At 61.9% G+C, this 42291-nt stretch carries 44 protein-coding genes; 26 read left to right on the top strand and 18 right to left on the bottom strand.

The window, feature by feature from the left end; genetic code table 11:
* Positions 1-533: 533 nt before the first annotated feature.
* The 3 genes from erpA to clcA all read right to left on the bottom strand — a co-directional run bounded on the left by erpA (position 534) and on the right by clcA (position 3167).
* A complete protein-coding gene (erpA, locus tag ACM3N8_RS15695; protein ID WP_043141728.1) occupies positions 534-884 on the bottom strand; it encodes an iron-sulfur cluster insertion protein ErpA in 351 nt (116 codons plus the stop codon).
* 90 nt (positions 885-974) lie between these two features.
* A complete protein-coding gene (locus ACM3N8_RS15690; RefSeq protein ID WP_103472466.1) occupies positions 975-1670 on the bottom strand; it encodes a DUF6776 family protein in 696 nt (231 codons plus the stop codon).
* Positions 1671-1757: 87 nt separating this feature from the next.
* On the bottom strand, positions 1758-3167 hold the full coding sequence (clcA, locus tag ACM3N8_RS15685) for a H(+)/Cl(-) exchange transporter ClcA (protein ID WP_416016305.1): 1410 nt from the start codon (positions 3165-3167) through the stop codon (positions 1758-1760).
* 241 nt (positions 3168-3408) lie between these two features.
* Between clcA and hemL the strand changes: the two genes are divergently transcribed.
* Together hemL and ACM3N8_RS15675 are read left to right on the top strand one after the other, a co-directional pair.
* Positions 3409-4695: a glutamate-1-semialdehyde 2,1-aminomutase gene (gene hemL / locus ACM3N8_RS15680; RefSeq protein WP_416016304.1), complete on the top strand. Its 1287-nt coding sequence runs from the start codon at positions 3409-3411 to the stop codon at positions 4693-4695.
* Between the two features lie 211 nt (positions 4696-4906).
* Complete coding sequence (locus ACM3N8_RS15675) at positions 4907-5728, top strand: hypothetical protein (RefSeq protein WP_290019492.1); 822 nt, start codon at positions 4907-4909, stop codon at positions 5726-5728.
* An 83-nt stretch (positions 5729-5811) separates the two neighbouring features.
* Here ACM3N8_RS15675 and ACM3N8_RS15670 read toward each other — a convergent pair whose 3' ends face one another.
* Both ACM3N8_RS15670 and ACM3N8_RS15665 read right to left on the bottom strand, forming a co-directional pair.
* Positions 5812-6714, bottom strand: coding sequence for a sulfite exporter TauE/SafE family protein (locus tag ACM3N8_RS15670; protein ID WP_043141717.1), 903 nt, complete (start codon positions 6712-6714; stop codon positions 5812-5814).
* 257 nt (positions 6715-6971) lie between these two features.
* Complete coding sequence (locus ACM3N8_RS15665) at positions 6972-7685, bottom strand: phosphatase PAP2 family protein (protein WP_290019488.1); 714 nt, start codon at positions 7683-7685, stop codon at positions 6972-6974.
* Positions 7686-7889: 204 nt separating this feature from the next.
* Here ACM3N8_RS15665 and ACM3N8_RS15660 point away from each other — a divergent pair, with 204 nt between their 5' ends.
* Positions 7890-8417, top strand: a complete 528-nt coding sequence (locus tag ACM3N8_RS15660) for a DUF2937 family protein (protein WP_043141712.1) — start codon at positions 7890-7892, stop codon at positions 8415-8417.
* Between the two features lie 79 nt (positions 8418-8496).
* Here ACM3N8_RS15660 and ACM3N8_RS15655 read toward each other — a convergent pair whose 3' ends face one another.
* Together ACM3N8_RS15655 and ACM3N8_RS15650 are read right to left on the bottom strand one after the other, a co-directional pair.
* On the bottom strand, positions 8497-10077 hold the full coding sequence (locus tag ACM3N8_RS15655) for a DUF3369 domain-containing protein (protein WP_103472471.1): 1581 nt from the start codon (positions 10075-10077) through the stop codon (positions 8497-8499).
* 125 nt (positions 10078-10202) lie between these two features.
* Positions 10203-11084: a LysR family transcriptional regulator gene (locus tag ACM3N8_RS15650; protein WP_043141706.1), complete on the bottom strand. Its 882-nt coding sequence runs from the start codon at positions 11082-11084 to the stop codon at positions 10203-10205.
* A gap of 157 nt (positions 11085-11241) precedes the next feature.
* Between ACM3N8_RS15650 and ACM3N8_RS15645 the strand changes: the two genes are divergently transcribed.
* Both ACM3N8_RS15645 and ACM3N8_RS15640 read left to right on the top strand, forming a co-directional pair.
* A complete protein-coding gene (locus ACM3N8_RS15645; protein WP_080741178.1) occupies positions 11242-11655 on the top strand; it encodes an SMR family transporter in 414 nt (137 codons plus the stop codon).
* Positions 11643-11963, top strand: a complete 321-nt coding sequence (locus tag ACM3N8_RS15640; protein WP_042869414.1) for an SMR family transporter — start codon at positions 11643-11645, stop codon at positions 11961-11963. The genes ACM3N8_RS15645 and ACM3N8_RS15640 overlap by 13 nt, the downstream gene beginning before the upstream one ends.
* 82 nt (positions 11964-12045) lie before the next feature.
* Here the strand turns inward: ACM3N8_RS15640 and ACM3N8_RS15635 are convergent, their stop codons facing one another.
* The 3 genes from ACM3N8_RS15635 to hrpB form a co-directional block, all read right to left on the bottom strand.
* Entirely contained in the window at positions 12046-12447 is a 402-nt protein-coding gene (locus tag ACM3N8_RS15635) for a VOC family protein (protein WP_043141703.1), read from the bottom strand.
* 45 nt (positions 12448-12492) lie between these two features.
* Positions 12493-14808: a penicillin-binding protein 1B gene (mrcB, locus tag ACM3N8_RS15630; protein WP_043141702.1), complete on the bottom strand. Its 2316-nt coding sequence runs from the start codon at positions 14806-14808 to the stop codon at positions 12493-12495.
* A 147-nt stretch (positions 14809-14955) separates the two neighbouring features.
* Positions 14956-17415: an ATP-dependent helicase HrpB gene (hrpB, locus tag ACM3N8_RS15625; RefSeq protein ID WP_290023024.1), complete on the bottom strand. Its 2460-nt coding sequence runs from the start codon at positions 17413-17415 to the stop codon at positions 14956-14958.
* A 157-nt stretch (positions 17416-17572) separates the two neighbouring features.
* Here hrpB and thpR point away from each other — a divergent pair, with 157 nt between their 5' ends.
* The 10 genes from thpR to ACM3N8_RS15575 all read left to right on the top strand — a co-directional run bounded on the left by thpR (position 17573) and on the right by ACM3N8_RS15575 (position 26321).
* Positions 17573-18100: an RNA 2',3'-cyclic phosphodiesterase gene (thpR, locus tag ACM3N8_RS15620; protein ID WP_290023023.1), complete on the top strand. Its 528-nt coding sequence runs from the start codon at positions 17573-17575 to the stop codon at positions 18098-18100.
* A gap of 46 nt (positions 18101-18146) precedes the next feature.
* A complete protein-coding gene (gene sfsA / locus ACM3N8_RS15615; RefSeq protein ID WP_098982476.1) occupies positions 18147-18890 on the top strand; it encodes a DNA/RNA nuclease SfsA in 744 nt (247 codons plus the stop codon).
* Positions 18891-19009: 119 nt separating this feature from the next.
* Positions 19010-19459: an RNA polymerase-binding protein DksA gene (dksA, locus tag ACM3N8_RS15610; RefSeq protein ID WP_033137830.1), complete on the top strand. Its 450-nt coding sequence runs from the start codon at positions 19010-19012 to the stop codon at positions 19457-19459.
* 113 nt (positions 19460-19572) lie between these two features.
* Positions 19573-20508 (top strand): tRNA glutamyl-Q(34) synthetase GluQRS, encoded by a 936-nt coding sequence (gene gluQRS, locus ACM3N8_RS15605; protein ID WP_290023021.1) that lies wholly within the window; start codon positions 19573-19575, stop codon positions 20506-20508.
* Between the two features lie 134 nt (positions 20509-20642).
* Positions 20643-22097, top strand: coding sequence for a polynucleotide adenylyltransferase PcnB (pcnB, locus tag ACM3N8_RS15600; protein WP_052159080.1), 1455 nt, complete (start codon positions 20643-20645; stop codon positions 22095-22097).
* Positions 22097-22603: a 2-amino-4-hydroxy-6-hydroxymethyldihydropteridine diphosphokinase gene (gene folK, locus ACM3N8_RS15595; RefSeq protein ID WP_043138779.1), complete on the top strand. Its 507-nt coding sequence runs from the start codon at positions 22097-22099 to the stop codon at positions 22601-22603. Before pcnB ends, folK begins: the two co-directional genes overlap by 1 nt.
* Positions 22604-22666: 63 nt before the next feature.
* The gene (gene panB, locus ACM3N8_RS15590) at positions 22667-23461 is read left to right on the top strand and encodes a 3-methyl-2-oxobutanoate hydroxymethyltransferase (RefSeq protein WP_043138776.1); all 795 of its coding nucleotides are present in this window, start codon (positions 22667-22669) and stop codon (positions 23459-23461) included.
* A 106-nt stretch (positions 23462-23567) separates the two neighbouring features.
* A complete protein-coding gene (panC, locus tag ACM3N8_RS15585; protein WP_241280812.1) occupies positions 23568-24425 on the top strand; it encodes a pantoate--beta-alanine ligase in 858 nt (285 codons plus the stop codon).
* A gap of 24 nt (positions 24426-24449) precedes the next feature.
* Positions 24450-24800, top strand: coding sequence for a putative quinol monooxygenase (locus tag ACM3N8_RS15580; RefSeq protein WP_241326494.1), 351 nt, complete (start codon positions 24450-24452; stop codon positions 24798-24800).
* 144 nt (positions 24801-24944) lie between these two features.
* Positions 24945-26321 (top strand): cation:dicarboxylate symporter family transporter, encoded by a 1377-nt coding sequence (locus ACM3N8_RS15575; RefSeq protein WP_416016303.1) that lies wholly within the window; start codon positions 24945-24947, stop codon positions 26319-26321.
* A gap of 84 nt (positions 26322-26405) precedes the next feature.
* Here the strand turns inward: ACM3N8_RS15575 and ACM3N8_RS15570 are convergent, their stop codons facing one another.
* The 5 genes from ACM3N8_RS15570 to hpt form a co-directional block, all read right to left on the bottom strand.
* A complete protein-coding gene (locus tag ACM3N8_RS15570; protein ID WP_416016302.1) occupies positions 26406-26933 on the bottom strand; it encodes a rhodanese-like domain-containing protein in 528 nt (175 codons plus the stop codon).
* A 4-nt stretch (positions 26934-26937) separates the two neighbouring features.
* Entirely contained in the window at positions 26938-27357 is a 420-nt protein-coding gene (locus ACM3N8_RS15565) for a MauE/DoxX family redox-associated membrane protein (RefSeq protein WP_416016301.1), read from the bottom strand.
* Between the two features lie 152 nt (positions 27358-27509).
* The gene (locus tag ACM3N8_RS15560) at positions 27510-28283 is read right to left on the bottom strand and encodes an ABC transporter permease (RefSeq protein ID WP_042869444.1); all 774 of its coding nucleotides are present in this window, start codon (positions 28281-28283) and stop codon (positions 27510-27512) included.
* The gene (locus ACM3N8_RS15555) at positions 28280-29197 is read right to left on the bottom strand and encodes an ABC transporter ATP-binding protein (RefSeq protein WP_042869446.1); all 918 of its coding nucleotides are present in this window, start codon (positions 29195-29197) and stop codon (positions 28280-28282) included. Before ACM3N8_RS15555 ends, ACM3N8_RS15560 begins: the two co-directional genes overlap by 4 nt.
* Positions 29198-29309: 112 nt before the next feature.
* Complete coding sequence (hpt, locus tag ACM3N8_RS15550) at positions 29310-29840, bottom strand: hypoxanthine phosphoribosyltransferase (RefSeq protein WP_043138763.1); 531 nt, start codon at positions 29838-29840, stop codon at positions 29310-29312.
* A 200-nt stretch (positions 29841-30040) separates the two neighbouring features.
* Between hpt and ACM3N8_RS15545 the strand changes: the two genes are divergently transcribed.
* Complete coding sequence (locus ACM3N8_RS15545; protein WP_043138760.1) at positions 30041-30655, top strand: TetR/AcrR family transcriptional regulator; 615 nt, start codon at positions 30041-30043, stop codon at positions 30653-30655.
* 120 nt (positions 30656-30775) lie between these two features.
* Here ACM3N8_RS15545 and ACM3N8_RS15540 read toward each other — a convergent pair whose 3' ends face one another.
* Together ACM3N8_RS15540 and mpl are read right to left on the bottom strand one after the other, a co-directional pair.
* Positions 30776-31387: a flavin prenyltransferase UbiX gene (locus tag ACM3N8_RS15540; RefSeq protein ID WP_065403774.1), complete on the bottom strand. Its 612-nt coding sequence runs from the start codon at positions 31385-31387 to the stop codon at positions 30776-30778.
* 46 nt (positions 31388-31433) lie between these two features.
* Positions 31434-32804 (bottom strand): UDP-N-acetylmuramate:L-alanyl-gamma-D-glutamyl-meso-diaminopimelate ligase, encoded by a 1371-nt coding sequence (mpl, locus tag ACM3N8_RS15535; RefSeq protein WP_290019467.1) that lies wholly within the window; start codon positions 32802-32804, stop codon positions 31434-31436.
* Between the two features lie 234 nt (positions 32805-33038).
* On the opposite strand from mpl, the gene ppa reads away from it, so the two are divergent.
* The gene (gene ppa, locus ACM3N8_RS15530) at positions 33039-33569 is read left to right on the top strand and encodes an inorganic diphosphatase (RefSeq protein ID WP_042869457.1); all 531 of its coding nucleotides are present in this window, start codon (positions 33039-33041) and stop codon (positions 33567-33569) included.
* Positions 33570-33593: 24 nt separating this feature from the next.
* Here ppa and ACM3N8_RS15525 read toward each other — a convergent pair whose 3' ends face one another.
* Positions 33594-33956, bottom strand: coding sequence for a hypothetical protein (locus ACM3N8_RS15525; RefSeq protein ID WP_370464966.1), 363 nt, complete (start codon positions 33954-33956; stop codon positions 33594-33596).
* Between the two features lie 124 nt (positions 33957-34080).
* Between ACM3N8_RS15525 and ACM3N8_RS15520 the strand changes: the two genes are divergently transcribed.
* From ACM3N8_RS15520 to ACM3N8_RS15480, 9 genes are all read left to right on the top strand, one after another.
* Entirely contained in the window at positions 34081-34959 is an 879-nt protein-coding gene (locus ACM3N8_RS15520) for a hypothetical protein (RefSeq protein WP_043138746.1), read from the top strand.
* Positions 34960-35223: 264 nt separating this feature from the next.
* Positions 35224-35766 carry a YtfJ family protein gene (locus tag ACM3N8_RS15515; protein ID WP_043138743.1) on the top strand — a complete coding sequence of 181 codons (543 nt, stop codon included), beginning with the start codon at positions 35224-35226 and terminating at the stop codon, positions 35764-35766.
* A gap of 44 nt (positions 35767-35810) precedes the next feature.
* The gene (locus tag ACM3N8_RS15510) at positions 35811-36101 is read left to right on the top strand and encodes a hypothetical protein (protein WP_416016300.1); all 291 of its coding nucleotides are present in this window, start codon (positions 35811-35813) and stop codon (positions 36099-36101) included.
* Between the two features lie 36 nt (positions 36102-36137).
* Positions 36138-36716 carry a DUF2796 domain-containing protein gene (locus ACM3N8_RS15505; protein WP_274453475.1) on the top strand — a complete coding sequence of 193 codons (579 nt, stop codon included), beginning with the start codon at positions 36138-36140 and terminating at the stop codon, positions 36714-36716.
* 4 nt (positions 36717-36720) lie between these two features.
* Positions 36721-37410 carry an ABC transporter ATP-binding protein gene (locus tag ACM3N8_RS15500; protein WP_043138734.1) on the top strand — a complete coding sequence of 230 codons (690 nt, stop codon included), beginning with the start codon at positions 36721-36723 and terminating at the stop codon, positions 37408-37410.
* A 76-nt stretch (positions 37411-37486) separates the two neighbouring features.
* Positions 37487-38734 (top strand): ABC transporter permease, encoded by a 1248-nt coding sequence (locus ACM3N8_RS15495; protein ID WP_290019462.1) that lies wholly within the window; start codon positions 37487-37489, stop codon positions 38732-38734.
* Positions 38735-38760: 26 nt separating this feature from the next.
* Positions 38761-39240, top strand: coding sequence for a DUF3299 domain-containing protein (locus ACM3N8_RS15490; RefSeq protein WP_416016299.1), 480 nt, complete (start codon positions 38761-38763; stop codon positions 39238-39240).
* Positions 39241-39481: 241 nt separating this feature from the next.
* Positions 39482-40348 (top strand): TIGR03899 family protein, encoded by an 867-nt coding sequence (locus ACM3N8_RS15485; protein ID WP_043138726.1) that lies wholly within the window; start codon positions 39482-39484, stop codon positions 40346-40348.
* Between the two features lie 273 nt (positions 40349-40621).
* Positions 40622-42250: a PAS domain-containing methyl-accepting chemotaxis protein gene (locus tag ACM3N8_RS15480; protein ID WP_416016298.1), complete on the top strand. Its 1629-nt coding sequence runs from the start codon at positions 40622-40624 to the stop codon at positions 42248-42250.
* The last annotated feature ends 41 nt before the right edge of the window (positions 42251-42291 follow it).

Below are 42291 nucleotides of genomic sequence, written 5' to 3'. Positions count from 1 at the left end.
AAAATTGTTTGATGTTCGATGCTGTGAGTGCCCACACAGATTGCTTGATTCAAATTGTTAAAGAGCGTCACGCTTGTCGCGCTGAGGAGGCGCATATTACGCTCCTCACTTCGAAAGTCAAGCGANGCGCTGAGGAGGCGCATATTACGCTCCTCACTTCGAAAGTCAAGCGATTGTTTTCGCTTTTCTTTCGGCGCCGGCTTCACAAGGAAGCTGGCTCATCAGGTTGGCGTGTTCCGCCGTGCTGGTAGGGGCGCATTATAGGGAGCTGAATCTTTCTGGCAAGTAAAAACACTGTGTTTTATTGAAGAAGACGTTCAAGTGTTTAACCAACAACCAGATCGTGCAATAAGCATCCACTTATGTGCTTCAGGAAGGGTGACCTCCCTCTTTTACCGGCCAAAAAGCCCGCTGTGCCTGACGATGCCTTATAAGGATGCGACGCTTTATATAGGAAGACAGGTAGGGATAAAGGGAGGGATAAATAGAAAAGGGCCCTGCTGGGCCCTTTTCTATCGTGCCGTTACGGCACATCAGATGGAGAAACTGGAACCGCAGCCACAGGTTGTGGTGGCATTGGGGTTGGTCACGGTAAAGCGGGAGCCTTCCAGACCTTCGGTGTAGTCCACACTGCCGCCCACCAGGTATTGCAGGCTCATGGGATCGATCACCATGGTGACCCCACTCTTCTCAACCACTGTGTCCCCTTCATTGATTTTCTCATCGAAGGTGAAACCGTACTGGAAACCGGAGCAGCCACCGCCCGTGATGTAGACCCGCAGCTTGAGCTCGGGATTTTCTTCTTCGGTGATCAAGTTCTTCACCTTGTTGGCTGCCGCATCCGTCATCTGGATTGGCAACGGGGCTTCTGCTACTGCACTCATTACTGACCTCACAACCGTTAAATCCACAAACATGGAAACCGCGAAATTATCCAATACCCGACCATTTAGTTCAAGTATTCACCAAGCTTCTTACTGCACCGCAGGTGCCGGCGCGGGCGGAGCAACCACCAATGGTTTAATCACCTCCCCCCATTCGGCCAGCAACTCCTGGGCTGGTTGCCGACCCTCTTTGCCAATAGTGACACGCACCCGGTCCGGTACAAAGCCTTCCGGCAACTGCCAGTTGCCTTCCAGCAGCTGAAAGTAGCGCAAGGCGTAACGCCCCTCGCCCACTTTCATGCCGAGCTCACGGCTGCCGAGGGTGCTGGGCTTGTCACCCAGGCTCCCTTCTACCTTTATCTGCACCTGACCGCGAAACAGTTCGCGCTTCTTGGCTGGCTGGGTCAAGGCCAGCCGATAGTGATAGCGACCGGGAATACTGGTCTCCTGCAGGGTGAGGTTGTCGATCACCACCCCCACCTGCTCACCCGTCGGTCGCATGATGCGCTCGAAGAAGGCCAGCTGCCGCTTCTGTTCCTGCACCTGGGCTTCCTGATCCTTGAGCGTCTGCTGCAGTTGTTCGAACGCGGCTCTCTGGGTGGCCAGCAGCGTCTCCTTGATGCCGAGGTCACTCTTGAGCTGGCCAATCGCCTTGCCCTGCCGCTCCAGGGTCTCTTGCTGCACCGTCAACAGGCTGCTCTGGGCCAGTTCCTGTCGATTGCCGACGAAATACCCGATCAGCGCGCCCATCAGCAGCACAGCCAACAACTTCACTATCTGGGACATAAGGCCTCTTTTGTTACTGCGCCATACAGCGGCCATGCTCCCTTCACTATACGCGACTAGACCGGATTCGCGCTGACATACAAGGAGTTAACTGGCAATGGCACCGCTGTCTCCCCGCTTTTGACGCGCCGCAAGCCGTAAAGTTCGCTCCAGGATCTGCGAATAGATGGGACGCCCACCCAGCCACTGAGCCACCAGGGTTGCCCCGACCGTGGTGATCATCATGGGCAGGATCAGCTGGTAGTTGTCGGTCATCTCGGTGACCAGCACGATTCCGGTGATGGGGGCCCGTACCGTGGCGGCAAACAGCGCCCCCATGCCGGCGATGGCGAAGGCGCCCGGCTCTACGCCAAGCTCGGGAAATGCGGCATGAAACAGATGACCAAATACGACGCCAAACAGGGTGCCGAGTGCCAGGGTGGGAGCAAACACGCCACCGGGCGCACCGGAGCAGAAACAGATCAGGGTAGCCACCAGCCGGATGGAGAAGATGAGAAACAGGGTCGCCATCGCATATTCACCGCCCATCAGATGGGGAATAAGCTCGGTCCCCCCGCCGGTCACCGAGGGTGCAAACAGTGACAGCACGCCGAAGGTGCCGGCCACCAGCATGCCGATGGCGACAAACCGGTGGCGTTTGTTCCGGTGCAGCGCCAGATAAACATCCTGGCAGGCCAGCACCAGCTTGTTGAAGACGAAGCCCAAAACCCCGAAGGCAGCCCCCATGAAGAGGAACAGCCAGAGCGCCTTCAGCGCCGGAGCCTCATAGTGCGGCAGGCTGATGACAGGCGTCTGACCCTTCATGTTCTGCAGCATCAGGGTCGCCATGATGGCAGAGATCCCCACCGCTTTGATGGCCAGGAAGGAGTAGCGAAACTGGGGGCGCATCTCCTCCATCACGAACAGGATCCCCGCCAGAGGGGCATTGAAGGCGGCGGCCAACCCACCCGCAGCCCCGGCAGCCAGCAGGGCATGGCCGTGCTCCTTCGGCAGCCGGAAGATATCCGCCACCATCTTGCCCAGGTTGCCCCCGATCTGTACCGAGGGCCCCTCCCGTCCCAGCACCATGCCTGAGCTCAGGGTGCAGATGCCGCCAAAAAACTTGACCGGCAACACCCGCCACCAGCGCACCGGACGCAGATCATCCATGGCACCCTCGATCTCGGGAATGCCGGAACCGCCCGCTTCAGGGGCAAAGGAGTGGGTGAGGAAGTAGCCGACAAAGCCCAACAGGGCGCTGAAGCCAAAGCCGAGCAGACCGAGCTGCCACCAGGGGCGATCGGCCAGCAAGGCTAGCCGCAGCCCGGCCAGCCAGTGCACGCCCGATTCGAACAGGCCACACACCAGACCGGCCAGAGTGCCGACCAGGGCTGCCAGCAAGAGTACCAGCAGCGGCATCTTGTCTTGCTGAACAAGCCGCAGCAAGGCAGGGCGTCGCAAGACGGAGCCTGGGGGAGAGGCGAGCGGGTCGGAGGAGGAGAGTTCTTGTTGCACCAACGTATTGCACCATTTGGAAAAACCACATTCGTCTGCAGGCAGACGCGGGGATCATCCGGCATGCCGCCCGGCTGCCCAGCACAGGGCCTTTCTGCTATAGTCGGCCCGTTTCATTTAGCACGGGGCAGGCTTGGGGCCCGGATGACGAGAGCGCAAAGCATACTCCACCGCCCCCCCACTGCCGAGCCGCAATCGGCCGCCTGCGCCTGTGTGACGACCAAAATCCCATTAAGGATGATCCATGTCAAAATCAGATCAGCTGTTTGAACAGGCCCGCCAGACCATTCCGGGTGGCGTCAACTCACCGGTCCGCGCCTTCAATGGGGTCGGCGGTACACCCCGCTTCATCGATCACGCCGATGGTGCCTACCTCTATGACGTGGATGGTCAGGCCTATGTGGATTACATCGGCTCCTGGGGACCCATGCTGCTGGGGCACAACCACCCGGCCATCAAGGCCGCCGTCATCAAGGCGGTGGAGAAGGGGCTGAGCTACGGCGCGCCGACCGAGATCGAAGTGCTGATGGCCGAGAAGGTGCGCCAGATAGTGCCCTCCATGGAGCAGGTGCGTATGGTCAACTCCGGCACGGAGGCGACCATGAGCGCCATCCGTCTGGCCCGTGGCTATACAGGTCGTGACAAGATCGTCAAATTCGAAGGCTGCTACCACGGCCACGCCGACTCCCTGCTGGTCAAGGCAGGCTCAGGCGCCCTGACGCTGGGTCAGCCCAACAGCCCGGGCGTGCCGGCCGATTTCGCCAAGCACACCCTGACCTGCGTGTTCAACGATCTGGATTCGGTGCGGGAAGTCTTCAGCCAGTACGGCAGCGAGATCGCCTGCATCATAGTCGAGCCGGTGGCCGGCAACATGAACTGCATCCCGCCGGTGCCCGGCTTCCTGGAAGGGCTGCGCGCCATCTGTGACGAGGCCGGCGCCCTGCTGATCCTGGACGAGGTGATGACCGGCTTCCGCGTCTCCCTGCGAGGCGCCCAGGGTTACTACAATATCGACCCTGACCTCACCACCCTCGGCAAGATCATAGGGGCCGGCATGCCGGTCGGCGCCTTCGGCGGCAAGAAGAAGGTGATGCAGTACATAGCCCCGACCGGGCCGGTTTATCAGGCAGGCACTCTCTCCGGCAACCCCGTGGCCATGGCTGCGGGCCTCGCCATGCTGGACCTGCTGCTGGAACCGGGTCTGTATGACCAGCTGAACGCCAAGACAGCCCGGGTGGCCGAGGGGCTGAAAGCCGCCGCCGCCAAGCACGGCATCCCGCTTGCCATCAACTACGTGGGCGGCATGTTCGGCTTCTTCTTCACCGACGAGGCCGAGATCACCCTCTACGAGCAGGTGACCCGCTGCGACATGGAACGTTTCAAGCGCTTCTACCATCTGATGCTGGAAGAAGGTGTCTATCTGGCGCCAAGCGCCTACGAGGCAGGCTTCCTGTCGCTGGCGCACGGTGACAAGGAGATTGAACATACCCTGGCCGCCGCCGAGCGCAGCTTTGCCAAGCTGGCGGGTTAATCCCACCCGGTTTGATGAGAGGGCCCTTCACGGGCCCTTTTTCATTGCCCCATGTCTGGCCCACCCCAGGCCCTGCCACGGTTCTGGTGCAATTCCTCAGCGGCCTCCTCCCATTTGCCACTCTCTGGTGCAACAACTCCTGCCATCCCTGTCATAAAGCGGGCCCACTATTTGCACACCATCAGCAGGAGCCCACTTGACCGAGGTGTGTATGGCAGAGATGAGCCCCATCGATGTGCTGCGGCGCTATCAGGAGTACGAACCCGAACTGACCCCCTTGTTGCTGGGGCTGCTCACCGCCCCCCTCGACTCGCTCAGGGGTTATCCCTTCATACTGACCATAGGCCAGAGCCATGAGCCTGCGAGGATCCTGCCCCCAGTGCCAGCGCCGCAAGCACAGCTGCGCCTGGTGGTGCAGGGTCATGGCCGGGAGCTGACGCTCTGCCTCAATCAGCTGATCGCCTGGCTGATGGGGGACAGAGAACGCCGCCGGGCCATGCCCTGGTTCAAGGCGGTGTACGTGGTGCTCAGCATGGCGCTGTTCCTAATCGTCGCCACCCTGATCTGGCATGGGCTGGAGCAGCTCTACCTGCTGCTGTGCGGGACGCAGCAGAACCGGCTCGGTGCCTTCAGCGCCATCATATTCCTGACCCTGGCGCTGGCGGTGTTCGATCTGGGCAAGACGATTCTGGAGGAGGAGGTGCTGCTGCATAAGGACATCTTCCGCCACAGCGCAGTTCGCCGCACCATCACCCGCTTCATCGCCGCCATCCTGATCGCTGTCTCCATCGAGGGACTCTTGCTGCTGTTCAAGGGATCCCTCGGCCAGAGCGAGCTGCTCTGGCCTGCGGTCGGGGTGATGGGGTGTGCCGTGGGACTGCTGCTGGCACTGGGGCTGTATGTGTTTCTGGGAGCCAAGGCGGAGGCGGCACTGGTGCAGGCTAGCCTGCGACGCCCGCCAGCCGGGGTTGAGGCTGACGCCGCAACGCCCACCAGGAGACGCATCTGGTCCAGGAGATATGGGGGACGATGAAGGCCAGCGGCCACGTCAGCATCACCACCGCCTGAACCAGCAAGGTGCGGCAAGCACAGCGCCGAAAAACGGCGCCGGGCAGGCTAGCCAGCGACGCCCGCCAACCGGGGTTGGGACTGGCGCCGCGCCGCCCGCCAGGAGGCGTACATGGTCCAGGAGGTATAGATGACGATGAAGGCCACCAGCCACTTCAGCATCTCCATGTCCATGGATTTGACCAGCATGGCGGCCAGCACCACGCCAATGGGGCCGAAGATGGCCACCGCCAGCACCGCCTTGGCATCGAAGGCTCCCTTGCGGATGAAGGTGCCCGCCGAAAAGACGCTGAGCACGGCGGTGGAGCCCATCATGATGGGGAAGGCCGCCAGCGGATTCATGCCGAGCAGGTAGACCAGCGTCATGCAGGGGGCAAACAGGCCTATGCCGACGTTCATCAAGACCCCGAAGATGAAGTTGCCGAGCAGGGCAATGCCCAGCTTGTAGCCGGTCAGCCCCATGGCATCGCCGCCGAGGGGGAACAGCCCCAGCAGGCCCGCGAAGATGAGCCCGGCCACCACCAACAGGGAGACAGCCATCACCAGCCGTATGGTCTGTCGATCAAACGACGCCACATGGCGTGCCCCCCAGGCCGCCCCCACAGCCGCCGCCACCATCATGCTGATGAGGGTGAGCGGATCCACCTTGACCACTCCGATGAAGATGAGGGACTGGGTCACGGTCGGCAACACGCACTGACCGTTGAGGGTGCCGGGCAACAGGCGATCATCGATCAGCTTGAACTGCTTGTAACAGGCCGTCTTCACCGCGAAGCTGCCGACGCCCAGGGTATCGAGAAAATTGGCAACAAACCCGATGGCAGCCACGGGCCAGAACGGGGTGGGTTCCAGCGATCCCTGTCGCCGTTTTTGCCACCAGGCCTGAACCAGCATGAAGATGAAAGCCAGGGCACAGATGATGAATATCAGGCGCAAAAGATTAATTAACATACAGAGTTCTCCAGCAACGGGCGGCGATTCTAAGGCAGTCAAAATAAAAAATCTTGGTCGGGATCAACCATTCACCCCATGCAAACGATTATCTGGAGAAAGTCCTGGCAGGCGCGCTCGAACGGCTCTGCTAATACTTGTCTATGAGGGCCAGCAGGCCTGGGGCCATCGGTGGTAGTCATGGTCATTTCGCGACGACCACAGTCACCGATGGGAAGTAGCCAAAAAGAAGGCCGGCATGCACCGACCTTCTTTTTTTATTGCTGACCGGCCCGTTGTCCGCAATCCGTCTCGTGCAGCCAAGGCAAACGGGGCGCGAGCCAGCGGATCAGCGCATCCGACAATCCCGTCAGCAACAAGAGTGGCAGGCAGAGCAGGGTCAGCGACAAGGCCCCCACATAGACGTCCGTCAGCCAGTGGGCGCCGGAGAGGATGCGGGGCGCCGAAAACAGCGGCACCATCAAGAGGGCTGTCACTTTGGCCCGGCGCGGCAGATAGCGCAGGGCGAAGCCGGCGAAGATCATCAGAAACAGGGCATGGTCGCCGGGAAAGCTGTCGCTGGAGGAGTCCTTGGTCGGGATCGCACTGAGCTGGGTGACACGCAGCGCATCTGGCACCGTCAGGGTCGGACTGGGCCGGCTGACCGGCAGCAGATGGCCGAACTGGTTGATAGCCAAGGCCCCCAACAGCATGACGATCCCCATGGCCACCAGGCGGCGGCGACCGAGCTCATGGGAGCGGAAGAAACCAGTCGCGAGGATCAGCCCCATGCAGGCCAGCACCGCCAGATCGAACAGGCGATTGTTGGTCACGGCCACCGCATCGGCCCACAGCCGAGACTGGCCCAGCCAGCCGTTGACCAGATGGAAGACGGCGAGATCCCACTGATCCCAGGGACCATGGGCAGGCAGGACACTCCAGCTGATGGCGATCAGGCCCCCCACCAGATAACACGGCACAAACTTGTTCATGCAGACGCTCCTCTCCCCAAAAAAGCGCAATATTTTAGAACATAAAAATCGTGACGTGAATCACATAAATGTAAGCGGGGGTAACAAGACAAGCCGCCGCGATGACCTCAGCTCGGCCCTGTCACGACCAGCCAAAGGGGGTGTGGTGTGCCATCTTGGCCTGAACCCGGCTTGCGGCTAGTATGAGGGCTCTTATTTAGCGAGATGATGAGGAATATGCGCAGCTACCTTCGCATTATGCTGTTTGCCCTGGGTTTGCTGGCGGGCGTTCAGATACCGGGTCTTATCGACCTCTACTACCAGCGGCTGGATGCGCGTCTGCAACAGGCCAACCTCAGCCTGGTGCCGTTTCAGGGCACGGCGGATCAACACTTCAACGGCGATCTGACCGCGCTGGTCAACCACTATCGTACCAATCCCGACCCCGTGTTTGCACAGGATGCCGCCAGCCTGCAGCACCTGGTGAGCCAGCAGCAGACGCTGTTGCAGGAGAGTGCCTTCAAGGATCGCCCCTGGTATCAGCAGCTGACGCACCTGCTGCTGCGCGCCGATGCCCAGCTCTGGCAAGACACACTGCAAAATTACAGCTACCTGGTGCCGCTCAAGCAATCGGCCATCATCTGTGGCATGTCGATAGGCTTCATCGCCGCCTTGCTGGGGGATCTGCTGCTGAGCCTGCTTCTGCTGCCATTTCGAAAGCAACAACCGAGAACACGCCATGCCCTGCGCTAGCTGTAACGCATAAACATCGCTACAGCGACAAAAGTAAAAGGGGCCTGATGGCCCCTTCTTTACTTTCAGACTGACGCGTTCATACCTCGTAAGGCAGCCGTGACTGCGCCACCAGCCGATTGAGTGCCTGCACCACCAGGGGATCGAACTGGCTGCCCGAGCGGGACTGTATGTATTCCATAGTCTGCGCCAGCGACCAGGGTTCCTTGTAGGGACGCCGGCTGAGCAGGGCATCGAACACATCGACCACAGCCACTATGCGGGCCGACAGCGGGATCGCCTCCCCTGCCAGCTGCTCCGGGTAGCCCTTGCCATCGAAATGCTCGTGGTGTCCACGGGCGATCTCGGCCCCCAGCGACAGATAGCTGGTGCCTTCGACCATCTCGCCCGCCTTGTAGAGGATGTTGGCGCCTATGCCCGCATGCTGCTCCATGATGAGCCGCTCATCCGGCTCGAATCGCCCCGGCTTGTGCAGTATGTGGTCAGGGGTACCGACCTTGCCGACGTCGTGCAGTATGCTGGCCATGCCTATCATGTCGACAAAACCGGGGGTCAACTCATCGGGGTAGGCCCCCGCCTGTTGCATCTCGGCCACTATGGCATCGGACAGCTTCTGCACCCGCAGCACGTGCTCACCGGTATCCGAGTCGCGAAACTCCGCCAGTGCGGCCAGCGCCACCACGGTCGCCTCCTGGGCGCGCAACAGCTGGTTGTAGAGATAAAGGTTGTCGTATGCAGCCGAAATCCGCTGACAGAACACATCCAGCAGATCGCATTCGAGGGGATCGAGCGGCTGGGTCGGCGTAAAATTGAGCACAAATTCACGGCCGTTCTGGGCGGCGATATAGAGCGCATCCTGCGGGTGTTCGAAGCGGTTGCGGCGGTTGGCGAGCGCGCTCATCACAGAGTCGTGCAGCGCCGGAAAGGCGCTCAATGGCACCTCGTCGAGCAGGGATTCATAGTCACCTGTGGCGGCCAGGATCTCCAGCTCCTGGGTGCCCGGCCGGCGTTCGACGCAGATGGCCCCCTCCGTGCCCACATCCAGAATGGCGCTGATTTGCTTGAGCACGCCGGAGGCAAATTCCCGAAGCGAATGAAGGTGATAGAGATCCCCCGCCCCCTCCAGTATCTTGCCTAGCCCCTGCCGGCTCTTGTCGATGGCGCAGAGGGTCTCGTAGGAGCGCAGCGAGGCGATCACTGTGGTGTAGAGCTTCTGCACCGTCAGTTCCGTCTTGGTCTTGTAGTCGTTGATGTCGTAATCGAGGATCACCCGCTGCTCCGGGGCCTGACCGGGCTGGCCGGTGCGCAGCACTATCCGCACCAGGCTGTTGTGCATCTCGTTGCGGATCTGGTGTACCAGCCGCAGCCCCGCATCTTCCGTCTCCATCACCACATCCAGCAGGATCAGGGCGATGCGCGGGTTGGCAAGCAGCATACGGGCAGCTTCGGCACCACTGTAGGCATTGAGGAGTTCGAGGGGACGGGATTTGTATTGAATGTTGGAAAGTGCCAGCCGGGTTGCATGATGAATATCCGGTTCATCGTCCACGATCAGTACCTGCCAGGGGTTGATCGCCTTGGTCACCACGACCTCATCATCGTCCAGCTCGATGATGTCGTCATCCAGCCAGATCTCATCCTTGTCTTGGGCACTGCTCATATCGTTCACGCCTCCAGGCGCTGCATGAGTGTATTGACAGTATGTACCATCAGGCAGCGATGGATCACAAGAAGCCGCTGCGTTCAGCCCCTCGTCAACGGCCCTGGAACGCCCGGTTTGCCTGCTTACTCGAAAGGCTCCAGATAGGCCTGGATCGCCTTCTTCAACCACGCCAGCACCTTGCCATGATAGGCGTTTTCCGACAGATAGACGCCATAATCGCGCCATTGCAGGCTGAATTTGTGTTTCAGGGTCAGCAGTTCCCCCTGCCGCAACTGACTCTGGATCAAGGGAGAAGGGAGCACGGCCCAGCCCAGCCCGTCCAGCACAGCATCCCGCATCAACTCGAAGCTGGAGAGGCCTATGTGCTGGCCGCCGATGGGGAGCAGGCTCTTGACCGAAAATTCATCCACGTAGGAGAGGGTGACCTGGGTATGGCCGGTCAAGTCCTGCTGCAATACCCGCTTCAGGCTGGCCAGCGGGTGGCTCGGTGCCACCACCATCAGGGTGCGGATCGGATTGAGCACATCTATGTTGAGACCGCTGCGCTCCTGCTCCTCTGTGATGAGGCCGAAGGCGGCATCGACAAACCCCTCCTCCACCAGGGCGGGCAGCTCGGGGGGCGAGGCCAGCACCAGCGAGATACTGGTGCCTGGAAACTGGCGGCGCAGCGCGCCCAGCAGGTCGCGCCAGACCAGCTCGGGGATGGCATCATCCCGCGCCACCCGCAGCGCCACCTCGGCACCGGAGGCATAGTGCTCACACTTGAGCTTGAGGCTGTTGGCCGCCTGCAGCAGCCGCTTGCAGTCATCCAGCACCAGCTCGCCGATCTCGGTCAATCGACTCTGGTTGGCCCCTCGTTCAAAAAGTTCGACGCCAAGCTCAACTTCCAGTGCCGCGATCGCCGTGCTGACCGCACTGCGGCTCTTGCCAAGACGGCGCGCCGTATTGGCGATGGAGCCGCTGCTGGCGGACTCGACAAAGAGTTGTATCTGATAAAGCTTCATGACCGGGGCCGATGACGGAGGATCCTATATTCACATTACCTCGCCCCTCCTCGGCAAGGCAAACCTTCAGCGTCTGAATAGTCGACGCTCAGCGATTGCTGCACCCAGTCTCACTGCGGCTATCATCTCCCTCGTCGCAGCCACAGAAGGAAATTTTATGTTATTCAGTCGCATGCTCTTAGCTCGCATGTTTTTGACGGGCGCCATCCTGACCGAGGTGGCAGGCACCTCCAGCATGGCCCTGATCCCGGAGAACGAGGCCGGATGGCTCAACTATCTGCCGATGTGGATCCTCATCTCTTTCTCATATCTGCTGCTGGCCAAAGCCGCCAAAACAATCTCCATTGGTATTGCGTTTGCACTGTGGGAAGGCTTGGGGATCGGCCTGATCACCCTGGTCTCCATCCTGTTTCTGGGTTACGACATAGGTACCCAGGAGCTGATAGGTCTGGTGCTGGCAATAGTGGGTATTGTTATGGTGACAATGGGTGAAACCCACGATGAGCCGGTTGCCCGCCCACGTGGCACGGCCAGCCTGAGCAAGATAAAGGAGGCCACATGCACCCGTTGATTATCGTGCTCGGCGCGGCCCTGCTGGATATAGGCGCCAACATGGCGATCAACCGCTCGGTGGGTTTCCGCTACAAGGGCTGGGGCTTCCTCGGCATCCTGCTGGTGCTGTGCGCCTTTACCCTGCTCTCGGAAGCCGTGAGCACCGGCAAGATCGATCTGGCGGTCGCCTATGCCACCTGGGGTGCCATCGGCATTCTCGGTACCGCGCTCGGGGGTCTGCTGCTGTTTGGCGAGCGCCTCAAGCCCATCGGCTGGGTCGGCATGGTGGTGATGGCCGTCGCGGTGGCGCTGCTGACCACGGCTTAACTCCCTTTTGCTCACACAATAAAAAAGCCGCCCGGTTCGCCGGGCGGCTTTTTTGCTGATGGCCACAGACAAGCCAAACGGGTTAACGGGCCGTTTCGTACAGCTCCAGCGGCAGACCATCGGGGTCGGCGAAGAAGGTGAAGCGCTTGCCGGTCAGTTCATCCACCCGCACAGGCTCCACCTCGATCTGATGGATCTGCAGATGCCGGATGACGCGGTCGAGCTCGCTGACCCGGAAGGCCAGGTGGCGCAGACCACAGGCCTCCGGCCTCGAGGGACGTGCGGGCGGTGCCGGGAAGCTGAACAGCTCCAGCTGGCTGCCATCGGGCAGGCCCAGATCCAGCTTCCAGGATTGGCGTGCCTCGCGCAGGGTCTCGGCCAGGATGGGCAGCCCCAGCACCTGGTGATAGAAGTGGCGCGAGCGGTCATAGTCGCTGGCGATGATGGCCACATGATGGATGGCGTCAAACAACGGGAAAGTCATATGCACTCCAGTCAAACGGGCAGCCAGGGCTGCCCGTTTCGTCTATCAGTTGAAGAAGCCGCCGAACCAGTCATCCAGCGCGCTGCGCGGTGAGGAGCTGCCACAGCTCATGGGCTCGGCCAGCCCGGCCAGTTTGGCTGGCACCTGCAGGCTGCCCGGGCAGTCGCTGACCACGCGGGATCCGCTGGCGCGGGAGAAGTTGGCCCAGCTCACCCCTTGCGGCATCTTCAGCGCCAGGCTGTTGACGCCGCGCTGGCTCATGTAGCCGCTAAAGAGCTGCAAGGCGCCGCTGGCCCCGGTCAGCCCGGCGGATGTGTTGTCGTCACGGCCCACCCAGATGCTGACCAGCTCGTTGTTGTCCAGCCCGGCAAACCAGGAGTCGCGCAGCTCGTTGGTGGTGCCCGTCTTGGCCGCCATGGTGGCGCCGGGGAACTTGGCATTCAATGCGCGGGCCGTGCCCTGGCTCACCGTCTTGGTCATGGCGAACAGGGTCAGCCAGCTGGCCTGCTCGTCGGTGACCCGCTTGGCGGTCTGATCATGCTGATAGAGAGTGCTGCCATCGCTGTTGACCACGGCGCGGATCGCCGACAGCGGCTGGGTCAGCCCCTGGTTGGCGATGGGCAGGTACATCTGGTTCACCTCCATGGGCGACAGGGCCACGGCCCCCAGCACCAGCGACGGATAGGGCTGGATCTCCTGCTCGACCCCCAGCTTGTGCAGGGTATCCACCACCTTGTCCAGCCCCACCTGCAGACCCAGATTGACGGTCGGCACGTTGAGGGAGCTGGCCAGCGCATCCATCAGCGGCACGCTCTGGCGGAACTTGCGATCGTAGTTCTGCGGCGTCCAGATCTGGCCATCCTTGCCACGGATGCGGATCGGCTGATCTTTCAGCGGGGTTGCCAGGGTCAGGCCGTTGGAGAGGCCGGTCAGGTAGACGGCCGGCTTGACCAGGGAGCCTATCTGGCGACGGGCATCCAGCGCCCGGTTGAAGCCGGCGTAGCGGGGATCCCGTCCCCCCACCAGCGCAACCACTTCGCCCTTGTGCCAGTCGGAGACCACCATGGCCGCCTCCAGCTTCTTCTTGCCGCGCTGCTTCTCGATGAGCGTCAGACCCGATGCCACCGCCTGCTCGGCGGCGTGCTGGGCGATGGGATCCAGGCTGGTGAAGATCTTGAGGCCGGACTGCTTGAGCAGATCCGCGCCGAAACGGCTCTGGATCTCGCGCTTGAGCAGGCCCATGAAGGCCGGGGTGCGGCCATAACTCATCTGGCCACGGGTGATGATGCCGAGCGGCTGCTTGCTGGCGAGTTCGTACTCGGCCGGTTGCAGGCTGCCGTGATCCATCAGCAGCTTGAGCACCAGATCACGCCGGGTCTTGGCCCGCTCGGGGAAGCGCCAGGGATCGTAATAGGAAGGCCCCTTCACCAGCCCCACTAGCAACGCCACCTGATCTATGTCCAGCTCGTTGACCGGAATGCCGAAGTAGAAATAGGAGGCGAGCCCGAAACCGTACACCCCTTGCGAGAAGTTCTGCCCCAGATAGACCTCGTTGAGGTAGGCCTCCAGGATCTCGTCCTTGCTGTAGCGATAGTCAATGAGCACCGCCATGTAGGCTTCCTGCGCCTTGCGCCACAGGCTGCGCTCGCGGGTCAGGAAGAAGTTCTTGGCCAGCTGCTGAGTGAGGGTACTGCCCCCCTGCACGGTGCGACCGGCCAGCACGTTGGCCGCCATGGCTCGCAATATGGCCACCGGCGAGACGCCGCCATGCTGATAGAAGTCGCGATCTTCGGTGGTGAGCAGGGTCACCAGCAGGCTGTCGGGCACCTCGGCGATGCGCACCAGCAGGCGATCCTCCCGATCCTCGGTATTGAGGCGATCGAGCAGCACAGGGTCCATCTGGGCGTAGCCGAGCTGGCGCTGGTTCTCCAGCGACTGGATCCCCTCCAGCCGCGCGCCGTTGAAGGTGAGGCGCAGGCCGCGGGCACCGTCGGCGCCATCGTGGAAGGCGAACGGGCGGCGAATAAGCTCGATGCGGTTGCCGTTGATCGCATACTCGCCCGGCGTGTGAGGCTGGCGCACCTGCTTGTAGCTCAGCATGTTGAGCTCACGCAGCATCTGGGTCTGGGAGAGGCGCTGGCTGGGGTAGAGCTCCAGCGGACGGCTGTAGACCATCACCGGCAGTTGCCACTTCTCGCCATCGAAGCGCTCGCGCACCTTGGTATCCAGGTAGATGCCAAACACCACCATGAAGGCGGCCACCACCAGGGAGAGCTTGAAGCCAAGCCAGAACAGCTTGCGCCAGATGGTGCGTTTGGGCGCCACCTTCTTGGGTGCGCGCTTGCGTCGTTGCGTTGCCATGAATCCTCTTTGCTATTCGTTATGTCGCCATCGCGGGCGTAGTCATTATCTCATTGGTCTTGGCGAGCGCCGCAGGCTGATTAACCGCGCAGCACCCTAGTCGAACGGCCGTGATCCACCGGTTCGCTCAGGCTGCGCCAATCACAGCTAGATGCCCATCTTCTTCTTGGTCACCTTGGTCGGCATCGCCTCCAGCGGGTTATCCGGCCAGTAGTGACGGGGATAACGCCCCTTCATCTCTTTTTTTACCAGCTCGTAGGAACCGGCCCAGAAGGCGGCGAGATCGGCGGTGATCTGCAGCGGCCGCTGGGCCGGCGAGAGCAGCTCCACCACCAGCGCCACACGGCCGTCGGCCACGCAGGGGGTGGTGCCTTGCCCGAACATCTCCTGAATGCGCACCGGGATAACAGGCGCCTGACCCGGCTGATAGCGAATGCGCACCCGGCTGCCGGTCGGCGCCGTGAAGTGGCTCGGCAGCGCCTCGTCCAGCCGTCTGGGCAGCGGCCAGGGCAGGGATTGACGCAAGATGTCGTTGAGGTTGAGCCGCTTCAGCTGCTCCAGCCGGGTCATGCCGCTCAGGGCAGGCAACAACCACTCTTCCAGCCGGGCCAGTAGGCTTTCGTCGTCCATGGCGGGCCAGCCGTCATCCGGCAGCCAGTCGCGGGCGCAGCGCAGACGGGCCAGCAGCCCTTCGCAGTGCTCATCCCAGGGCAGCACATGCAACCCCTTGCGGCGGATCCCCTGCAGCAGGCAGCGCCCCTTCTGCTCATCGGAGAGCTCGGTCAGCGGCCGCTGGCTCAGCACCAGCTCGCCGATCACCTGCTGACGCTCGGCCCGCACCCGCTCCTCCCGTTCGTCCCAGTCGAACCACTGGCGCTCGCTCACCAGCTCCGGCAGCTGGCGCGCCAGCTCGTCCAGCTCCACCGGCTCGGCGATGAAGATGCGGCTGCCACGATCGTTCTGCCCCATCTCGATGGCGATCAGGGCCCCTTGTCCCTGACATGGGTGACCTTCTACCAGATCGCAGCTCACCCCACCACTGAGTTGATAGCGGCTGCCGCTGCGCAGCTTGCCGATCCGATCCGGCCAGGCGAGGGCGCACAGCAGTCCCAGCCACTGCCCCTGTGCCTGACGTTGTGACGCGCCAGACCTGACACCGAGGCGCTCGAACCAGCGGGCCGCCCCCTGCCGCAGGGCGCCAAGCCGGCGGTGAAACAGCACTGAGAGACGTTCAGATCCTCGCAGATCTTCTTCCAGCAGCGCCACCAGGAAAGCAGCATCGGCGACAATCCCTGTCAGACCCTCGGCCTCCAACGCGCGGGCCCGCAGCAGCATGCGCGCCAGCCGGGGATGAGTGCCGAAGGCCGCCATGGCACGGCCGGCGGGAGTAAGTTGTTGCTCACCTTCGGGCGCCATGGCGCCCAGGCTGACCAGCAGCCGCTGGGCGCTGGCCACGGCGGCGGCGGGGGGCATGTCCAGCAGTGGCAAGCTCTCCACCCTGGCGCCCCACTGGGCGGCGTCCAGCAGCAGGCCGGTCAGCTCCTGGGTCAGTATGTCCGGCGGACTCTGCTCGGCGAGACGCTCCTGCACCTCGCCGCTCCAGAGCCGGTAGCAGACGCCGGGGCCGAGCCGGCCGGCGCGGCCCGCCCGCTGGGTGGCGGAAGCCCTGGCGATCTGGCGGGTCTCCAGACGGGTGACGCCGCTTTTCAGATCAAAGCTGGCGCGCCGCTCCAGCCCGCTGTCGATGACCATGTGTATGCCCTCTATGGTGAGGGAGGTCTCCGCCACATTGGTGGTGAGCACCAGCTTACGGCGGCCCGCAGGTGCCGGCTCGATGGCGGCCTGCTGCGCCGCCATGTCGAGGCGCCCATAGAGCGGAGCGAGGCGCACGTCATCCGGCAACCGTCCCTCCAGCCACTGGGCAAGCCGTTCTATCTCCCCCTGCCCCGGCAGGAATACCAGGGCGCTGCCGGCACAGCTGGCCAGCGCCTCCAGCACGACGGCGCCGACTTGTGGCTCCAGCCACTGCTGGCGATTGATGGGGCGATAGTGATAGTCGATGGGAAAACCGCGCCCCTCGGAACGGATCACCGGGGCGTCCGGCAACAGGGCCTCCAGCGCCATGCCATCCAGGGTGGCGGACATGATGAGCAGCTTGAGATCGTCCCGCAGCCCCTGCTGGCTCTCGATGGCAAAGGCCAGAGCGGTATCGGCGTGCAGGCTGCGCTCGTGAAACTCATCGAAGATGACGAGCGACACGCCCGCCAGCTCGGGATCCTGCTGCAGCATCCGGGTCAGCACCCCCTCGGTGACGATCTCGAGTCGGGTCCGGGCACTGGTGCGACTCTCGCCCCTTACCCGCAGGCCGATGCGCTCGCCCACTTGCTCCCCCAGCTGACGGGCCAGAAAGCCGGCTATGTTGCGCGCCGCCAGACGACGAGGCTCCAGCATGATGATGCGACCTGGCAGCCGGTTCTGGCGGACCAGCTCCAGCGGCAGCAGGGTCGACTTGCCCGCGCCGGGCGGCGCCTGCAGGATCACGCTGGCATGGCTGTCGATGGCGGCAAACAGCGCCGGCAACACGGACACTATGGGGAGTTGGGACAAAGCGACGAGCACCTTCTGTGATGACCTTAAAAACGGCGCCCATTCTGCCATAGCATCCGCCACCACCGTGAGCAGATGTCGCCAGCGAGACATAACCACCACGGCTGCCATAGAATGGGGGCCATGTCATGAGCGTAAAAAGGCACACTCCCCAGAAATGGCCAAACTCTTCTTTGCCCTGCCCCTGCACCGGCTCGCCACCGAGCTGATCGACTGGCGTGACCAGCGCCCCTGGCCGGGCCAGCCGGTCCCCGAAGCCAACCTCCACCTGACGCTGGCCTTTCTCGGTGAAGCCGATCAGGTCACCACTGCCCGCCTGATGGCCGCCGCCGAGCGGCAGCACTGTCCGCCGCTGACCATCAGGCTGGATGAGACCGGCTGGTTCAGCCGTGCCAAGGCGGCCTGGGTGGGACCGGGTGACTGGCCGAACGAGCTGAACGTGCTGGCCAGGGCGCTGCGCCGCCACGGCGAGAAGCTGGGGCTTGGCAACGGCGAGCAGGGCTATCGTCCCCACGTCACCCTGTCGCGCAAGGCGAGCGAGGCGCCCGACACCTTGCCGGCGCCGGATTTTTTGCTGCACGCGGATCACTTCTGCCTCTATCAATCCATTGCCACCCCGGACGGGGTTCGCTATGAGCCGCTCGCCTGCTGGCCCCTGCGCGCCAGAGAGAAGATGGCGTCGTGACAGTCGCTCGGCCTCGCTTCCTGCCTATAAAAGAGAGAACAGCATCATGATTTTCGATCCCCCCCTGCAATCCGGGCAGCTCATCTCCCGCTACAAGCGCTTCCTGACCGATGTGCTGCTCGACAACGGCGAGCAGATCACCATCCACTGCGCCAATACCGGCGCCATGACCGGCTGCGCCGAGCCGGGCACCCGGGTCTGGTACTCCACCTCCGACAACCCCAAGCGCAAGCTGCCCCACAGCTGGGAAATCGCCGAGAGCCCGGCGGGTCACTTCATCTGCGTCAACACGGCGCGCGCCAACCAGATAGCCCGCGAGCTGATCGAACAGGGAGCGCTGGCCCCGCTCGCCGGTTACGCCAGGCTGCGCACAGAAGTGAAATACGGCGAAGAGAACAGTCGCATCGACCTGCTGCTGGAGGATGACCACAGGCCATCATGCTACATAGAGGTGAAATCCGTGACCCTGCTCGATGAGCGGGAGCAAGCCGGCATGGGCTACTTCCCCGATGCGGTCACCAGTCGTGGCGCCAAGCATTTGCGTGAATTGATGGCCATGAAGGCGGCAGGGCACAGAGCCGTGCTGCTATTTATGGTTTTGCACTCCGGAATAGTGAGAATGCGCCCTGCAGCACACATAGATCCGCACTATAGTCTGCTTATTGAGCAAGCAATTGCGGCAGGGGTTGAAATTTTATGCTATCGACCCCATGTTGGGGTGCAGAGCATGGTGGCCCAAGATTTTATCCCGTTTGAATCTTGTCACCTGCTACCCGAGGGCAGCGAATAAATGTTGGGATGGGTAACATAATTGGTACGGCTTGTTTGCCTACGCGTTACCCTTCTGCTATAGATGTCGCCCTCAATTTATGGATGGCACGGGTAGCGTGCTGAATTAGGAGACAGGGCATGCCAACAGGCGAAAACAGGAAATCTCTGGGCCCCCTGGCCATTGCGGGTGTGGCGCCTTACCAGGAAAAACCGGGTGAGGAGTACATGAATGACCAACAAAAGGCACATTTTCGCAAGATCCTGGGAGCCTGGCGCAACCAACTGATGCAGGAAGTTGACCGCACCGTTGACCACATGAAGGATGAGGCAGCCAACTTTCCGGATCCCGTGGATCGCGCCGCGCAAGAAGAAGAGTTCGCTCTCGAATTGCGTACCCGCGACCGTGAACGCAAGCTGATCAAGAAGATCGAGAAGACCTTGGTGCTGCTTGAAGACGATGACTTCGGTTACTGCGAGCATTGCGGTATCGAGATCGGTATCCGTCGTCTGGAAGCCCGTCCGACAGCCGACCTCTGTGTCGACTGCAAGACACTCGCTGAAATCAAGGAAAAACAGATGGCCGGTTGATACCGACCACTGGCATAACTGAAAAAAGGGAGCTTGCGAGCTCCCTTTTTTATTGAGCTTTTGGTCTGGGCGTCCCAGAATGCAGCCTCAATGAATCGCTTGCCCTGATTGCCATGCCCGTGAATACAGTCCCGTCACCCCAGACTCGCCCCTATACAGGTCGCTTTGCCCCCTCCCCGTCAGGCCCGCTCCATTTTGGCTCCCTGATTGCGGCGCTCGGCAGTTTCTTGCAGGCCAGGGCGCAACAGGGACGCTGGCTGGTGCGGATTGAAGACATAGATCCGCCGCGGGAGATGGCCGGTGCCGCCCCGCTCATACTGCAGACATTGGCGGCCCATGGCCTGGAGTGGGATGGGGAAGTGATGTACCAGAGCCGGCGTCATGGTCGTTATGACGAGATCATCGGGCAGCTCTATCAGGCTGGCGATCTCTACTGGTGCCGCTGTACCCGGCGCGAGATCATGGCGGGCGGCGGCTTGTACCGTGGCCACTGTCGCGATCTTGGTCTCGGGGCCGAGGGATGCGCCGCCCGGCTGCGCCAGCACCATCCGGTCTACCATTTCGAGGATGGGTTGCAGGGCCGCATTGCGGTTCCTGCGGCGCTGGCCGAAGAGGACTTCATCATACGCCGCCGGGATGGCCTCTACGCCTATAACCTGGCGGTGGTGGTGGATGACATGGACAGCGGCATCACCGAGATAGTGCGCGGTGCCGATCTGCTGGAGCCCACGGTGCGCCAGGTTGCCCTCTACCAGACGCTGGGGGCCAGCGTACCCGCCTGGGTGCACCTGCCACTGGCTGTGCTGGCGGATGGCCACAAGCTGTCCAAGCAGAACCATGCGCCGGCACTGGCGCTGGACGAGGTCAGGCCGGCCCTGTGGCAGGCGCTGCACTTTCTCGGCCAGTGCCCGCCCCCCGAGCTGATGGCGAGCCGTATTGACGAGATCATCGGCTGGGGCATTGCCCACTGGCGGCTCGACCGGGTTCCAGCCAGAGAGAAGATCAGCCTGGAACAGGGAACACCGGGCCTTGCATTGGGTCAGGCCTGAGCGCGCTGACATGGACAACACAGTTTTTTGGTTAGCCAAGCCTGAACTTTTTGAATGAACCACATCGTTTTTCATTTGGTCAGGCCTGAGCTATGATAGGCCGCTATTTTTTGGCCTCCCGTCAATTTGAAGTCATGAAGAGGTGTACCATTTTTTCCCAGATCGCAAACTTTTGCCGCAAGGTGCTCGGCAAGGAAGACGGCGAGCAGTCGGTGGAGTCTCCCATCCCGGCCCACGTAACCGGGCAACGCCGTACCTTAAGCCGTGACCAGCACCCCATCTCGCGCAAAGAGATCAGCGAGAATGCGCTCAAGGTGCTCTATCGCCTGAACAAGGGTGGCTATGATGCCTACCTGGTCGGCGGGGGTGTCCGGGATCTGCTGCTCGGGAAGACGCCAAAGGATTTCGACATCGCTACCAACGCGACGCCGGAGCAGATCAAGGCGCTGTTCAGCAACTGCCGCCTGATCGGCCGCCGCTTCCGCCTGGCCCACATCGTCTTTGGTCGTGACGTGATCGAAGTGGCCACCTTCCGGGGTCACCACCATCAGGTCAATACCAGCAAGCATGTGTCGGCCCAGTCTGATGAAGGCATGCTGCTGCGCGACAACGTCTACGGCACCATAGAAGAGGATGCCGAGCGTCGCGATTTCACCGTCAACGCCCTCTATTACAGTGCCAGGGATTTCACCCTGCACGATTTCGAGGGCGGCATCGAGGACCTCGCCCAGCGCAAGCTGGAGCTGATCGGCGACCCCGAGACCCGCTATCGCGAGGATCCGGTGCGCATGCTGCGCGCCGTGCGTTTCGCCGCCAAGCTGGACATGACCATAAGCCCGCGCAGTGCCGCCCCCATCAAAGAGCTGGCATCCCTGCTGCAGGACATCCCCGCCGCCCGCCTGTTTGAGGAGACCCTCAAGCTGTTCCTGGCTGGCGATGGCCTGGCGACCTACAAGCTGATGCGCGAATACGGGCTGTTCCAGCCGCTGTTCCCGCAGGTGGCCGCCCTGTTCACGCCCCACGGTACCTCGCCGTTCGAGCAGTTCATCGAACTGGCGCTGCTCGATACCGACACCCGGGTGCGGGCAGACAAGCGAGTCACCCCGGCCTTCCTCTACGCCACCCTGCTGTGGGGCTGTGTCGAAGCCCGCGCCCGCGTGCTGGAAAACGAGAGCGGCCTGCCCTGGCACGACGCCTTCATGCTGGCCATCAACGAGGTGCTGGACAACCAGGTGCGGATCATCGCCGTACCGCGCAGGTTCACCACGGATGTGCGCGACATCTGGGCCCTGCAACAGCGACTGACCCGCCGTCAGGGTCGTCACCCCGAGCGGGCCATGGAGCACCCGAAATTCCGCGCCGCCTACGACTTCCTGTTGCTGCGCAACCGGGTCGAGCGCGGCCTCGGCGAGCTCGCCAGCTGGTGGGAACGCTACGTGGAGTCCAATCCGGACGTGCGCCCGCAACTGCAACGGGAAGCGACCCGGGGCGGTGAACGCGCACCTGCGACCGACGAAAAGCGCAGCGGTAACAGCAACAGCCGCAACCGTCGTCGCCCCCGTCGTCGCAAGCCGAAAGCGGCCGAGTAATGACCGAGGTCTTCGTTGCCATCGGCTCCAATCTGGCTGACCCGCTCGGCCAGGCCCGCCGCGCAGTGGTCGCACTGGCGGCGCTGCCGGAGTCCGAGTTGCAACAGGCCTCCTCGTTTTACAGCAGTCGCCCCATGGGCCCTGCGGATCAGCCGGACTACGTCAATGCCGTGGTGCGGCTGAACACCCGGCTCGGCCCCCTGGCCTTGCTGGATCAACTGCAAAAAATCGAGCTGGAACAGGGACGTGTGCGCAAGGATGAACGTTGGGGCCCCAGAACCCTGGATCTCGATCTGCTGCTCTATGGCGATCGGATCATCAGGCATGAGCGCCTCGTCGTTCCCCATTACGGCATGAAGGAGCGGGAGTTCGTGCTGCTGCCCCTTGCCGAGATTGCGCCCGCTCTGGTGCTGCCCTGCGGCACCCCGCTCGCACAACTGGTTGCCCGCTGCCCGCACAATGATCTTGCCATCATTGCCCCCGTGGCAGCACTTGGGGAACCCTGATGAGCAGAGCCATCGACGCCCTTGTGATCCTCACGGACACACGCGGCGAGTAGGAGCAACGTTATGAGCAAGATCACCACCGCCAGCCTGCTGAAGATGAAGCAGGAAGGGCAACGCATCACCGCCATCACCGCCTATGATGCCAGCTTCGCCAAGCTGTTCGACGACGAGGGCGCCCACGTGCTGCTCATCGGCGATTCGCTGGGCATGGTGTTGCAGGGGGGCCAGGACACGCTGGCGGTCAGCATGGATGAGATGGTCTATCACACCCGTTGTGTGGTGCGCGGCACCACCAATGCGCTGGTGGTGACCGACATGCCGTTCATGAGCTATGCCACCCCGGATCAGACCTACCAGAACGCCGCCCGGCTGATGGCCGCCGGTGCCCGCATGGTGAAGATGGAAGGGGGCGACTGGCTGTGTGACAGCATTCGCCACCTGACTCGCAATGGCGTGCCTGTCTGTGGCCACCTCGGCCTCACCCCGCAATCCGTCCATGTGTTTGGCGGCTTCAAGGTGCAGGGGCGCGACGAGTTCCAGGCCCAGGAGATCTACCGCCAGGCGCTCTGCCTGCAGGAAGCCGGCATCCAGATGCTGGTGCTCGAGTGCGTGCCGGTCGCCCTGGCCGAGCGCATCACCAAGGCACTGCGCATCCCGGTGATCGGCATAGGTGCCGGTCCCGCCACCGATGGCCAGATCCTGGTGATGCACGATGCCTTCGGCATCACCTCGGGTTACGTGCCCAAGTTCACCAAGAACTTCCTGGCCGAAACCGGCGACATGCATGCCGCCATCCGGCTCTATGTGCAGCAGGTGAGCGAGGGCACCTTCCCCGGCCCCGAACACTGCTTCAACTGATCCGGCGGTATGGATGAGAGCGGGGGCACAGGCCCCCGTTTCGCCATCCCTTTCCCGCCGATGCAACCCGTTTCCTCTGTTTGATATTTCCGAAGGTGAACTGCCGATGTTGGTCGTTAACAATCCTGCCGCTCTGCGTGAACAGATCGGCCAATGGCGCCGTGAAGGGCGTGCCATCGCATTCGTGCCCACCATGGGCAACCTGCATCAGGGACACCTGACCCTGGTGAAAGAGGCGCACAGCCACGCCGAGAAGGTGGTGGTCAGCATCTTCGTCAACCCCATGCAGTTCGACAAGGCGGAGGATCTCGTCAACTATCCGCGCACCCTGGAGCAGGATTGCGCCGCGCTGGAGAGCGCCGGCGTGGATCTGGTGTTCACCCCGACCCCGGAGATCATGTATCCGCAGGGGTTGGCCAGCCAGACCTTCGTCGAGGTGCCGGGTCTCTCCGGCCTGCTGGAAGGGGCGCTGCGTCCTGGGCACTTCCGCGGTGTCAGCACCGTCGTCACCAAGCTGTTCAACCTGGTGCAGCCTGACGTGGCCTGCTTCGGCCAGAAGGATTACCAGCAGCTGGCACTCATTCGCAAGATGGTGGCCGACATGGCCATGCCCATCGAGATCGTCGGCGTGCCCACGGTGCGGGCCGAGGACGGGCTGGCACTGTCGTCGCGCAACGGCTATCTGACCGCTGCCGAGCGGGCGCTGGCCCCCGAGCTGGCACGCACCATGAACTGGATCGCCGGAGAGATTGAAGCGGGGGATCACCACCTGCCCTCCCTGGTGGCGCAGGCCAGCCAGCGCCTCGACAACGCCGGTTTTCGCACCGATGCCATCGACATCGTCGATGCCGTGACCCTGGAATCCGCCACCGAGCAAAGCCAGCAACTGGTGATCCTGATGGCGGCCTATCTCGGCAAGGCCCGCCTCATCGACAACCGCGTGGTCACGCTTCAGCAAGCCTGAATCAGCCACAACCAGGAGAGTCTCATGTCCAAGAAGGTTTATTGCATCGCCCAGTTCCTGCCCAAGCCCGGTCAGGAGCAGGCCCTGTTTCAGGTGCTGCAGGCCCTCGAGCCCAATACCCTGCGCGAAGATGGCTGTCTGCAGTATCGGGTGACCCGCCACATCGCCAGTCCGTTTGCCGAAGGGGAGAGCTTCCCCATCGTCTTCAACGAGATCTGGCAAGATATGGCCAGCTTCGAGGCCCACTGCCAGCGCGCGGAAATCAAAACCTTCTTCGAACGTTACTGCCTGGCCGATGAGGGGCTGGCCGCCAAGTGGAACGTCTGTGTCTATAGCGACGAACCCGAGCAGTACGACGCCCCCGTAAAGAAGTAATTCCCCTGATTGCCAGCGGACGCCCCTTCGGGCGTCCGCTGCTTTTTCACGCCCGCGATCCGGCGTTTTTCCTTGCGACCCTGCTCGCACCCTCTGCTCTCTCTGTCCACAATCGGCCCTGACGGCCGCTACAGGTGTTTATTTATGTTTACCTTGTTTGCTTCCTTGCTCTTCTGTCTGCTCTGTTTCGCCCTGACCCGGCTGCCCGCCGGGGTGCCGCTGTCGCGCAAGGTGCTCGCCGGTCTGGTGCTGGGGGGGCTGTTTGGCCTCGGTCTGCAACTGGGCTGGGGCGCCGATGATGCCGGTGTCCAGCAGACCCTGGAGTGGGTCAATATCGTCGGAGGCGGCTATGTCAGCCTGCTCAAGGTGGTGATGATGCCGCTGGTGTTCACCTCCATTCTCTCCGCCATCAACAAGCTGGAACAGGCCCAGTCTCTCGGCAAGATCAGCGCCCTGCTGATTGGCACCATGCTGACCCTGGTGATGATTGCCGGTCTGGTGGGGATGACCATCACCCACCTGAGCGGCCTCACCGCCGAGGGGTTGCTGAGCCACGGCAGCGACAGCGCCGCCCTGCAACAGAGCATGAGCACCATCGACAGCGCCCAGACCCTGCCCGCCCTGCTGCTCTCGCTGGTCCCCACCAACTTTGCCGCCGACATGGCGGGTAGCCGCACCCTCTCTGTGATCGGGGTAGTGATCTTCACCGTGCTGGCCGGGGTTGCCCTGCTGCAGATGAAGGCGGAGCACCCGCAGGCCGGTGCCCGCGCCGCCGTGGCCATAGATACCCTGCAGTTGTGGGTGATGAAGATGGTGCGGGTGGTGATTGCGCTCACCCCTTATGGCGTGATGGCGCTCATCGCCCGGGTGGTGGCCCACTATCCCCTGAGCGAGATCCTCAATCTGCTCGGCTTTATCCTGGTCTGCTACGTCGCCATTCTGGCGATGTTTGCGGTACACATGGTGATCCTGCTGCTGATCGGCCAGAACCCGCTGCACTATCTGCGGGAAGTGTGGGGCGTACTCACCTTCGCCTTTATCTCCCGCAGCAGCGCCGCCTCCATCCCCCTCAGCATAGAGACCCAGCAGCGCCTTGGCGTGCCCAGCAGCATAGCCAACTTTGCCGCATCGTTTGGTGCCAATCTGGGTCAGAATGGCTGTGCCGGCATCTACCCGGCCATGATGGTGGCTATGATTGCCCCCATGCTCGGCATCAATCCGTTTGATCCCCTGTTCCTGCTGACCCTGCTGCCGGTGATTGCGCTCGGCTCCATCGGGGTGGCGGGCGTCGGCGGTGGCGGCACCTTCGCCGCGCTGATCGTGCTCTCCACCCTCAACTTCCCCATCGCGCTGGTGGGGGTGATGATAGCCATAGAGCCGCTGGTGGACATGGGCCGTACCGCCCTCAACGTCAATGGCTCCATCATGGCGGCTATGATCACCAAGCGGTTGCTGGGCAAACAACAGCTGGCCAAAGTGGAGACGGTGCAGACGCTGGAACAGCCGCAGGCCGCCAGCTAACCCTGTACACCACGCCATATGAGAGAAGCCCGCAATGGCGGGCTTCTTCGTTTCAGCGGTGTTGCCCCTGTTGGCAGGACATATTTACTCGGCGGTGACGGGGTAACCTGCGCCTTTCCAGGCGAAGATGCCGCCCGGCACCCGATAGACCTGTTGATAGCCCTGGGTCACGGCCCAGGCGGCGGCGTTGTGGCTGCGGCCACACTTGACGAAACCGCAGTAAATCACCACGGGGCGGGTCTTGTCGTCCCCCAGCAGCGCCTGGAACTGTTCAGGTGTACCGCTCCCCTCCACGATCTGGCTCCAGTTGTCGCCTGACTTGGCCTCTTTCACGAAGACGAAGTTCTTGGCCCCAGGGATGTGCTCCTTCTTGAAGGCGTCCTCATAGGGCATGGTATCGATGATCACCAGCTCCTCCCCCTTGTCCATCCGGGTCTTCAGCTCGGCCACGGTCAACAGCTGATAGCCCCCCTGCTGGACCTCCTGGGCAAGCTGCACCGCCACCTGCTCCAGCTTGGTCTCCTGCTCGAACTGATTGTCACCGCAGCCACTCAGGGCAAAGCTGGCGGCGATCAGCGAGGCAACCAGGGTGCGGGATCGCAATCTCATCATGTCACTACTCCTTGCTAACGATTGAAACGGGGCGGGAGAGTCGCAGCAGGGCGCCCGCGAGCGTCAGTAGCAGCAGATCCCGCACTATGGCCTGTGGCAGCGAGCCGAGATCGGCACGGCCCAGACAGCCACAAGCGATGTCGAGCCCGATGGCGACGCCATAGCCCAACACCGGAATAAACAGGGCCAGCAGCGCCATCACCAGCCAGAGCCCCCAGCGCCGGTTGGCGATCACCGCCAGCCCGGCGCAGAGCTCAAGCGCGATCAGCCCCCAGGCAACCGCCGGGATCAGCGACGACCAGATCAGGCCGAAGGCACCGATCTGCTCGATAAACAACGCCGGGGATGCCAGCTTGAAAGCCGCCGAGGCCACGAAGAATCCCCCCAGGGCCAGGTTGGCCAGCATGCGCAAATACGCGGACATGGGCTACCTCTTTATAGAGAGAGATAGATTCTAACCCTTCCCGACTGAGTCGCAATGAGTTCGACGGCGGCTCACGCCACTGTTTTCATTTTTTGCAAGGCAACGCAGAAATAAACGGGGCGCCCGCATGGACGCCCCGTTTTGAGTAGGACTCAGTGCCGCAGCCCGGTGCCGCGGGAGATGAGCCACCAGGCCAGACCGTATAGGGCCACGATGAAGCCGATGATGATGAGGTAGGCGGTGCCGAGCGGCACGTCCGAGATGCCGAGGAAGCCGTAACGGAACGCGTTCACCATGTAGATGATGGGGTTCACCTGGGAGACCCCCTGCCAGAAGGGGGGCAGCAGGCTGATGGAGTAGAAGACCCCGCCCAGGTAGGTGAGTGGCGTCAGCACGAAGGTGGGAATGATGCTGATGTCGTCGAAGGTCTTGGCAAACACGGCGTTGATGAGGCCGCCCAGCGAGAAGAGGATAGCGGTCAGCAGCACGGTGAAGCAGACGCTGAACAGGTGGTGGATCTGCAGCGGCACGAAGAACAGCGACACCAGGGTGACGATGAGGCCGACGCAGAGGCCGCGGGCCACGCCGCCACCCACGTAACCGGCGATGATGACGTAGTTGGGCACAGGCGCTACCAGCAGCTCCTCCACGTTGCGCTGGAACTTGGCGCTGAAGAAGGAGGAGGCGACGTTGGAGTAGGAGTTGGTGATCACCGACATCATGATGAGGCCGGGCACGATGAACTCCATGTAGCTGAAGCCCCCCATGTCACCGATGCGCGAACCTATGAGGTTGCCGAAGATGACAAAATAGAGGCTCATGGTGATGGCGGGCGGCACCAGGGTCTGGATCCAGATCCGAGTGAAGCGGCTCACTTCCTTGGCCAGAATGCTCTTGAAGGCGATGTAATAAGTGGTCAGATTCATGCTTTTCTCCCCTCCTCGACCAGGCTGACGAACAGCTCTTCCAGCCGATTGGCCTTGTTGCGCATGCTCAGTACCTGCACCTGCTGGCCCGACAGCTGCTCGAACAGGCTGTTGAGGGACTGGCTCTTGTCCAGATCCACCTCCAGGGTGCGCTCGTCCTGCATGCGGCCGTTGAACTCGGGCACGTTCGGCACGGCGGAGCCCGGTGCCAGATCCAGCATGAAGGTCTCGCGGCTCAGCTTGCCGAGCAGCTTCTTCATGCTGGTGTTTTCAATCAGCCGGCCCTTGTCGATGATGCCTATGTTGCGGCACAGCATCTCGGCCTCTTCCAGATAGTGAGTGGTGAGTATGATGGTAACCCCCTGCTCGTTGAGCTCCTTGAGGAAGGTCCACATGGAGCGGCGGATCTCGATATCCACCCCGGCGGTCGGTTCGTCCAGGATCAGCAGTCTGGGCTCGTGCATCAGGGCGCGGGCTATCATCAGCCGGCGCTTCATGCCGCCGGAGAGGGTGCGGGCCGGCATGTCGCGCTTGTCCCACAGATCGAGCTGGCGCAGGTACTTCTCGGCGCGGATCTTGGCTTCGGCCCTGGGCACGCCGTAGAAACCGGCCTGATGGATGACGATCTGGCTCACCTTCTCGAACTGGCTGAAGTTGAACTCCTGCGGCACCAGGCCGAGCTGGGCCTTGGCCTGCTCCAGCTGGTTGTCTATGTCGTAGCCGAACACCTTCACCTTGCCGGCGCTCTTGTTCACCAGCGAGCTGATGATGCCTATGGTGGTGGACTTGCCTGCCCCGTTGGGGCCGAGCAGGGCGAAGAAATCCCCCTGCTTGACGGTCAGATCTATGCCTTTAAGGGCTTCGACGCCCCCCTGATAGGTCTTTTTCAGGCCGCTGATTTCCAGTGCGTTCATTGCAACCCCTGTGATGGCGGATCCCATCTCGATACAGAAAAGGCGGCCGGGGCCGCCTTGCAGACAAAAAATGGCGCTCGGCCACCCCGCCCGTGATATTCCTGGACCTTGCTTACTCTTGCGGTACTACCTTGCCGATGAACGGCAGGTTGCGGTACTTCTGGGCGTAGTCGATACCACAACCCACCACGAATTCGTCCGGAATGGAGAAACCGATCCAGTCCACCGGCACCTGCACCTCGCGGCGGGACGGTTTGTCCAGCAGGGTGCAGATGGCGAGGGATTTAGGCTCGCGCAGTGACAGGATTTCACGCACCTTGTTGAGGGTGTAGCCGGTGTCGATGATGTCCTCGACGATCAGCACGTCCTTGCCCTTGATGTCGTCATCCAGATCTTTGAGGATGCGAACGTCACGGGTACTGCGCATGCCGGAGCCATAGCTGGAGGCGGTCATAAAATCCAGGGTGACGGGCAGCGGGGTCTGGCGGCACAGGTCGGCCAGGAAGACGCAGGAGCCACGCAGCAGGCCAATCATGACCACTTCGTCAGAACCCTGATAACGGGCGGTGATCTCTTCACCCAATTTGGCGATCCGGGCGGCCACGTCGGCCTCGGAGATCATCACCTCGACGGTGTGTTTCATCACTTACTCCCTCATGGCCAAAGGGGATTTGGCCGTTCATTAACGTCAAAACCGAGGATTCTACCATCCAAGCCGAGAGGCGTCAGGCATACGTGATGCTTTTATCGGCTTATTTTAATTGATAGAGTTAGCAGGCCCTCGGGCATTATCGGTGACAATACTATAAACACCATAATCAATAACTATTAGATGAAAAAACTATGGAACCACGCGCAGAAATAAGACGTCGAACCCGGCTTTCTCCGGAAGCTCGTCGCAATCAATTGATGGAATGTGCCATCGAGGTGTTTTCCCGTCGCGGCATAGGCCGTGCGGGTCACGCCGAGATAGCAGAACAGGCCAAAGTCTCGGTAGCTACCGTGTTCAACTATTTCAACACCCGCGAAGAGCTGGTGGATGAAGTGTTGGCCGAGATCGAACGTTTCGTTCACCAGATGCTGGAACAGGCCTATACCGGCCAGGGTCCGATCAACGACAGCATTCGCCGTCACGTGAAGCTGTTTGTCGATGCCGCCTACGATCAACCCGACCACGCCAGCATCTGGCTGGAGTGGAGTTCGTCGGTGCGGGAAGAGGTCTGGCCCCGTTATGCCAAGCTGCTGGACAAGGCATTGGAGCGCATCGCGCCCCATTTGCAACGCGCCATGGATGCCGGTGAGATCCGGAGTGTGCTGTCCGCCCAGGACCTGGCCCGCTCCCTGACCGGTTTTGGTTACGTCATGATGCAGATGATCAATCAGCCACAACGCCCGTCCCGGGAAGATGTGACCGATTTTCTGTTCAAGTACGTGACGGCCCCCATCCAGGCCGCATAACCCGCCTCGTGAATGACAAGCGGCGCCAGACTGTTCAGGTCGGCGCCGCTTTTGTTTGTCCGTTTGCGGCCGGTTCAGCCTCTGTTGCGAGAGACAGCCAGCAAGGTGATGCACCACAGGTCAGGAATTGGCGTAACCCCAGCGGCTGGTCAGCGCGTGCTCGACCCCGAGGTGATCCAGGATCCGCGCCACCATGAAGTCCACCAGATCCTCGATGCTTTTCGGCTCATGATAGAAACCGGGCGCGGCCGGCATTATGGTCACACCAAGTCTTGCCAGTTTCAGCATGTTCTCCAGATGGATGGCGGAGAAGGGGCTCTCGCGGGGCACCAGGATCAGCTGGCCGCGCTCCTTGATCACCACATCCGCCGCCCGCTCCAGCAGGTTGTCGGAGGCGCCGTTGGCGATGGCCGACACGGTTCCCATGGAGCAGGGGCACACCACCATCTGTTTCGGCGCCGCCGACCCCGAGGCCACCGGCGAGAACCACTCCTCCTTGCCGCAGGCCACTATCTGACCCTCTTTGGCGCCGTACTGGCGACAGAGATGGGCGGAGAGCTCCCTGGGTGAGCCCGGCCACTCCTGCTGCTGCTCTGTCTTGAGCACCACGCGGGCGGCGGAGGAGGCCAGCAGATAGACCCGATAGTCCGCCTGCACCAGACACTCAAGCAGGCGCAGGGCGTAAGGGGCGCCGGAGGCGCCGGTCAGCGCCAGGGTGACGTGTTTATTCATGCGGGCCTCTGTGAACCTGAAAACCAAAGCGGACTCATCAAGGGCGTCATAGTTGACCGTGATAATCCTTGAGGCGGGCGATCAACTTGTCATGAATGCCGCCGAAGCCGCCGTTGCTCATGATCAGAATATGATCGCCATCGCGACACTCGGCCACCAGCCGGTTGATCAGGGTCTCCAGATCGTTGAACACCTTGGCCGGTCGGCTCATGTGAGCCGTCACCTCGCCGAGATCCCAGCCAATATTGGGCGGCTGGAAGAAGAACACCTCGTCGGCACCGTCGAAGCAGCCGGCCAGCTCCTCCTTGTGCACCCCCAGCTTCATGGTGTTGGAGCGCGGCTCCAGCACCGCCAGGATGCGGGCCTTGCCCACCTTGGCGCGCAGACCGCCGAGGGTGGTCTCGATGGCAGTCGGGTGGTGGGCAAAGTCGTCATAGATGCTGATGCCTGCCACCTCACCCTTGAGCTCCATCCGCCGCTTGGGGGACTTGAACTGGCAGAGGGCGGCTATGCCGTGCTCCACCATGACACCGGCGTGACGGGCGGCGGCGATGGCCATCAGGCCGTTGTTGACGTTGTGCTCGCCGATACACTCCCAGTGCACCTCGCCCTGCTTCTGCCCATCCAGCCACACCTCGAAGGCGGAGCCGTCGTCGGCCAGCTTGACCGCCTTCCACTTGGCGTCGTCCTGACCCACCAGCTCCACCTCGCTCCAGCAGCCCATCTTGCGCACCGCGGTGAGGTTGTCATCGGCCTGCGGGAACAGCACCCGGCCGTTGCGCGGCACGGTACGCATCAGGTGGTGGAACTGGCGCTGGATGGCGGCCAGATCCGGGAATATGTCCGCGTGATCGAACTCCAGGTTGTTCATCACCAGGGTGCGCGGATGGTAGTGGACGAACTTGGAGCGCTTGTCGAAGAAGGCGCAGTCATACTCGTCCGCTTCGATGACGAAGAAGGGGGCGGAACCGAGACGGGCGGAAACCGGGAAGTTGCCCGGCACGCCGCCGATGAGGAAACCTGGCTCCAGCTTGGCGTATTCGAGCACCCAGGCCAGCATGCTGGCGGTGGTGGTCTTGCCATGGGTGCCCGCCACGGCCAGCACCCAGCGATCCTGCAGCACATGCTCCAGCAGCCACTGGGGGCCTGAGATGTAGGGCAGATTGCGATCCAGCACATATTCCACGCAGGGATTGCCACGACTCATGGCATTGCCGACCACCACCAGATCCGGCGCCGGATCGAGCTGGGACGGGTCATAGCCCTCGGTCAGCTCTATGCCCTGTTGCTCGAGCTGGGTACTCATGGGGGGATAGACGTTGGCATCCGAGCCTGTGACTCGATAACCAAGCTGTTTTGCCAACACCGCCAGACCACCCATGAAGGTGCCGCAGATCCCGAGGATGTGAATGTGCATACCGCTGCCTTTTCCAGTAAAGGGAGTGCGCATTCTAGGGTCTGTTGAGGTTTGGTCGCAAGCCGCGGGCGTGACGAGACGTCAATCGACCCAGACAAGCGGGCCGCCATTTGACCGACCCGGGCAGCACGGCATCAGCCAGGGCGGTCACAGTGCCCTTGAAATATGGTCATTTGACGCGACATCGCTATAATATCGGCCTGCAAACTTGACTCCAACACTGAAGGAAACGTCATGAGCCTGAACCTGGTACCGGCTGGCAAGAGCCTGCCCGACGACATCTACGTCATCATCGAAATCCCGCAGAATGCCGACCCGATCAAATACGAAGTCGACAAGGACAGCGGTGCCATCTTCGTTGATCGCTTCATGTCGACCCCTATGTTCTACCCGTGCAACTACGGTTACGTGAACGCCACCCTGTCTCTGGATGGTGATCCGGTCGACGTTCTGGTTCCGACTCCCTACCCGCTGCTGGCCGGCTCCGTCATTCGCTGCCGCCCGGTCGGCGTGCTGAAGATGACCGACGAATCTGGCGAAGATGCCAAGATCGTGGCCGTGCCGCACTCCAAGCTGACCAAGCAGTACGACCACATCAAGGATGTGAACGATCTGCCCGAGCTGCTGCGCGCCCAGATCCAGCACTTCTTTGAGCGCTACAAAGAGCTGGAAGCGGGCAAGTGGGTCAAGGTGGAAGGTTGGGGCGACAAGGCTGCTGCCGAAGCCGAGATCGTTACCTCTGCCGAGCGTTACGCTGCCAAGTAAGCGTACCCTCGCAAAAAAGGCGCCTCAGGGCGCCTTTTCTATTGGCTGTTGCGGGCGCTGACCCGGCGTCACACCACTGGGATCCCCCTGGATATAGATGTCACGGCCATCCTGCCGATAGGGCCGGTAATAGTCGCCACCGCAGCGATAACCCCCGCCCTGCTCACTCATCAGCTCGCAGTTGACCGGCAACACCTCCAGCCACTTGATGGCCTGCTGGAAACGCAGCCACTCCTGCCATTCATGCTCCCGCGCCAGCTTGTCCCGCAGGGCAAAGGTATCCGCGCTGGACATCCCCTTGTTGACGATCACCTGGCCCGCCGCCGCAGGCAAGGCGGCCAACAGCAACAACAGCAGTGGAATTCGCTTCATGACGGTTTCCTGTATGACTTATTTCCAGAATTAAATTTAAAGTCTTATCAAACTGTTACCCAGATCATCAAAACTAAGCTCATCCAAATCCGGCCGGCTCACCTAGTTGTTTATTATCACCCCGAGCAGGATGCACATCATGAAACTGGCACAAGGTCTGTTGTTGAGTCTAGTGTTCGCATCCACGGTCGGCGCCAACGAAGTCAACCTGAGCTGGCAGTGGCAGTCTGCCGACGGCCAGCAGAAGCACCTGCAGCTCAATGCGGACGAGCGCATCATGTCCGCCAGCCGCCACCAGATGACCCAGCTCGATGCCTCTCTCAACTATCCGCTGGAAACACTCTACTCCTACATAAGCCCGCGCCTTTACAACAGCATCAACCTGATCAACCAGACCAGTCCCGAAACCGCCACCAAGTTTCGCAATCTGGAGCAGGCCTTCACCCTGCACGACGACAGCATGGAGTCGACCCTCTTCTGGCAGGCCTACCAGCAATATCAGGAAGATGCCTTCTACCAGATGCGGGTGGTGCCCTGCGTGCATCCGGCCAATCGCAAGCTGCCCTGTGTACGCCCCAACTACTCCCAGCTGTTCTACCAGTTCAAGGGCGACCTCAGGCCCCTGGCGAAGCAGTTTTCCGCCAAGGATCTGGCCACCAGCGTCGGCCTGCTGCAGGAGTGGCTGAGCGCCATCCCCACGCCTCCCGAGCAGATGGATCACTTCGCCCCGCCCCTGCAGGCCTTGCAGGACAACAAGGCCGACAGCGACGAGAAGGCACTGCTGATGGCAAGCCTCTTGGCCGAGCTGGCACCGCAATACATGCTCAGCATCATATACCCCAACATCAGCATCGGCAGCGTCTCGCCAGCCTGGCTGGCCATCACGGCCGACAGCGGCCTGAAGGGCGATACCCTGATGATCGGCAATCAGCGCCACGTCTTGCTGACCGGCTCGCCCCTGCTGGCCCAGCAGATGACCATGGCCAAGATCCCGCTGATCAGCGAACCCTTGTATTGAGCCACGTCCGCCATGCCAGTTGAACCGCAACCGGTTCAACTGAAGCACACTCCTCAAACCAGTTGATAACTAATTGATTTTTATCGACTGCGTGCCATCCTAGCCGCCTTTGCCAGCCGCTGTCTGCGCTGGCGGGCGGCCCGCTCGGCTCATTCGCGAGCTTATTTAACACTTTTTAAACAGATCCGATCAGTTTAGGATGAGTTCTGCCCCATTCCCTCAAGTGAAAAATCGTTATAACATAACAAAAGGAGTGTCATCAGGATGAAACATCTCGTACTTACTCTGGCGCTGCTGCCAACACTGGTCATGGCTCACAACATCAAGGAGTCTGCCCAGGTGCCGCTGGTCAACATCAGCGACAAGGGTGAGCTGGTACTGCAAGAGAAAGCGGTCAGCTACCAACCCTGGCAAAGCAAGGTACTGACTGGCAAAGTCTTTCTGATCCAGCACATCGCGGGTCGCTCCAGTGCCAAGGAGCTGAACGCCCCCATGATCGAGGCGATCAAGGCGGCCAAGCTGCCCCACGACAAGTACCAGACGGTCACCATCATCAACAGCAATGACGCCATCTGGGGCACCTCCGGCTTTGTGAAGAGCAGTGCCGAAGATAGCAAGAAAGAGTTCCCCTGGTCCGCCATGGTACTGGATGCCAAGGGCATGGCCCGCAATGCCTGGGATCTCGCGCCGGAAAGCTCGGCCATCATACTGCTGGATAAAGAGGGCAAGGTGCTGTTTGCCAAAGATGGCCAGCTCGATGCCAACAACATTGCTACCGTGATGGGGCTCATCCAGTCCCATCTCTAAGTCAGAGAGAAGGGGTGCTGATGGCGCCCCTTTCATAAGGGTCTATGGGTCGTTTCAAGCTGAAAATCTGGTTGTTGCTGCTGGGCTGGTTGTGGTTGCAACCGGCGCTGGCACAACACCCGCTGGAAGCCGATCTGCCCGGTCATAGCCACACTTGCGTCCTCTGCGCCCTCCATCTCGATGGCAAGCTGGCACTGACGCCCAACTTGCCCATCCCAGTCCCGCATGTGGTCATCGGCAAGCTAGCTGATATCGCCTTGCCCGCCATCGATTCCACCCCTTCAGGCCAGTGCCGCATTCGTGCCCCGCCTCACTTTCATTGCTTCTCCCACTGAACATTTCTCTTATCAATTGTTTCAAAAGGATTAACGATGAAAGCAGTCACACTGTTACTGGCGGCAGCCGCCTTTGGCGTGCAAGCAAATCACGACGAGCATGAGAGTCACGGCCACGGCGCCCACGAGCACGGCCACGGCCACCTCAACCTGGTGCTCGATGGCAACCAGTTGATGCTCGAGCTGCAGGCTCCCGCCGCCGATCTGGTAGGCTTCGAGCACGCCGCCAAGAGCGACGAGGAGAAGGCGCAATACGCCAAGGCCATGGCTCAGCTCAAGCAAGCCGATACCCTGTTTCGCTTCGACCCGGCGGCCGGCTGCAAGCTGACCCAGCAGGAACTCAATGCGGCCAAGGAAGATCATGATCACGACCATGACCATGACCATGAAAAGGCTGGCAGCAGTCATGATGACCACCACCATGATGATGCGGGTCACGCCGATGTGGGCGCCATGTATACCTACACCTGTGAGGCTCCGACCAAGCTGACCGGACTGGAAGCCACCCTGTTCAGCGTCTATCCGAGCCTGGAAAAGCTGAGCGTGCAGGGCATACTGCCCACCGGCCAGACTGCGGCCGAGCTGACCCCATCCGCCAACAAGCTGAGCTGGTAACACCATGAAAAAAGCCGTGGTTGAGATCCGCGATCTGGCCTTCGCCTGGCCGGATCACGAGCCTGTACTCGATCTGCCAGCCCTCACCATCGGCGAGGGGGAGCGGGTCTTCATCAAGGGGCCATCGGGCTCCGGCAAGTCGACCCTGCTTGGTTTGCTTGCCGGGATCCAGACCGCCAACCACGGCACCCTGGACGTGCTGGGCCAGCCATTGGCCCGGCTCTCCGGCCGTGCCCGTGACCACTTCCGGGCGGCCAATCTGGGTTATATCTTCCAGCAGTTCAATCTGCTGCCATTTTTATCCGTGCTGGACAACGTCACCGCCGCCCTCACCTTCTCACCCGAGAAACGGGCTCGTCTGCAGGGAAGTCCCGAGCAGGAGGCGCGCCGCCTGCTGGCGGAGCTGCAACTGCCGGCCGAGGCGCTGCACAGACCCGTCCACGCCCTCAGCATAGGCCAGCAGCAGCGGGTGGCCGCCGCGCGGGCGCTGATAGGCTCGCCACCGCTGGTGATCGCCGATGAACCCACCTCGGCCCTGGATACCGACAACCGGGCCGCCTTCATCAAGCTGTTGTTCGAGGAGTGCGACAAGCAGGGGTCGACTCTGATCTTCGTCAGTCACGATCCCTATCTCGAGCCGCTCTTTCCGCGAGTGGAGAATCTGCAACTGCTCAACCGGAGGGCCATATGCTGAATCCCAATAGCTGTGCCATCTACCCGACCAGACCCGCACCAGAGGGTGCATCCCAGCCACAACACCGGAGGCCGGTATGCTGAAGCTCGCCCTGCAAAGTCTCTGGGCCCGTCGCCTCACCGCCGGGCTGACCCTGTTGGCGGTGGCCATCAGCGTCACCCTGCTGCTCGGGGTGGAGCGGGTGCGCACCCAGGCGCGCGAGAGTTTCTCCAATACCGTCTCGGGTACCGATCTCATCGTCGGCGCCCGCTCCGGCCAGGTGAACCTGCTGCTCTACTCGGTATTTCGTATCGGCAACCCCACCAACAACGTAGGCTGGGAGGCCTATCAGGCCATCAAGACCAAACCCGGCGTCGCCTGGACCATACCCCTCTCCCTCGGTGATTCTCACAAGGGCTTTCGGGTGCTCGGTACCAATGGCGACTACTTCACCCACCTGAAGTACGGCCAGCAGCAGGCTCTGCAACTGCGGGAGGGGCGGCCGTTTGGCACGCCGTTCGAGGCCGTGCTCGGCGCCCAGGTGGCCGAGAAGCTCGGCTACAAGCTGGATCAGTCCATCGTCATCGCCCACGGCGCGGGCAACACCTCCTTCAGCCAGCACGACAACCTGCCGTTCAAGGTAGTGGGGATACTGGCACCGACCGGCACCCCCATCGATCGCACCATCCACGTGCCGCTGGCCGGGATAGAGGCGATCCACCTGGGCTGGGACACGGGCAGGCACAGCAAGAACGTGACCGCCGAACAGGCGCTGGCGCAGGATCTGACCCCCAAAACCATCACCGCCTTCATGGTGGGTCTCAGCAATCGAATATTGGCGTTCCAACTGCAGCGCAGCGTCAACACCTATCGGGGCGAGCCGCTGATGGCGATCCTGCCGGGGGCCGCCCTGCAGGAGCTGTGGAGCCTGATGAGCGTGGCGGAAACCGCGCTCTCGGTGATCGCCGGTTTTGTGGTGGTGGCGGGCCTCATCGGCATGCTGACCACCTTGCTGGCGGGGCTCAACGAGCGGCGCCGCGAGCTGGCCATCCTGAGATCCCTGGGGGCAGGCCCCGCCCACCTGTTCCTGTTGCTGGCGCTGGAGGCGATGGCCCTCACCACCGCAGGCATAGCCCTCGGGGTGGCCGTGCTCTATCTGGGGCAGGGGCTTGCCACCCCCTGGCTGCTCAGCCACTATGGCCTGCAATTGAGCCTGGGGCTGCCGAGCGCCTACGAGTGGCAGTTGCTGGGACTGGTGTGGCTGGCGGGCATGGTGATAGGCCTGCTGCCCGCGGCCAGGGCCTACCGCTACAGCCTGAGCGATGGCATGAGCATTCGCGTCTAGCCCGCATAAAAAAGAGAGAAGGACAGATGATGAAGTGGAAAATTGTGGCGCTGCTGGCCAGCCTGCTGGCGCTGCCGGCCCTGGCCGCCGATTACAAGACCATCGACTGGGACGTGCTGATCCCGCAAGGGGAGCGGCTGTTGCCACCGCCCCAGGTGAGCCACGATGGCGATTTCTCCTCGGTGCCGCAGCCGGTGGGCGGGGTCAACCAGAAGCTGGACAACCAAGACGTGCGGATCCCGGGGTTCGTGGTGCCGCTGGAGGGGGATGCCAAGAAGATCACCGCCTTCCTGCTGGTGCCCTACTTCGGCGCCTGCATCCATGTGCCGCCGCCTCCCACCAACCAGGTGGTCTATGTGAGCTACCCCAAGGGCGCCCCCGTGGATGATCTCTGGGATGCCATCTGGGTGAAGGGCAAGATGCGCACCATCAGCTCCAGCCACGAGATGGCTACCGCCTCCTACTCCATGGAAGCGGTCGAGGTCAGCATCTACGAAGAGGAATAAGTCAGACATCATGATGCGCGTCTGATGAGCTCCAGCCACGAGATGGCTACCGCCTCCTACTCCATGGAAGCGGTCGAGGTCAGCGTCTACGAAGAGCAGTGAGCCTGCACACACGGCCTCCCGCGGGAGGCCGTTTTGTTATCCACGACGACCGGATCCCGGCCAGCCCCTGCTTGAGGGATTGCCCGCCATCCCGGTTGGAGTAACATTCAAGGCTAGACCTTGCGATCACGGAGCCAGCATGGCTGACCTGCCCCCGCCCAAGAAAGAGAGTTCCATCCTGAGCAGCCAGGAGCAAACCCTGCGCCTGGCCCGCAGCCGCGGCATAGACGGCATGCTCACCCGCAACAGCGACAGCACCTTCGAACAGCGCGCCACCTTTCGCCATCTGGCGGATCAGGCCGCTCGCCAGCGCAATCTGGAAGCCATCATGGTGATGGCCTCCCGCCACTGCGAGGAGACGGCCGCCGGCGGCGAGATGGACAGCGACTGGCTGACCCGCTTCCTGCAACTGGCGGAAGACATCAGCATGGTCCCCATGCAGCAGCTGTGGGGCCGCATCTTCGCCATCGAGATCGCCACTCCCGGCCGTTTCTCCATCCGCGCCCTCACCACCCTCAAGGAGATGACCCAGCGCGAGGCCCAGCTGTTCCAGCGGATCTGCGCCCTCGCCTGCCACTATTCGGGCAGCGATGAGCAGCGTCTGCTGCTGGGGCTGCACAAGGGCGCCAGCCTGCTCAGCCGCGCCAAGGTGACCCGGCTTGGTCTGGGCAAATACCGATTGCCCTACAATGCCCTGTTGCAGCTGTTCGAGCTCGGCCTGCTGCACAAGGGAGAGCTGGAATCCGGCCCGCTGCCCGCCGACGGGGTCGAACTGGCATTCGGCGACCAACGCTGGCGCCTGCATCGCAAGCAGACCAACATCACCCTGCTCTACTACCGGCTGACCCCGGTGGGCAACGAGCTCGCCCAGCTGTTGCAGGAGCCGCCGCTGGAGGAGTACCTGCAGGATCTGAAAACCGTGCTGGTGCAGGGGCTGCAGATAGAGACCATGATGCAGCCTCCCGAGTCCGAGCTGGAGAGGGTGCCGCCGACTGCCGCCGTCTGAACCCCGGGGCCCCTGTTGGCCCCCTTTCTCTTCTCTCTTGTGGCACGCCAGCCGCACCATATTGCGAAATGCCGCCCTGCTCATTGCCAAATCGATTCTCGAAATGCGAATCGATCTCCTTGCCCACCCCCTCCTGATCCGGATTTGCCGCAAAATCTGACCATTTTGGTCGGATAAACACACTACTAACAAAATCATCATCACCCATGACGCCATGGTGCATAACTTGCACTGCCTATACATCTTTCCCATCACCGCGTGCAGGACCACACAATGAGAGTCAACCAACCCGTTACCCAGCGTGAGCGTCTCTACCCGGAGCACCAGAGTCTTATTTCCACCACTGACCTGGAAAGCCGCATCACCTATGCCAACGAGGAGTTCTGCAACATAGCGGGGTTCAGCCTGGACGAGCTGCAAGGTGAGCATCACAACCTGGTACGCCATCCGGACATGCCCAAGCAGGCCTTCGCCGATCTCTGGCATCACATCAAGGACGGCAAGAGCTGGATGGGGCCGGTGAAGAACCGCTGCAAGAATGGCGATCACTACTGGGTCAGCGCCTTCGTCACCCCCATCAAGGATGCCAGCGGCAAGGTAGTGGAATACCAGTCCGTGCGCACGGCCCCCAGCGAGGAGATCAAGCAGCGGGCCGAACGCATCTATGCCGACCTGCGCAATGACAAGACTCCCCTGGCCCTCAGGCTGCCGACCTTCTCCCACACGCAGGCAGTCACGCTCTGCCTGCTGCTGAGTCTGGCGGCCATGGTCGCGCTGGGGTACAAGCAGGCTGCGGGCTGGCCGCTGGCACTGGCGACCGTACCGCTGCTGCTGGCAGCCATGATCACCCATGCCCTGGCCCGTCGGCTGGGCAAGCTCGACAAGATGGCCCGCAGCCGCTTCGACAACCCGCTGATGCAGCTGCTCTACACCAACAAGGTCGACAACCTGGCCGCCATCGAGCTCGCCATGTTGATGAACCGGGCCGAGTTCAATGCCGTGCTGGCCCGCACCCAGCAGACCTGCGCCCAGATCTTGCGGGCCGCAGAAGGGGATCTGCACAACGCCGAGTCCATCACCAGCAACCTGCAACAGCAGCAGGCCGAGACCAACCTGGTCGCCACCGCCATCACCCAGATGTCAGAGTCGATCAGAGAGGTCTCTCACAGCTCCACCGCCGCCTCCGGCCTGCTGGACGAGACTTCCGAGTTGTTCAAGGAGGGCAACCGCAGCGTGCTGGATACCATAGGCGCGGTCGAGGGGATGCACGACGAGATCACCACCTCCAAGACGGTGATCCACACCCTGGCGGGGCAGTGCCGGGATATAGACGGCATTCTCGATGTCATCAACAGCATCGCCAACCAGACCAATCTGCTGGCCCTCAACGCGGCCATAGAGGCGGCCCGGGCCGGTGAGGCGGGCCGCGGCTTCTCCGTGGTGGCGGACGAGATCCGATCGCTGGCCATCAAGACCCAGTCCTCCACCGGCGAGATCCAGAAAATGATCAGCCTGTTGCAAGCCAGTGCGGGCAATGCGGAACAGGCGATGGAGAAAGGGGGGCAACTCTCGGCCAGCTGTCAGCAGAAGGCCTCAGCCACCGGCACTATATTGCAGCAGATCAACAGCATGTTGCAGCAGGTCGCCTCCGGCAGCAGCCAGATAGCCCAGGCCGTGCAGGAGCAATCCCAGGTCACGGCCGATATCGACCGCAACGTGCTCAGCATCAAGACCCTGGCCGATGACTCAAGCCAAGGCAGCCAGCATGCCGTGCACGGCATCATCCAGCTGGTGCGGCAGCTGAGCGAGCTGGATCGGCTGGTGCGCCAGTTCCAGCAACAGCCCGCCCCCCGTCAACTCAGCGAGCAACTCGCCAACGGACGGGTTGTACTCGCCCGCTGACGCCTGCCGTGCGCTAACAACAAGATGGGCCCCTGTCGCCA

Source organism: Aeromonas sp. A04, assembly GCF_047780465.1.
Taxonomy (GTDB): domain Bacteria; phylum Pseudomonadota; class Gammaproteobacteria; order Enterobacterales; family Aeromonadaceae; genus Aeromonas; species Aeromonas bestiarum.
The sequence above is the reverse complement of the archived record's forward strand: the minus strand, read 5'-3'. Positions and strand labels throughout refer to the sequence as shown.

Bases quoted from the DNA above. Each gene is read 5' to 3' on its own strand.
- ACM3N8_RS15665 (WP_290019488.1), bottom strand. From the start codon at position 7,685: ATGAACAAGTTTGTGCCGTGTTATCTGGTGGGGGGCCTGATCGCCATC.
- ACM3N8_RS15500 (WP_043138734.1), top strand. From the start codon at position 36,721: ATGAAAAAAGCCGTGGTTGAGATCCGCGATCTGGCCTTCGCCTGGCCG.
- ACM3N8_RS15545 (WP_043138760.1), top strand. From the start codon at position 30,041: ATGGAACCACGCGCAGAAATAAGACGTCGAACCCGGCTTTCTCCGGAA.
- ACM3N8_RS15495 (WP_290019462.1), top strand. From the start codon at position 37,487: ATGCTGAAGCTCGCCCTGCAAAGTCTCTGGGCCCGTCGCCTCACCGCC.
- pcnB (WP_052159080.1), top strand. From the start codon at position 20,643: ATGAAGAGGTGTACCATTTTTTCCCAGATCGCAAACTTTTGCCGCAAG.
- ACM3N8_RS15670 (WP_043141717.1), bottom strand. From the start codon at position 6,714: ATGTTAATTAATCTTTTGCGCCTGATATTCATCATCTGTGCCCTGGCT.
- ACM3N8_RS15555 (WP_042869446.1), bottom strand. From the start codon at position 29,197: ATGAACGCACTGGAAATCAGCGGCCTGAAAAAGACCTATCAGGGGGGC.
- gluQRS (WP_290023021.1), top strand. From the start codon at position 19,573: ATGCCCGTGAATACAGTCCCGTCACCCCAGACTCGCCCCTATACAGGT.
- ACM3N8_RS15485 (WP_043138726.1), top strand. From the start codon at position 39,482: ATGGCTGACCTGCCCCCGCCCAAGAAAGAGAGTTCCATCCTGAGCAGC.
- ACM3N8_RS15480 (WP_416016298.1), top strand. From the start codon at position 40,622: ATGAGAGTCAACCAACCCGTTACCCAGCGTGAGCGTCTCTACCCGGAG.
- ACM3N8_RS15640 (WP_042869414.1), top strand. From the start codon at position 11,643: ATGCACCCGTTGATTATCGTGCTCGGCGCGGCCCTGCTGGATATAGGC.
- ACM3N8_RS15660 (WP_043141712.1), top strand. From the start codon at position 7,890: ATGATGAGGAATATGCGCAGCTACCTTCGCATTATGCTGTTTGCCCTG.
- panC (WP_241280812.1), top strand. From the start codon at position 23,568: ATGTTGGTCGTTAACAATCCTGCCGCTCTGCGTGAACAGATCGGCCAA.
- panB (WP_043138776.1), top strand. From the start codon at position 22,667: ATGAGCAAGATCACCACCGCCAGCCTGCTGAAGATGAAGCAGGAAGGG.
- ACM3N8_RS15645 (WP_080741178.1), top strand. From the start codon at position 11,242: ATGTTATTCAGTCGCATGCTCTTAGCTCGCATGTTTTTGACGGGCGCC.
- ACM3N8_RS15580 (WP_241326494.1), top strand. From the start codon at position 24,450: ATGTCCAAGAAGGTTTATTGCATCGCCCAGTTCCTGCCCAAGCCCGGT.
- hpt (WP_043138763.1), bottom strand. From the start codon at position 29,840: ATGAAACACACCGTCGAGGTGATGATCTCCGAGGCCGACGTGGCCGCC.
- ACM3N8_RS15490 (WP_416016299.1), top strand. From the start codon at position 38,761: ATGATGAAGTGGAAAATTGTGGCGCTGCTGGCCAGCCTGCTGGCGCTG.
- ACM3N8_RS15520 (WP_043138746.1), top strand. From the start codon at position 34,081: ATGAAACTGGCACAAGGTCTGTTGTTGAGTCTAGTGTTCGCATCCACG.
- dksA (WP_033137830.1), top strand. From the start codon at position 19,010: ATGCCAACAGGCGAAAACAGGAAATCTCTGGGCCCCCTGGCCATTGCG.
- ACM3N8_RS15690 (WP_103472466.1), bottom strand. From the start codon at position 1,670: ATGTCCCAGATAGTGAAGTTGTTGGCTGTGCTGCTGATGGGCGCGCTG.
- ACM3N8_RS15560 (WP_042869444.1), bottom strand. From the start codon at position 28,283: ATGAATCTGACCACTTATTACATCGCCTTCAAGAGCATTCTGGCCAAG.
- ACM3N8_RS15515 (WP_043138743.1), top strand. From the start codon at position 35,224: ATGAAACATCTCGTACTTACTCTGGCGCTGCTGCCAACACTGGTCATG.
- erpA (WP_043141728.1), bottom strand. From the start codon at position 884: ATGAGTGCAGTAGCAGAAGCCCCGTTGCCAATCCAGATGACGGATGCG.
- mrcB (WP_043141702.1), bottom strand. From the start codon at position 14,808: ATGGCAACGCAACGACGCAAGCGCGCACCCAAGAAGGTGGCGCCCAAA.
- ppa (WP_042869457.1), top strand. From the start codon at position 33,039: ATGAGCCTGAACCTGGTACCGGCTGGCAAGAGCCTGCCCGACGACATC.
- ACM3N8_RS15570 (WP_416016302.1), bottom strand. From the start codon at position 26,933: ATGATGAGATTGCGATCCCGCACCCTGGTTGCCTCGCTGATCGCCGCC.
- ACM3N8_RS15505 (WP_274453475.1), top strand. From the start codon at position 36,138: ATGAAAGCAGTCACACTGTTACTGGCGGCAGCCGCCTTTGGCGTGCAA.
- ACM3N8_RS15635 (WP_043141703.1), bottom strand. From the start codon at position 12,447: ATGACTTTCCCGTTGTTTGACGCCATCCATCATGTGGCCATCATCGCC.
- ACM3N8_RS15540 (WP_065403774.1), bottom strand. From the start codon at position 31,387: ATGAATAAACACGTCACCCTGGCGCTGACCGGCGCCTCCGGCGCCCCT.
- ACM3N8_RS15675 (WP_290019492.1), top strand. From the start codon at position 4,907: ATGGCAGAGATGAGCCCCATCGATGTGCTGCGGCGCTATCAGGAGTAC.
- ACM3N8_RS15655 (WP_103472471.1), bottom strand. From the start codon at position 10,077: ATGAGCAGTGCCCAAGACAAGGATGAGATCTGGCTGGATGACGACATC.
- sfsA (WP_098982476.1), top strand. From the start codon at position 18,147: ATGATTTTCGATCCCCCCCTGCAATCCGGGCAGCTCATCTCCCGCTAC.
- ACM3N8_RS15650 (WP_043141706.1), bottom strand. From the start codon at position 11,084: ATGAAGCTTTATCAGATACAACTCTTTGTCGAGTCCGCCAGCAGCGGC.
- hemL (WP_416016304.1), top strand. From the start codon at position 3,409: ATGTCAAAATCAGATCAGCTGTTTGAACAGGCCCGCCAGACCATTCCG.
- ACM3N8_RS15510 (WP_416016300.1), top strand. From the start codon at position 35,811: ATGGGTCGTTTCAAGCTGAAAATCTGGTTGTTGCTGCTGGGCTGGTTG.
- ACM3N8_RS15575 (WP_416016303.1), top strand. From the start codon at position 24,945: ATGTTTACCTTGTTTGCTTCCTTGCTCTTCTGTCTGCTCTGTTTCGCC.
- folK (WP_043138779.1), top strand. From the start codon at position 22,097: ATGACCGAGGTCTTCGTTGCCATCGGCTCCAATCTGGCTGACCCGCTC.
- ACM3N8_RS15565 (WP_416016301.1), bottom strand. From the start codon at position 27,357: ATGTCCGCGTATTTGCGCATGCTGGCCAACCTGGCCCTGGGGGGATTC.
- thpR (WP_290023023.1), top strand. From the start codon at position 17,573: ATGGCCAAACTCTTCTTTGCCCTGCCCCTGCACCGGCTCGCCACCGAG.
- mpl (WP_290019467.1), bottom strand. From the start codon at position 32,804: ATGCACATTCACATCCTCGGGATCTGCGGCACCTTCATGGGTGGTCTG.